Genomic DNA, 57671 nt, shown 5'->3' on the forward strand with positions numbered 1-57671 from the left:
CTGGTACCGCTGATCGTGTTCGGGTTGTGGGGCGGCGCGCTGGCCGACGTCATGGACCGGCGGAAACTGCTGACGATCACCACCGTCGGGCTCGGTGTGACGTCCGTGCTGTTCTGGGTGCAGGCGGCGCTGGGCCTGGACAACGTGTGGCTGGTGCTCGGACTGCTGGGGTTGCAACAGGCGTTCTTCGCGGTCAACCAGCCCACCCGAAGCGCTATCATCCCGCGGCTCATCCCGGCGGAACAGCTGGCCGCCGCCAACTCGCTCAACATGACGGTCATGCAGTTCGGCGCCATTGCCGGACCGCTGCTCGCCGGCGTGATGATTCCGACGGTCGGGCTGTCGACGCTGTATCTCGTCGATTCGATCGCCCTACTGGCCACACTGTGGGCGGTGCTCCGGCTGCCTGCCATCCCGCCGACGGGGGAGTCGCGCCGGGCCGGGCTGCGTGAGGTGTTCGACGGGTTCGCCTACCTCGCGACGCAGAAGGTGCTGCTCGCGTCGTTCGTCGTCGACATCATCGCCATGGTGTTCGGCATGCCGCGGGCGTTGTTCCCGCAGATCGCGCACGACACGTTCGGCGACCCGGCATCGGGCGGTGTGGCGCTGGGCCTGCTGTTCGCGGCGATGTCCTTCGGCGCGGTGGCCGGTGGGGTGTTCTCCGGCTGGCTGCCGAGGGTCCGGCGCCAGGGCCTCGCCGTGATCGTGTGCATCGTGCTGTGGGGTCTGGCGATGGTCGGTTTCGGCGTGGTGGTGGGGATCGCGTCACCCGGCGACAGTCCGGTCCTGTTGTGGATCGCTCTCGCGTTCCTCGCATTCGGTGGTGCCGTCGACATGGTCTCCGCCGCGTTCCGCAGCACCATGCTCCAGCAGGTCGCCACGGACGAGATGCGCGGACGACTCCAGGGCGTCTTCATCGTCGTCGTGGCCGGGGGCCCGCGGATCGGTGACGTCGTGCACGGCGTGGCAGCGGCTGCGGTCGGGACGAGCGTGGCGGCCGCGGGCGGCGGCGTCCTCGTCGTCGTCGGTGTGGTGATCGCCGCGCTCGCGTTCCCGGCACTGGTGCGGTACAAGGTCACCCGCTAGGTTCCTGTGCGCCATCACATATCTCGCGCCCATCTCGGGCACACTGAAGTGCATGGGTGAACCGCAGTCTTCGAAGACGGACAGGCCTGCCACGGCCGGATTCGAGATCCGGGGAGGCGGCTACCGGGCCGGTATCGCGGCCACCGGCGCCGGACTCCGGCTACTCGAATGGGACGGTCCGGACGGGCCGACGGCGCTCACCGAGACGTGGGACATCGGAACCCGGCCACCGTTGTCGGCCGGTCTGATCCTCGCGCCGTGGCCGAACCGGATCCGCGACGGCCAGTTCGTCTTCGACGGCATCGACCATCAGCTCGAGATCACGGAACCGACATTCGGCAATGCCAGTCACGGATTCGTCCGCCGCCGGGACTGGCGTGTCATGAATCACGCCGACGACCGCATCGAGTTGTCTATCGACGTCGGCCTCCACAAGGGGTGGCCGTACCCGCTGCGGCTCACCGTTGCCTACGTCGTTGGCGACGACGGCCTCACCGTGACGCACACAGCCACCAACACGGGAGCCATCCCGGCACCGTTCGGGATGGGCTTCCACTCCTACGTCCGCGCCGGCGACTTCCCGCTCGACGAGTGCACGCTGCGACTGTCCGCCGGCACCCGGCTGCCGCTCGACGAGCGCATGCTGCCGAGTGGGGGTTCGCAGCCCGTGGCAGGCACCGAGTACGACTTCACCAGCCCGCGCACGTTGGCGGGCGTCGCGCTCGACACCCCGTTCAGTGCACTGGACGTCGACGCGGACGGCAGGTCGCGGCACGAATTGCGTGCGCCGGACGGCACCGGAACGATCCTGTGGGCGGCTCGTGAGTTCGGCTGGCTGCAGGCGTTCGTCGCGGATCCCGACGCCGGGAAGTCGTACCCGGGCCGCGGGCGGGCGCTGGCGCTCGAACCGATGACGTGCCCGCCGGACGCGTTCAACTCCGGGATCGATCAGTTGGTGCTCGCTCCGGGGCAGCAGTGGACGGGTGCGTGGGGCATGTCCGCGTTGGGGTCGTAGCGGTTCAACTTTCGAGCATCGAGTGCCCACTTGGTGAGACGGTGTAACACCGGTCGCGGTCCGGCCGATACGTCGGGCGGGGGTTCTTCTGTCGCGGCTGCGGCGCTTTGTGTCACCCTCTGTTCTTCCCTCACCGCTTCGGGCACCGCGGTGTGCGTTCTCCACCGTCTTCGGCATCTGTGCAGGTAACGCGGCCAGTCCAGTCTCAGGTAACTGGCCCTCACCGATTCCGCTCCCGCGCCGTGCGGGCAAATCGGACACTCGCCGATCCCGTTCGGCGACCCTTCCCGGTGGTCGCCGCGCATCCCGCGGCGGACCCGGATCGCGGGCTCTGAGCGGACCCGCCTTCGGCACGCAGGCCAGAGTGGGACTAGTTTCTACCTGAATGAAGTTGTTACTCATTGGTTTGAGCTTGAGAGGGATGCTTCGTGCCTGACAATGACACAAAGCCCACGCTTACCTACCCTGGTGGTGAGCACACGATGTCCATTGCCAGGGCAACCGAGGGCAATGACGGTATCGAACTGGGCAAGCTGCTCGCCAGCACCGGGTACACCACCCTGGACCCGGGTTTCGTCAATACCGCCTCCACCAGCTCCGCGATCACCTACATCGACGGTGAGCACGGGATTCTCCGCTACCGCGGGTACCCGATCGAACAGCTGGCCGAGAAGTCGACCTTCATCGAGGTCAGCTATCTGCTGATCTACGGTGAGCTGCCCACCACGGCGCAGCTCGAGTCGTTCACCGACCGGATCCGGCGCCACACGCTGCTGCACGAGGACCTCAAGAGGTTCTTCGACGGATTCCCGCGGAACGCACACCCGATGCCGGTCCTGTCCAGCGCCGTCAACGCGCTGTCCGCGTACTACCAGGATTCCCTGGACCCGGCCGACCCGGAACAGGTCGAGCTGTCGACCATCCGTCTTCTCGCGAAGCTGCCGACCATCGCGGCCTACGCGTACAAGAAGTCCGTCGGGCAGCCGTTCCTGTACCCGGACAACTCCCTGAACCTGGTCGAGAACTTCCTCCGGATGACGTTCGGCTTCCCCGCGGAGCCCTACGAGATCGATCCCGAGATCGCCAAGGCTCTCGACATGCTTCTGATCCTGCACGCCGACCACGAGCAGAACTGCTCGACGTCGACGGTGCGGCTGGTCGGCTCGTCCGACGCCAACCTGTTCACCTCAATCTCCGGTGGCATCAACGCACTCTGGGGCCCGCTGCACGGCGGCGCCAACCAGGCCGTGCTGGAGATGCTCGACGAGATCAAGGCCAGCGGCAGCAACGCGGACGACTTCGTCCGCAAGGTCAAGAACAAGGAAGACGGTGTGAAGCTCATGGGCTTCGGACACCGTGTCTACCGCAACTACGACCCGCGCGCGGCGATCGTCAAGAAGACGGCTCACACCATCCTCGAGAAGCTCGGCGGCGACGACGAGCTGCTCGACATCGCGATGGCGCTCGAAGAGGCGGCGCTCACCGACGACTACTTCGTCGAGCGCAAGCTGTACCCGAACGTCGACTTCTACACGGGTCTGATCTACCGCGCGATGGGTTTCCCCACGCGCATGTTCACCGTTCTGTTCGCCATGGGCCGCTTGCCCGGGTGGATTGCACACTGGCGCGAGATGCACGAAGATCCCGCTACGAAGATCGGCCGTCCGCGCCAGATCTACACCGGTTACACCGAGCGTGACTACAAGGACGTCACAGGTCGCTGATCGCGAATACCTGTGCCGAACCATAGAGCCCTCACCGAGGAGGACATATGACCAAGCCCGAGATCGAATTCCAAGACGGACCTGCCCCGACCGACCTGGTCATCAAGGACGTGGTGGTCGGAGACGGCGCCGAGGCCGTTCCCGGGGGCACCGTCGAGGTGCACTACGTCGGCGTCGAGTTCGAGTCCGGGGAGGAGTTCGACTCCTCCTGGAGCCGCGGCGAGTCCATCCAGTTCCCGCTGCGCGGCCTCATCAAGGGCTGGCAGGACGGCATCCCCGGCATGAAGGTGGGCGGACGTCGTCAGCTCACGATCCCGCCGGAGCTGGCCTACGGTCCCGCCGGCGCCGGACATCAGCTGTCCGGCAAGACGCTGGTCTTCATGATCGACCTGCTGGACGTGAAGGAATAGTCTCCCCAGCACCGAAAGCCCCGCATCACCTCACGGTGACGCGGGGCTTTCCGCTTTCCGTGCTTCCGCTTTCGGGGGCTGGTGTGGGGTGTCGGTGTGGAGTTCGACGACGAGCCGGGCGCCACCGAGCGGGCTGACTTCGAAACGTGCGCTGCCGTTGTGCAGTGCCGCCTGCTGCGCGACGAGCGCGAGGCCGAGACCCGACCCGCTCTTCGTCGCGTTGGAACCGCGGTGGAACCGTTCGAACACCACGGCCCGTTCGGTCTCGGGCACCCCCGATCCGTTGTCGTCGACGACGACGGTGGTGATGCCGTCGGCCGCTCTCAGCGTGATCGTCACCGCGGTGGCGCCGCCGTGCCGGACCGCGTTCTTGATGGCGTTGTCCAGGGTGAGGCGCAGCCCACCGGGCATGCCGCGAACCGTCACCGGGGTCGCGTCGACGGTCACCTGCAGTCCCGGATTGTGACGCATCGCCTCCTCGGCGGCGAGGTCGCTGATGTCGACGAGGTCGCAGTCCACGAAGTCCTTGTCGGTGGACAGTTCGCCGCGGGCGAGGCGTTCGAGATCGGACAGCGTCGATTCCACCCGGCCTTGTGAGCGGGCGAGGTCGCGGAGGATCTCGTGCTGCTGTTCCGGCGTCAGGTCGAGAGTGGTGAGGACCTCGAGGTCGGTGCGCATCGCGGTGAGCGGGGTCCGGAGTTCGTGTGCCGAGACGGCCGCGAAGTCGCGTGCGGTGGCGAGCGCGGCGGTGGTCGCGTCCTGCGCCTCCGCGACGTCGCGCAGCATCGACTCCGCGGCGGAGGCCAGTTCGTCCGCCTCCCGTACACCGGAGGTCGTGGGCGTCAGCTTCGGTTCGCGGCGCACGATGCGGCCGGTCAAGTCGACCAGCGGTCGCACGGCCCGACCGCCGAACAACCAGCCGAGACCGCTGGCCGCGGCGATGGCGAGCACTCCGACGAGCGCCACCTGTCGTTGCTGCTCCGACGTCACGTCCTGGGCTTCGGCGTACGGCACGGCCAGGGAGATCCGGGTGCCGAGGAGCGGCACGGTCGCGGTGTACGCCCGGTACTTCGTGTCACCCACCTCGACGGTCTGCTGGCCCGGGTCGAGTTCGGGCAGCTGGGTGGGGGTGCTCACGAGCACGGTGTCGCCGTCGGCCGAACGGATCGTGATGGCGAACGCACCCTTGTCGCCCAGTGCCCCGAGGAACAGTCCCGCGGTGGCCGCGTTGGGAACCAGGACGTCCGACGCCGTCTCCAGCCGCCGGTCGAGTTGCGACAGGTTGTTCCGGTTGATCGCCAGCGACACCAGGATGCCGAGCGCCACGACGATGATCGTCGCCCCCAGCGCGGTCGCGGCGGCCACACGGGTCCGGAGGGAGAACGACCGTTTCACGACGGTTCCCGGAGCACGAACCCGACTCCGCGGACCGTGTACAGGATGCGCGGTTGACCACCGACTTCGAACTTGCGACGCAGGTAGCCGACGAACACGTCCACCACGTTGGTGTCGGCGACGAAGTCGTACCCCCACACCAGTTCGAGGAGCCGTTCACGGCTCAGGACGATGCCGACGTTGCGGGCGAGCACCTCGAGGAGTTCGAATTCCCGTTTGGTCAGCGTGACCTCCTCGCCCGCCATGAAGACCCTGCGTGCGGACGTCCGGATCTCCAGGGCGCCGACGCGGATCGGTGGGGTCGCGGGCGAGCCGGCCGGCGCGGCGGCCGTCGTTCCGTGCCGCCGCAGCATCGCCCGGATCCGAGCGATCAGTTCGGCGAGGACGAACGGCTTGACCAGGTAGTCGTCGGCGCCCGATTCGAGGCCGGAGATGCGGTCGTCGACGGTGTCGCGGGCGCTGAGCACGCAGATCGGGATGTCGTTGTTCATCGCGCGCAGGGCGGTCACCACACCGGTGCCGTCGATGACCGGCATGTTCATGTCGAGCACCATCGCGTCCGGACGTCGCTCGCTGACCACCCGGAGCGCGTCGGCGCCGTCGACGGCCGTGAGGACGGTGAATCCGGACAGGCGCAGGCCGCGTTCGAGGGACGTCCGCACGTCCTCGTCGTCGTCGACCACGAGGACACTGGCTGAGTCGGTGACGGTCACTCCTGCATTGTGCCGTGAGCGCGACCACTGAGCGTGCGGATGGCAGTTGTGGGAGCGTGTCTCGTCCGTACACTCGTTGGAGATGTTTTCTTCGCTGCAGGCATTCGAACTGACCGAAACCAACCGTGACTGGCTGATTCACCGCCCGGCCGAGATCGCGACCTACGTCGTCCTGGCGCTCGTGCTGCGTTTCGCGTTGCACCGGATGATCGACCGGATGACGCGGCCCCGGGAGCCTTCCGACAAACCGGCCATGCTCCGTCCCCTGCGGGAACGCGCCCCGCGCGGCGTCAAGGAGGCAATGGTCAACGAGCGCCGCGCGCAACGCGCCCGGACGATCGGGTCCGTCCTCAAATCGACCGTGTCGATCGTGGTGCTCATCTGGGTGGTGCTCCAGGTCCTCGCCGTCCTCGGCGTCAACGTGGCGCCGTTCATCGCGTCCGCCGGAGTGATCGGTGTCGCACTCGGATTCGGTGCGCAGAACCTCGTCCGGGACTTCCTGTCGGGCATCTTCATGCTGCTCGAGGACCAGTACGGGGTCGGGGACGTCGTGGACCTCGGCGAGGCCGTGGGCACGGTCGAGACGGTGGGTCTGCGGGTCACCACGATCCGCGACGTCAACGGCACCCTCTGGTACTGCCGCAACGGTGAGATCGTCCGCGTCGGCAACATGAGCCAGGGTTACGCGGTCGCGGTGGTCGATCTGCCGATCGCGCACGCCGCCAACGTGCAGCGGGCGTGCGAGGTGGCACTGGAGGCCGTCACCGAGGCGGCGAAGGGCGACGCGATCGCGGCCGACGTACTCGAGCCCCCGGAACTGCTGGGCGTCAACTCGGTGACCGCGGAATCGGTCACACTGCGGATCACCGCGCGGACCAAGCCCGGCAGGCAGTGGGCGGTGCAGCGGACGTTTGCCCGCGCGGCGCTGTCGGCGTTCGAGCACTACGACATCGACGCGCCGTACCTGTCGGTGCTGTCGTCGGCTCGCTCCACCAACTGATCGGCCCGCGCTTCGTTACCGTGGCAGGTATGGACACCGCACTCGTCTGGTTCCGGCGCGACCTCCGGCTCGGTGATCTGCCGACGCTTCACACGGTGTCCGAGTCGGGGGCGCGGGCGCTCGGGCTGTTCGTCCTCGACGACCGGCTGCTGACAACATCGGGCGGTGCTCGCCGGGACTTCCTGTTCCGCAGTCTCGCCGCATTGGACGACCAACTCGACGGCCGGTTGCTGGTGGTGAAGGGCGATCCCGTCGACGTGGTTCCGAGGGTCGCGAAGAAGGTATCGGCCGAAGAAGTGCACGTGAGCGCGGACTACGGGCCCTACGGTCGCGAGCGTGATGCCGCCGTCGCGGAGCATGTCGATCTGGTGGCCACCGGTTCGCCGTATGCCGTGGCGCCGGGCCGGGTGACGAAGACGGACGGGGAGCCGTACCGCGTGTTCACCCCGTACTTCCGGCAGTGGCTCGAACACGGGTGGCGCGCGCCGATCGACACCGGGTCTGCGACGGTGGAGTGGCTGGACCCGAACGACGTGAAGGCGCGGCGGGTGGCGATCCCCGAACCGGAATCCGACGGGTGCCCCGCGGGTGAGGCGGCGGCGCTGCAGCGGTGGGCGGAGTTCTGCGACGACGACCTCGCCGGCTACGAGGATGCGCGGGATCGTCCCGGTCTCGACGCGACGAGCCGGATGTCCGTCTACCTGAAGTACGGCAACATTCATCCGCGGACGATGCTCCGCGATCTCGCGCGCCGCCGCAGCACGAGCGCCGAACAGTACCGGCGGCAGCTCGCGTGGCGGGACTTCTACGCCGACATCCTCTTCCAGCGCCCCGACAGCGCCCGCGGGAACTATGACCGTCGCTTCGACCACATCCGCTACGACAGCGGTTCCGACGCCGAGGAGGCGTACACGGCGTGGTGCGAGGGCCGCACGGGGTTCCCGATCGTCGACGCCGGGATGCGTCAGCTGAAAGCCGAAGCCTGGATGCACAATCGGGTGCGGATGATCGTCGCGTCGTTCTTCGTCAAGGATCTGCACCTGCCGTGGTGGCGGGGTGCCCGCTACTTCATGAACCAGCTCGTCGACGGGGATCTCGCGAACAATCAGCACGGCTGGCAGTGGACCGCGGGATCGGGGACGGACGCGTCGCCGTACTTCCGGGTGTTCAACCCGACGACGCAGGGGGAGAAGTTCGACCCCGACGGCGAGTACGTGCGGCGGTGGGTGCCCGAACTGCGCGGCATCCCCGGCAAGGCCGTCCACGCTCTGAAAGACGGTCGCCCCGAGGACTATCCGCCACCGATCGTCGACCACGCCCACGAACGGCAGGAGGCCCTCGCCCGCTACGGCGAGATCAAGGCCCTGTGAGTACTTGTTAACCGCGGGCGGTTAATAAGTACTCACGGGCGCTTTGCGCATGAGAAGCCCGAGGAAGGCTGCCGCGGCGAGGACGATGACGAGTCCGCCGTAGATGCGGGTGGTGTCGACGAGCCCGACCTTCCCGACGAGGTATCCGGCGATCAGTGCCGGAACGCTGTTGGCGAGGTAGGCGATCACGTAGATGCTCGACAGCAGTCCCGCGCGCTCGTGCGGTTCGGCGAGCGGCATGACGGTGCGGATGGTGCCCTGGAAGCCGGCGCCGAACCCGACGCCCGCCACCGCGGTTCCCGCGAGAATCCACAGCGCCGAGGACGTTTCGGCGCCGACCAGGGTGATGGTGACCCCGGCGACGAGGGCGGACGCTCCGACGTACAGGATGGGGCGTGCCGCCACGTTGCGCAGCAGGAACACCGCGGATGCACCGGTCCCGGTGAGTGTCGCGACCATGACGGCGCCGATCAGCGACGTGTGGACGTCGAGCGCGTTGCGGGCGAGCGACGGTCCGAGTGACAGGTAGAAGCCGCCCAGCGCCCACACGGCGACCAGGCAGGGTCCGGTGAGAACGAGCATGCCCTGTGCGGTGGGCGGGACCGCGAGTGTCGGACGCATCGAGGCCAGAGCCCCCTTCTGCCGGACCGCCGTCTCGGGTGCCGCCCAGATGCCGAGGATTTCGAGGAGGAACAGCGCGAAGAACACCAGGAACACGGTGCTGGTGGGCCGGGGAAGGTGCTCGCTGATCAGGCTCGATCCGATGGCGCCCAGTGCGAGGCCGACGGTGGGCGCGATGCTGTTGACGGTGGCGCCGCGTCCGGGCGTGCGTTCGAGGTCGAGGAGTGTGGAACCGAGTGCGCTGATCGCGGCGCCGGTGGCGAAACCCTGCACGACGCGGGCGAACAGCAGGAGGCCGATGCCTTCGGCTGTCGCGAACATGATCATCGAGGCGGCTTCGACCACGAGTGCCGTGATCAGCACGGGCCGGCGGCCGACGTAGTCCGAGAGCGACCCGACGGTGAGCAGCGCCAGCAGCAGGCTCACGGCGTAGATGCCGAAGACCAGCGTCGACTGCAGCGACGAGAAACCCCAGTTCGACTGGTACACCTCGTACAGCGGTGTGGGTGCGGCAGACGCGCCGAGCAGGGTGGCGATCACGACCGCGACGAGCGTGAAGGCGGCTCCGCGGCGCAGTGCGGGTCGAGACGTCGGTGGTGCTTCGGGCGCGGCAAGCGTCGTCATGGCGTACTCCCGGAAACATTAATGCAAAAGGTTTGCGTTAATGGACGCTACGCCGCCACCATTCTTAATGCAACGTCTTTGCGTTAGCATGGGGGCATGAGTCCGGCTCCAGGTCCACGCCCCGGTGGTCGCAGCGCCCGCATCCAGCAGGCGGTGCACGCGTCCACGCGCAAACTTCTCGACGAGCGCGACCGAGCGGACATCACCGTCCCGATGATCGCCGCCGACGCCGGGGTCACCCCGTCGACCATCTACCGGCGCTGGGGGGACATCACCGAATTGTTCGCGGACGTCGCGCTCGAGCGTCTGCATCCCGACGCGCCCCCGCGTGAAACCGGCAGTGTGCGAGGCGACCTCGTCGCCTGGGCGCAGGACTACCTCGAGGAGATGTCCTCGCCGGTGGGGCGGGCGGCACTGCGCGACGTCGTGATGAGCGCCGACACCCTCAGGTCCGAGGACGGCACCAATCAGTTCAAGTGCGCGACGTTCTGCCGCACCCAGATCGAGACGATCCTCGGACGCGGCGAACCCGTGCAGGGTGTGGTCGAGCACGTGATCGACCACGTCGTGGCGCCGATCATCTACCGCATCCTATTCGACCTCGACCCCCTCGAAGCGGACCGCGTCGAGGAACTGGTGGTTCACGCACTCGACGCGGCCGTCCGGGTCTGAGAGGTCAGCCGCCCAGCTGCTTCTTCAGCGCGTCGAGTACGGCGACGTCCTCGATGGTGGAGGGCACCGTGTACTCCTCGTGGTCGGCGATCTGCCGCATCGTCTTGCGCAGGATCTTGCCCGAGCGGGTCTTGGGCAGTGCCTGCACGACCGTCACGTCGCGGAACGTGGCGACGGCGCCGATCTGCTCGCGCACCATCGCGACCAGTTCGTTGCGGAGCGTGTCCGGGTCGATCTCGACCCCGGCCTTGAGCACCACGTAACCGCTGGGCCGCTGGCCCTTGAGTTCGTCGCGGATCCCGACCACCGCGCACTCGGCCACCGCGGGGTGCCCCGCGACCACCGCCTCCATGCTGCCCGTCGAAAGCCGATGTCCGGCAACGTTGATGACGTCGTCGCTGCGGCCGAGGACGAACACGTACCCGTCCTCGTCGATGTAACCGGAGTCGCCGGTCAGGTAGTAGCCGTCGAACGTGGCGAGATACGACCTCACGTACCGCTCCGGGTCACGCCACAACCCGGCCAGGGTGCCCGGGGGCAGCGGCAGTCCGATCACGATGTTGCCCTCGGCCCCGGCGGGAACCGTGTTCCCTTCGGCGTCGACCACCTGGACCCGGTACCCGGGCACCGGGACGGTGGGGGAGCCGGCCTTCAGCGGCATCGGTTCGAGCCCGCGCAGGTTGGAGCAGATCGCCCAGCCGGTCTCGGTCTGCCACCAGTGGTCGACGACGGGACGGCCGAGGACGCGGGTGGCCCACGCGTACGTGTCGGGGTCGAGGCGCTCGCCTGCCGCGAACAGCGTCTTCAGTGAGGAGATGTCGTACTTCTCGATCTCCTTCGCGTCGGGATCGGCCTTGCGGACGGCGCGGATCGCGGTCGGGGCGGTGAACAGCGCCGACACACCGTGATCGGAGATCACCCGCCAGAACGCGCCCGCATCCGGGGTCCCGACCGGCTTGCCCTCGTAGAGCACGGACGTGGCACCGGCCAGGAGCGGCCCGTAGACGATGTACGAGTGCCCGACCACCCAGCCCACGTCGGACGCGGTCCACCACACGTCGCCCGCGCCGATGTCGTAGATGTTGCGCATCGACCACGTGAGCGCAACGGCATGCCCACCGTTGTCGCGGATCACGCCCTTCGGCTTCCCGGTGGTGCCGGACGTGTAGAGGATGTACAGCGGGTCCGTCGCGGCCACCGGAACCGGCTCCGCGGGTGACGCATCCGCCATCAGCGCGTCCCAGTCGAACCACGCCGCCCCGTCACCCTGGTAGTCGGCGGCCGAACCGGGGACCTGCTCCCGGTCCTTGACGATCACCGTGTGCGGAGGGGTGCCGGACAACTCCAGCGCCTTCGCCACCATCGGCAGGTAGTCGACGGTGCGCCCCGGCTCGAGGCCGCCCGACGCAGTCACCAGGACCACCGGTCCGGCGTCGTCGATGCGGGTGGCGAGTTCCTTCGCGGCGAAACCACCGAACACCACCGAGTGCACGGCGCCGATGCGGGCGCAGGCCAGCATCGCGATCGCCGCTTCGGGGATCATCGGCATGTAGACGATCACCCGGTCACCGGCCACCACGCCCTGGTCCTTCAGGACGCCGGCGAACCGGGACACCTCGTCCAGAAGTTCTGCGTAGGTGTAGGTGCGGGACGCAGCGGGGGCCATCGCCGAGTCGTAGATCAACGCAGCCCGATCCCCGTTGCCGTCCCGGACGTGCCGGTCGAGGGCGTTGAAGCAGGTGTTCAGCGACGCGTCCGGAAACCACCGGTACATCGGGGCGGCGGAATCGTCGAGCGCCCGCGTCGGCGGCTTCACCCATTCCACGGCCTCGGCGGCGGCGAGCCAGAAGTCCTCGGGACTGTCGGTGCTCCGGCGGTACACCTCGGCGTAGCTCTGGCCATGGTCGTCGCTCGAAGGCGGAGTTCCCGGGGAGCTCATCGATGCACGTCCTCTCGTCGTCGTGTGACCCGCAACACCCTATGCGACGTCGGGTGTCCGGGACACCGTCCGGACAGCCGGGGCGGACGCCTGCGCTGGGCGGTGGTTTTTCGTCGCCCAGCGGAATCGCGTCGTGAATCGGTCAGAGGCCGAGGGAACCGGCGATCATCGGCCAGGAGTTGTGCAGGTCGTCCTGCCAGTAGCCCCACGAGTGGGTGCCGGTGGGCCGGAAGTCGTACGTGGCCGGGATTCCCAGAGCGTTCAGCCTGTCGGCCAGCCGATGGGTGCACTCGTTGGTTCCGGCCTCGATGATGCCGCCGATGATCACCTGATTGGCCAGCACGCCGACGTCTCCGTTGATGTCCGGGCCGTTGAGGTTCTCGTGGATGCCGGGCAGCCCGGTGGCGTTGCTGATGTACAGGTCGATGCCGCGCAGCTTCTCGGCATTGACGACGGGGTCGTTGGCCACCCAAGCGGGGTCGTCGGGCGGTCCCCACATGTTCTCGACGTCGCCGCCTCGGAAGCTGACGACGAAGGTGACGTAGTCCCGGCCCGGTTTGGTGCTCGTCTCGGCGCACCCGCTGAACGCGCCGACTGCGCGATACAGCGACGGGGCCGCCTCGGCCAGGCTCAGGACGGATGTGCCCGACATCGACAGACCCGCGATGGCATTTTCACCGTTCGTTCCGAGTGTGGCGTCGACGATCGGCGGAAGTTCCTCGGTGAGGAAGGTGGTCCACTTGTTCACGCCGAGGACGGGATCGGGCTTCTCCCAGTCGGTGTAGTAGCTGTACGCCCCGCCGACGGGAGTGACGACGTTGACGTTCTTGTCGGCGAAGAAGTCGACCACGTCGGTCCTCGCCTGCCAGGTTGCCGAATCCTCGCCGCCACCGGCACCGTTGAGCAGGTACAGAGTCGGCCGGGGCACGCTCGTGTCGGCGGGGCGGATCACCTCGAGGAGAATCACTTTCTCCATCGCTGCCGAGTAGACGAACATGTTCAGTTGGCGGTCGTCGATCTCCTCGATGTGGTCGAGGACGGATCCGTCTGCCGACGCCGGCTTGTCGGCGGGAAGGGCCCGCCACTCGTCCGCCGACGCCGCTGCCACCTGACCGAACATGGCCGACGACGCAACGACGGCGACCGCCAGGAGTGCCCGACAGTGTCCGATCGCGCTCATAGCCGCTCCTCGTGCTTTGACTGCGGTGCCCGACAACCGTCCGGTGAATACTCAGAACATTGCCCCTTCACGGTAACCGGCAAACATTCCCCGGGGCGGCTGAACGGACACCGGACTTCGCCGCGACGCCCGCCCTATCGTGGAAGCATGACGCTGCTCGCCGAAGACCTGCTGTTGCTGCTGCTCGACGACACTTCGGGAAAGCCCGTCGTCGACGGGACCCGGATGCCGCGCGTCCTCGCCGGCGCCGTCCTTCTGGAACTGGCTCTCGGCGACGTCGTCACCCCGGCCGAACCCGGCGAGGATGTCAAGAAGGGGCGTCTCGTCGTCCGGGACGGAGTGCGGCCGCAGGATCCGCTGCTCGCCCGGGCCGTCGACCTCATCGGTACGTCCAAGCCGATGAAACCGGAAGCAGCCATCGAGAAGCTCGCCAAGAACCTGCGCGACGAACTCGCGAAGCGCATCGTCGACGCGGGATGGGTCCGCGAGGAGAAGGGCAAGGTGCTGGGCATCTTCCCCACCACCCGGTGGCCGGAGGTCGACGGCAGCCACGAACGCGCGCTGCGGTCCGCACTGGGCGCCGCACTCCTCGACGGGATCACCCCCACTCCGCGCACCGCCGCGCTCGTCTCGCTGCTGTCCGCCGTCGACGCGGCCCCGAAGCTGTTCCCGGACGCCGATCGTCGCGCCGTGAAGAAACGGGCGAAGGAGATCGCCGAAGGCGACTGGGCCGGCAAGGCCGTACGCAAATCCGTCGAGGCCGTCAACGCCGCGATCATCGTGGCCGCCACCGTGCCCGCCATCGTCGCGGGGAGTGGGTAGGCGGGCGGGCTCCGATTCGGGTCTTGTGGAGCGCAGGGGATTTCGCTAGCGTAGAACACATGTTCGATACGGGGGTATTCGATCGGGGGGTTCGCGAGACGGTCTGCTGTCTCGTCGACGGGGAATCCGATGTGGGTCTGGTCGAGTTGATGACCGACCTGCATCGCAGTGAGTCGGTGGTGGCCGAACGGAAGCTGGCGGTGATCGCCCAGCTCTTCGTACGCCGCACTGCCGAGGTCGAGTCCGACGGGGCGTGGACGTCGACCGCACACGAAGTGATCGAGGCCGAGATCGGTGCCGCGCTCACCATGGGGCGAGCGGCGGCGGGTCGGCTGATCGGCCTGGGCATATCGTTACGTACCCGATTGCACACCACACGCGAGGCCATGGCGCGCGGTGATCTCGACATGTACCGGGTGCGCCTGATCGACGACGCGACGGCAAACGTCAGCGATGACCGGATCGGCGAGGTCGAACATCAACTCCTCGAACAGGTTCTGGCCCCACTTCGCTCCGGTGGAACTGGGTTGACCGGCCGCAGGCTGACGAATGCCGCCAACCGCATCATCGCAAGGCTCCACCCGGCAGGGGTGCGGGCCAAGCGGGAGAAGGCGCAGGCGGACAGCTTCGTCGGAGTCAGCGCGGCAGAGGACGGCATGTGCCGAATCCTCGGTCCCATCCCTGCGGCGCAGGGTCGCGCATTCGACGCGAGATTGCGTGAACCGGCAAATACCGTGTGCCCGAAGGATCTTCGAACGTACGAGCTGAGACGGGCCGACGGATTGTCCGCGCTCATCGACGGGGTCGGGTTCGTGCACTGTGAATGCGGGCGAGTCGATTGCGGCAAGAGCTCCCGCATCGCGACGACCGCGCGCAAGCCCCTCGTGCACCTGATCGTGCTCGACTCCACACTTTCGGGCGGCGACGAACCGGCCTACCTCGACGGCTACGGAATCGTCGACGCGGCGCACGCGCGCGAGATCGCAGCCGACGCGGATGTCGAAGCGGTGCGGGCACCGGTTCTGTCGTCCCGACGTACCGTCCCGGCACCGTGCTCGACACCTGGATGCGGGTGCGGGCCGGCGGGTGCGAGTGGTTGCACTGCCTATTGTCGAAATCATCACCGGCTCAAACATTCCGGTCACTGGAGGGTGTCCGCTGGCGGTGGATTCGAGTCGGTCGCGCCCACCGGTCACCGATACCGACCGCGGTCGTCGGGGCTCCTGGGTGCCGGACGGAGCGATGCCGGCGGAAGCGACCACGGTGGCGGAGGCGACCGCGCCGCCGGAAGTGACCATGCCGCGGCCGCGGCCCGCCGCCGCACCCGTGCGGAGAACACCGCTGCCCGGATTCGGGCGGAGCGCCGCCGACGGCCGGCGCACCTGGATGCGGTGCGGCACCGGTCGCCCGGTGCACGCGCATCCGAGGCTTACGCGACCGACGAACCCGCGCCGTTCCGACCGGCGGTGTTTCCGGGCCCACCGCCTGCGCGCCGAAAAGGGTTACCGTGGAATACAGGTGGTTAGCAAGAGTAAAGAACAGTCAATGTGATTGCTACGGTTCCGACTCGGTTCGCCACCTCGCAACTGACCACGCGCTGAAGGAAGAGCGCCAGCGACAGCCGGAGGAACACATGTGCGGAATCGCCGGATGGATCTCGTTCGAACGCGATCTACGCGTCGAACAGTCCACCGTGGATGCCATGGCCGAGACGATGAACTGCCGGGGACCGGACGATCGCGGTACCTGGGTCGTCGAACGCGCCGCGCTCGGGCATCGAAGGCTCGCGATCATCGATCTGCCGGGTGGGCATCAGCCGATGAGCGTGGACACCCCCGGTGGGACCGTTGCGATGGTCTACTCCGGTGAGGTGTACAACTTCGGTGAACTGCACGAGGAGTTGTACCGGCGCGGTCACCGGTTCGCCACCGACTCCGACACCGAGGTGGTGCTCCACGGATACCTGGAGTGGGGAGAGGCCGTCGCGGAGCGGCTCAACGGCATGTATGCGTTCGCCATCTGGGATTCGCGGACCGACACACTCGTGATGATCCGCGACCGGATGGGCATCAAGCCGTTCTACTACTACGAGACCCGAGACGGCGTCCTGTTCGGTTCGGAACCCAAGGCGATCCTTGCCAATCCGATCGCCGAGTCGACCGTCACAATGGACGGGATCCGGGAGCTGTTCGCGTTCGTGAAGACACCGGGACACGCCGTGTGGGACGGCATGCGTGAGGTGGAACCGGGCACGGTGGTCACCGTCTCGCGCACCGGACTGCGAACGCACCGGTACTGGACCCTGCAGACCCGCCCGCACACCGACGACCGGGACACCTCCGTCGCGCACGTCCGCGAACTCCTCGACGACATCGTGCGGAGGCAACTGGTCGCCGACGTGCCGCGCTGCACCCTGCTGTCCGGTGGTCTCGACTCGTCCGCGATGACCGGCATCGCCGCCGAGCAGCTCGCCGAGGTAGGTGAGACTGTTCGCACGTTCGCCGTCGACTTCGTCGGTCAGACCGAACATTTCGTAGCCGACGAACTGCGGGGCACCCCGGACACTCCGTACGTGCACGACGTGGCCCGGCGATCCCGGACCGCGCACCAGGACATCGTCCTCGACTCCGACGCACTGGCGGACCCCGCCGTGCGCGCGAAGGTCATCCGGGCACGTGACATCCCCATGGGCCTCGGCGACATGGACGCGTCGCTGTATCTGCTGTTCAAGGCGATCCGTCAGCACTCCACGGTGGCGCTGTCCGGTGAGTCGGCCGACGAGGTGTTCGGCGGATACAAACAGTTCTTCGACCCGAAGGCGCAGCAGGCAAACACCTTCCCGTGGCTCGTGCAGTTCGCCGAGCACTTCGGCGACGAGAGCAACATCTTCACCCCGGAGGTCACGGCGGGGCTGAACATGGACGACTACGTGCAGGACTCGTACGACGCAGCGGTGTCCGGGATCGACCGGCTGGACGGCGAATCCGACTTCGAGTGGCGGATGCGCAAGATCTGCTACCTCCATCTGACGCGGTTCGTCCGGGTCCTGCTCGACCGCAAGGACCGCGCGAGCATGGCCGTCGGACTCGAGGTCCGGGTGCCGTTCTGCGATCACCGGTTGGTGGAGTACGTCTACAACACGCCGTGGTCGCTGAAGACGTTCGACGGCAAGGAGAAATCGTTGCTGCGGGCGGCGACCAGGGACGTGCTGCCGCAGTCGGTGATCGACCGGGTGAAGTCGCCGTACCCGTCCACCCAGGACCCGAAGTATGCGGTGGCGTTGCAGCAGCACGGCAAGGACCTGCTCAGCGACCCCTCGCACCCGGTGTTCGGCCTGGTCAGTGCGGACTGGCTGTCCCGGGCGGTGTCCGTCGACACCCCACAGATCAGTCAGGTGTCGCGGCGCGGACTCGAGCGCACGCTCGACCTCGCGCTGTGGATGGACATGTACAACCCGACGATCAAACTGTCTTAGGTAGGCCGAGGTTCCGGTAGCGGGCGAGCCGGGCCGCGAAGCGTTCGCTTTCGGGAGCCCCGGTCAGGGCACGGAGTTCCCGGGAGATGGCCTCGCCGACCCGCTTGGAGAAGTCGACGGCCTCGTCGGCGGCGTCCGGATGCTCGGGGATGATGGCGTCGATGACGCCGTCGCGCAGCAGGTCGAGCGAACGGATGCCCTGGGCGGCCGCCATCTCGGGGGCGTGCGAGGTGTCGCGGTGGACGATCGCGCTGGCGCCTTCGGGAGGAAGCGGGGCCAGCCACCCGTTCTGCGCGGCGAGCACCCGGTCGGCGGGGAGGAAGGCGAGCGCCCCGCCGCCCGTGCCCTGACCGAGCAGAACGGACACGGTCGGCGTCTTCAACGTCACGAGGTCGGAGATGCAGCGGGCGATCTCGGGGGCCAGGCCGCGTTCCTCCGCCTCCTGAGACAGTGCTGCACCGAGGGTGTCGATCACCAGGACCAGAGGGATCTGCAGTTCCTCCGCCAACCGCATGCCGCGGCGTGCCTCGCGGAGAGCGGCGGGCCCCATCGTGTTCAGCGCCGACTGCCCGGCGCGGTCCTGGCCCAGCAACACACACGGTGCGCCCCGGAAACGAGCCAGCGACAGCAGCACCGTCCCCTCGGTTTCGCCCTGACCGGTACCGCTGAGGGGCACCTGCTCGGTGGCCGCGTGCCGTAGCAGGTGCCGGATGCCGGGCCTGTCGGCGCGCCGCGACAGCATCACCGACTGCCACGCGGGCACGTCGGGGATGTCGGCCTCCGGCGCCGGTTCGGTGACGGTGGCGGTCGGCGTCGGCGGATCGATCAGCACCCGCAACGCCCGATGGACGAGCCGGCGCAAGCGGGTGGCGGGGACGACGCCGTCGATGACGCCGTTGCGGTACAGGTTCTCGGACGTCTGCACGCCCTCGGGGAACTTCTCGCCGTACAGGGCCTCGTAGACGCGGGGTCCGAGGAACCCCACGAGCGCACCGGGTTCGGCCACCGTGATGTGCCCGAGGGAACCCCAGGACGCGAACACTCCGCCGGTGGTCGGGTTCCGCAGATACACCAGGTAGGGGAGATGGGCGGCCTTGTGGGTGGCGACGGCCGCCGCGATCTTCACCATCTGCACGAAGGCGACGGTGCCCTCCTGCATGCGCGTGCCCCCCGACGTGGGCGAGGCGAGCAGGGGCAGACCCTCACGGGTGGCGCGTTCGATGGCGGAGACGATCCGCTCGGCGGCGGCCACACCGATAGAACCGGCCAGGAACGCGAACTCGCAGGCGATCACCGCGACCGGGCGCCCGCGAACCGTGCCGACGCCGGTGATCACCGATTCGTCGACGCCCGACTTCTCGGCGGCCTTCTGCAGGTCGGCGCGGTACTTCTCGTTCGGCCGCGCATCGACGGGTGTGGTGTCCCAGGAGACGAAGCTGCCTGCGTCCAGTACCAACTCGAGCACGTCGTGGGCGGAGATCTTGGCGGGCATGGCCCTGAGAGTAGCGGTCGGGCCGGGGCTGCAGATGTCTGCTACGGCGGGTGACGGTCGCCCACGCGGCCGGAACACGGCACACAGCGCCCGGGTGGAACCCGGCAATTAACACCGAGACCGCCGCCACGGTGTCTAAAGTCAGGTGAGTTGACGCAGGCCGGGTACGAGAACGACGACACTTTTCCCGAGTGGAGCAGTCATATGGACCTCAACACCATCACCGATGTCGTTCGGCGTCCAGCCGACCGTCCGGGTGCGGCGTGGCGGGAAGGCGACGCGTGGCTGGCCGGGGGAACGTGGCTGTTCTCCGAGCCGCAGCCCGACCTGTGCCGTCTCGTCGATCTCACGACGCTCGGCTGGGACACCCTGGTGCCGAGCGACGCGGGCCTCGAGATCGGCGCGACGTGCACGGTCCGTGAGCTGTATGCGCTTGCGCCGCCGGACGACTGGAGAGCCGCCTCGCTGTTCGGAACGAGTTGCGAGGCCTTCCTGGCGTCGTTCAAGGTCTGGAACTCGGCGACGGTGGGCGGCAACATCTGTATGTCGCTTCCCGCGGGTCCGATGATCACGCTGACGGTCGCGCTCGAGGCGACGTACACGCTGTGGGCCGCCGACGGGTCCGAGCGCACCGTCGACGCCGCCGACTTCGTGACGGGCAACCGCGAGAACGTGCTCACACCGGGTGAGATCCTGCGCCGCATCGACATTCCGGTCGGTGCCCTCCGTAAGCGTCACACGCATCGCCGCTTCACCCTCACACGCCTCGGCCGTTCGACGGTGTTCATGATCGGCACCCAGGAGCCCGGCGGCGACGACCTGCTGCTCACGATCACGGCGGGCACCACCCGTCCGATCCGGCTGGCCTTCGACGCCGTACCCGACGCCGACTCGCTCCAGCAGACCATCGACGCGATACCCGACGACGTGTGGTTCGACGATCCCAACGGCACCCCCGACCACCGTCGCCACCTGACGAGGCATTTCGCCGAGGAGATCCGGACCGAGTTCACCGCAGGAGACCGGCAATGACGTACATCGTGAACGGCAGGGCGTTCGACGAGGAACCGAATCCAGGGCAGTGTCTGCGCACGTTCGTGCGGTCGCTCGGTCATCACGGCGTGAAGAAAGGTTGCGATGCAGGCGATTGCGGAGCCTGCACGGTGTGGCTCGACGGCGATCCCGTGCACAGTTGCATCACGCCCGCGTTCCGCGCGGAGGGGCGGGAGGTGACCACCATCGAGGGCCTCGGTTCGCCGGACGACCTGCATCCGCTGCAGCGGCAGTTCCGTGACGCCCCCGGGTTCCAGTGCGGATTCTGCACCGCGGGCATGATCATGACGTCGGCGACGTTCACCGACGCCCAGAAGGAAGACCTGCCACGCGCGCTGAAGGGCAATCTCTGCCGCTGCACCGGCTATCGGGCCATCGAGGATGCCGTGAACGGTGTCGCCGCGGTGGAGGTCGCCGAGCCGGGCCGCGCGGTCGGGGCCAGCGTCGGGGCACCCGCGGCCACCGATGTGGTGACCGGTCGAGCCGAGTTCACCATGGACACCGAGATCGAGGGCATGCTGCACCTCAAGGTGCTGCATTCTCCGCATGCGCACGCCCGCATCGTGTCGATCGACACGACGGCGGCGCTCGCCGTCCCCGGGGTGCACCGTGTGTACACGTGGGAGGACGTGCCTCGGAAGCGGTTCACGACCGCCATCCACACCGATCATCTCGTCGACCCCGACGACACGTACATCCTCGACGACACGGTCCGCTTCGCCGGTCAGCGGGTGGTAGCGGTGCTGGCCGACACGGTCGGCGCCGCGGAGGAGGGCTGCCGCGAGGTGGTCGTCGAATACGACGTGTTGCCTGCGGTGTTCGACCCGGAGGAGGCGATGGCCGACGGCGCACCGCAGTTGCACGGTTCGGACGACCCGTTCGTCCGCGATCCCGTGCACAACATCCTGCTCGAGCTCCACGGGGAGGTGGGCGACATCGAGGCGGGGTTCGCCGAGGCCGACGTGATCCACGAGGGCACCTACTTCACCCCGCGCGTGCAGCACGCTCATCTCGAGACGCACGGGTCGATCGCCTGGATGGAGGACGGCCGCCTGCACGTGCGCACGAGTTCGCAGTCGCCGTCGATCGCCAAGGTCAAGTTGGCTCACCTGTTCGACCTGCGCCCCGACCAGCTGCGCGTGTTCTGCAAGCGTGTCGGTGGCGCTTTCGGCGGCAAGCAGGAGGTGTTCTCGGAGGATCTCGTCGCGCTCGCGACCCTCGACACGGGCAGGCCGGTCTGCTTCGAGTTCACCCGGGAGGAAGAATTCACGACGGCGTCGCCGCGGCATCCGATGAAGCTGACCATCACGCTCGGCGCCCGGTCGGACGGCACGCTCACCGCGTTCCAGGTGCGCAACGTGTCGAACACGGGGGCGTACGGGAATCACGGGGGTGAGACGTTGTTCGCGGCCGGTGCCGCCATCTCGGCGTACCGGTGTCTCAACAAGAAGTTCGATGCGTATGCCGTCTACACGAACAGCGTGCCCAGCGGAGCGCTGCGGGGCTACGGGATGACCCAGCCCGCTTTCGCGGTGGAGTCCGCGATGCACGAGCTGGCGGTCGCCCTCGATATCGACCCGCTCGAGTTGCGGCGCCGCAACATCGTCCGCCCCGGTGACTCACTCGTGGCGATCGACGACGTCCCCGACGACGTCGGGTTCGGGGAGGACGGACTCGGGCAGTGCATCGACCTCGTCGACGACGCATTGCGGCGGACCGCGAACGGGCAGGTGCTGGGCGTCGACTGGCTCGTCGGCGAGGGCACCGCGAGTTCTCTGCACGAGACCGCGCCCCCGACCGAACACATCTCCGAGGCGTGGGCGACGCTCGGCGACGATTGTGTGTACGAACTCGCCGTCGGCACCGTCGAATTCGGTGAGGGGACGTCGACTGCGCACGTGCAGATCGCGGCCACCCATCTCGGCACCACACCCGCACGGATCCGTCTCGTGCAGTCCGACACCGACCGTACGGGTTTCGACACGGGAGCCTTCGCCAGCGCCGGCCTCTTCGTCGCGGGCAACGCCGTGTCGAACGCCTCCGTCGCCCTGCGCGACCGCATCCTGGCGTTCGCCGCCGTGCACACCGGAGTCGATGTGACCGAGTGCTCGATGGACGACGACGGGGTGCTCTGCGGGGGCACCCGAGTGCCGTTGACCGACCTCGTCGCCGCGGCCCGTCGCCGGGGCATCCGGTTCACCGAGGCGCGCAAGGCGTACGGGTCGCCGCGCAGCGTCGTCTCCAACACCCACGGTTTCCGCATCGCCGTCCACCGGGTCACGGGCGAGATCCGAATCCTCTACAGCGTTCAGGCCGCGGACGTCGGGGTCGTCATCAACCCGGTGCAGGTGCGCGGCCAGATCGAGGGCGGCGTCGCCCAGGGAATCGGCTTCGCGCTGACCGAGAACTTCCACGTCGACGACAACGGCGTGATGATCAACCCCAGCCTGCGCAACTACCGCATCCCCACCTACGCCGACATTCCCCGCACCGAAGTGCTGCTGGTCGAGTCGAATGACTCCGTCGGGCCGATGCGGGCGAAGGGAATGGCGGAGTGCTGCATCAACCCGGTGGCGCCCGCGCTGGCCAACGCCCTGGAAAACGCGACCGGTGTGCGTTTTCGCGAGTTGCCGCTCACCCCCGAGCGGATCTACCACCGAATCGGCGAGAACCGATCGGTTCCGACGACCTGAGCCGTGAGGAGAGGGTGATGGACACCGAGAAGCCCACCGAGAAATCCACCGGCAACGCCGCGACGGTCATCATCGGCCAGAAGGTGCGCGCCGGATCCGAGGAGGCGTTCGAGGCCTGGCAGCAGGACATGAACACCGCCGCGTCCCACTACCCCGGGTTCCTGGGCGCCGAGATCTCCGCGCCCACCGCCGTGCAACCCGACTGGGTCGTGGTCTACCGCTTCGATTCCGTCGCCCACGTGCAGGCCTGGATCAACAGCGCCACCCGGCAGCAGCGGCTGGACGAGGGACAGCAGTACTTCGACGGCCCCGCTACCCAGCAGGTCATCAGCGGGGGCACACGCGAGTCGGATCCGCTCGTGACGGTCGTCGTGACGCACCGTGTCGGTCCGGAGCACGTCGACGATTTCCTCGCGTGGCAGGATCGACTGCGATTGGAAGAGAGCAAGTTCGACGGCTTCCGCGGCAGCGAACTCTTCCGGCCCATCGAGGGAATCCAGGACGAGTGGACCGCGCTGTACCGCTACGACAACGCCGCCGACCTCGACAGGTGGCTCACCTCGGCGAAGCGTCAGGAACTCCTCGCCGAGGGGGAGAAGTTCCACGACTTCGAATTGCGCACCATCGACAACTCCTTCGGGAGCTGGTTCGCGTTCGACGAGAACGGCAACGAGGCGCCGCCGCCGTCCGAAACCAAGACGTCGATCGCGGTGTGGGTCGGTCTCTATCCCACCGTCGTGATTCTCACCCTCGCGTTGTCGCCGCTGAAGATGCCGCTGTGGCTCGGTCTGCTCGTCGGAAACCTGCTGTCCAGCTTCATCATGAGCTTCGTGACGATGCCGTACTACGTGAACCGGGTTCTCGGGCGCTGGCTGCGGCCGCCACCGGACGTCCCGGAAGCGACGACGAACCGTCGAGGGATCGCGATCGTCGCCGGGGTTATGGTGTTCTGGGTCATCGTCTTCTACCTGGTGACCCGCCAGTTCTGGACCCTGCCCTGAGAAGAAAGAAAAGGGTGCCTCATGTCAGCCTCGGAGATCCGTGTGAGCCGAACGATCGATGCGCCCGTCGGCGCGGTCTGGGCGGTCATCACCGACCTGGACAACGCAGAATCGGTGCTGAGCGGTGTGGAGAAGCTCGAGAGGCTGGACTCGACGGAGTACGAAGTCGGCACGCGGTGGCGCGAGACCCGGGTGCTGTTCGGCAAATCGTCGACCGAGGAAATGTGGGTCACGGAGATCGACCCGGAGAAGCGCACCGTGGTGAAGGCGTCGTCCCACGGCGCGGACTACACGACGGTGTTCACCCTGGAGCCTGCCGGTGACGGCACCACCCTGACCTTCCACTTCTCAGCGGAAGCAAGTGGGCTCGGCGCAGTGTCGAGGTTCATGATGAAAGTGTTCGGTTCCTTCGCACTGAAGGCCACCACCAAGGCGATCCGGCGCGATCTCGACGACATCGCCGACGCCGCCGAGAAGCGGGCCGGCTGACCCCCTGCACCTATCTGCCACCGAGTGGCACGGACCCTTGCGCTGAGGGGAGCGCGGGGAGCGTGCCCAACGGCAGCGGCACCAGTGTGGTCGATCGGGGTTCGGCGCGGCCGAGCCCGAACTTGCGCACCTCCGTGCCGCCCGGCCCCGGACCGCTGACGAGCAGGTCGGCGCCGGTGGTGGTGCTGGTGGTGGCCACCTGAACCCCGCTGCCGGCAGGGCCGCCGGCGAACGGTGCGAACGACGCGATCTGAGTGAACACGACGTCGGCGGAGTGGTGGTTCGGGCTCTCGAGATACATCCTCGGCTCACCGTCGAGGCGTGACCCACTCGACCACACGCGAACAGTGCCGTCGCCGCCCAGCATGCCGGTGACGATGCTCTTCGCTCCGCCTTCGGCGCCGGCCACCCACCCCGTCGAGAGTGAGACACCGCCGAGGTAGCTCTCGTCGAAGGCCAGGAACTCCGACGTCGTCCTCGGTCCGTCGGTGTGGCCGGCGTGCTCGTCCGCGGTGCCGTCGGCAGTCGCGGCGGCGGTCGGCTCGAACAGGTCGTAGCGGAACGTCTTCACACGAGGCGCTTCTCCCGGCCCCGGGGCGGTGACGATGCTTGCCCGGCCCGAGGCGGCGTCGACCAGGCCCGTCGCGACCGTGACCCCGGACTGCGACCCGGGGTAGGGGGTGAAACTCGAGAAGACCTCGGGTGCTGTGCCCTTCTCCGTGGGCAGGGTGGACGAGAACACCTTCACCTGCGATTCGGTGCCGGGGCCCGTGCCGGCGATGATGTTGTCGGCCAGCGCGTTTCCGTCGATGTCCGCACCCGCGACGTTCACGCCTCCGCGGAAGCCGTCGTCGAACGGGGCGAACCGGGTCAGCTCGGCGGTGAACGGGCCGGAGCCGACATCGTTGCCGTCGTACGCGACGACCTCCGGTGCCACGCCCGCACCGGTCCCGGCGACGAGGTCGAGGATCATGTCGCCGTTGACGTCGGCCATCGCCACCGTCGGGGTGCCCTCGAACGACGGGAACGGTGTGACCGCGGCGATCACCTTGTCGCCGTTGCCGTCGTGGACCTGCACGGTCGCGGGGGTGCCCGCAGAACCCGGCACCGCCACCGCGTACGTCGACACCTCGGGAATCACGTTGACGGTGGCCATCAGTCCGTTGTCCTCGTGGTTGAGGCGATGGCAGTGGATCACGAAAGTGCCCGTGTACTCCGTGAATTTCGTGCGCAGCGTCACCGATGCGGGCACGAGCGGGTTCTCGTTCGCGTCGGTGACGGGCGCCGGCACGTTCACGTTGTCCTCACCCCACGGTTGCACCCCGGTCCGGGTGCCCGCGATCGGGTCGACGATCTCCATCACCTGGAAGTCGTTGACGTGGATGTGCATCGGATGTTCGTCGTTGTTGAGGTTCGTGATCAGCCATTCCTCGACCGAATTGAGGCGCGGCTGGATCAGCGGGATGTTCGGGAACGTGTTGTCGTCGAACTCGTAGGTGAAGGCCTTCGGGTCGCTGTTGCTGGCCTTCTCGTTGCCGAATCCGCCCGAGACCGTGAGGGTGCGCTTCACGTCGGGTGTCATCACCGACGTGTCCACGAAAGACGTGTACGCGTCGAGGTTCTGGCCGGGCTCGAACGGCGTGGTCCGCCCTTCACCGCTGTCGGGTGTGACGTGGAGGAGGGTCTGGGTGGGGAAGGTGAAGAAGCCGTCGGCGTAACTGATCACCGACGGGTCGACCGTCACCGTGCCCAGCTCGGCCGGCGGATTGTCGGTGCCGTTGTCGGTGTAGAGCACGCCGGGATTGGTGACGGGTTTCGCCCCTTCCAGCGGTGGCATGTCGAGCACCAGATCGCCGGTGTCCGGCATCGTCACGGCGATCGCGTACCGCGACCCCGGCGGGATGACGAGCCGGGTGCCGTCACCACCGACGGGCAACTGCACCTGGGTGAAGGGGTTTCCGTCCTGGCCGACGACGGAGAACGTCGGGTGGTTGCCCGTCGCGGTCTCGGTGAGTCTGAGCGGCATGTAGGCGAAATCGCTGATGTTCGCCAGCGACCAGATCTCCGTCTGGCCCGGCTTCAGTTTCAGCTCCGGCTGGAACTGCCCGTTGACGGTGTACTGCACGTCGCGTTCGTTGTCCGGCAGCGACGGGTCGGCGGGAATCTTCGTCGAATCACTGCTGAAGCTCTGGAGATTGCCCGGCACGAACTGGTTCTGCCCGCGATGATTCGCCGGCGACAGCGGCCCGGAATACCAGTTGGTGACGTACTGGGAGCCCTCCGTGGTCTCCGAGAAATTCACGGGCGCCAGACTCGGCTGGTACGTTCCGTCGGCGAGCTGGGTCCCCTCCGGCGGCTTCAGTGTGCTCACGAACTGTGGCCAGTTCGGGTCGTTCAGCTGGTGGCCCTTGCCTTTACGGTCGAAGACGAAGTTGTACTGCAGCGCCATGTCTCGGATGGGAACGTCGTTCTGCGTCACCAGCGGAAGGTTGCCGTCGGGCCTGCCGATCTCCAGCAGTCCCGCGAGCCCCGCGTACGTCTGTTGCGCCGTCATCGTGTGACGGTGGCTGTGGTACCAGTACAGCCCGTTCGGCATGTCCTTCGGCACCGCATAGTCGTAGACGTTGCCCATCCCGGCGGGGATGTCGAGCAGCACGTTGTCGGCGTTGCCGTCCGGGCTCACGTGCAGACCGTGGGTGTGCAGGTTCAGCGGCGCCGAGTCGAGGGCCGGGGGGTAAATCGGGACCTCCCCGCCCGCCGTCGTGAACGCGGGGTCGTAGAAGTCCTCGATCGTCAGGTTCCGGAGATCGTTGTCGTAGTGGATGATCAGGCGCTCACCCGGATCGACGCGCAACGTCGGTGCCGGGTAGACGTCGTCGCCCGTCGTCGAGCCGTCCGAACTCGTGCCCTGCAGAACCTCGTATCCGAAGACCAGGAAGCCCGACACCGGTTCCGAGACGGTGTCGAGGTCGACCGTGCCCTGGTGGGCCGACAGCCGAACCTCGAGCACCCCGTTCTCGCTCGACAGCTTCACCGGCTCCTCGTAGGCGACCGGGGTGCCGTCGGGGCCGGCGTTGCCACCGCGCGCAGTGGCCGGCTCGTCGGACGTGCAGGCCGTCAGCATCAACGTCATGGAGGCGACCACGGCGACGGCGATGGCGACGATCGGCTTCCTGCGACGGACGACCATGGGTGTTCCCCGTTCCACGACGGCAGCTGAGCAGCATCGATCGACGATTCGAAGACTACACAGGGAACTTGGCCGTGCGCTGGGAATTCTCTACCTCCCGAGCGCCTCCTTCCACGACACGACCTTGCCGATCCGCAGGATCGAGCGCTGGTAGATCTTCGCGGCCAGCACGCTGAGTGCGGCGGTCACCGCGAGCATCAGGGCCACCGTGACGACCACCTGGACCGGGGACGCCACCCCGGCGGCGATGCGCAGCGGCATCAGGATCGCCGAGAACGGCGGAATCCAGCTGAGGACGTTGCTGAGGGTGCCGTCCGGGTTGCTCACCGAGGAGAAGGCGCTGAAGAACATGATGACGATCAGCACCATCAGCGGCGACGCGGTGGCGTTGACGTCCTCCTGCCGCGACACCATCGACCCGGCCGCGGCGTAGAGGACGGCGAAGAATGCGAATCCGAGCACGAACCAGCCGAGCGTTCCGGCCAACACTCCGATCGCCGTCCCCGTCACGGTGAGCACCCCCGTCGCGAGTCCGGCCGCGACACCGGCCACACCGTAGGCGGTCAACTGGACGAGACCCACCGCGCCGATGCCGATCACCTTGCCCCAGAGCAGTTGCAGCGGGCGGAGGGTCGACAGGAGCAGTTCCACGACGCGGCTCGACTTCTCCTCCACCACACCCATCGCCACGTACATGCCGAACATCATGATCTGCATGTACAGCAGGACGACCACGGCGATGGAGAGGGCCACGCGCTGGCCCTTCTCCGGGTCGGGCGGATCGAGTGCGTCGACGGTGACCACCGCCCGGCCGGTCGCTTCGGCGAGTTGCGCGGGATCCACGCCCTGCGCGGCGAGCGCGCCGGCCTGAGCCTGCTGCACCACGGCCGCGTCGATCACGGTGCGAAGCCCGGAACCGATCTCGGATTCGGTGACGGCCGTGACGGATCCGTCGATGCCGGGAATCAGGGCGACGTCGAGGTCACCGTTCTCCACCTCGTCCCGTGCGGCCTGTTCGTCCGTGGTCGGGACGACGTCGACCGGCGTCCCGACCGCGTCACCGGTGGCGACGAGAGCAGGCGCGAGCGACTGGTCGCCGACGAGTCCGATGGTGGCGCGTTCGTCGTCGCCGCCCGAGAACAGCGAGTACGCGACGATGCCGCCCACGATGGCCAGCAGGATGATCACGTTGCTGATGACGAAGCTCTTCTTCGCCACCTGTGTCAGGAATTCGCGGCGGGCCACGAGGCCGATCGCGCGGGCGGGGCTCAGTGGGGCACTCATGCCGTGACCACCTCTCGGAACAGATCGGTCAGGGTGGGCCGGTGCAGCGAGAATTCGTGCACCGGTCCGGTCTTCAGGGCGGTGTGCAGGATCAGCTGGTCGTCCACGTGGGCGTCGAGCGACAGCAGGGTCCGGCCGTCGAGGTGACTGATCGTGGTGACGCCCTCGAGATGATGGGCCCAGCCGACCGGCGCCTCCGGAGCGTGGACTTCGAGTTGGGCGTTGCCGCCGCCGCGGAGTTCGTCGACGGTGCCGACGGCACGCATCCGGCCGTGGCTGATGATGCCGACGCGGTGGCACAGGCGCTGGACGAGTTCGAGCTGATGGCTCGAGAAGATCACCGGCACTCCGGTGTTCGCCTTCTCCACCAGCACGTCGCTCATGACGTCCACCGCGACGGGGTCGAGCCCGGAGAAGGGTTCGTCGAGAACCAGCACCGCCGGATCGTGGACGAGCGCGGCGGCCAGCTGGACGCGTTGCTGGTTGCCGAGCGAGAGTGCGTCGACGGTGTCGCCGACACGGTCCGCGATGCCGAGGCGTTCGGTCCAGCGGCCGACCGCCTCCCGCGCCGCCGAGCGGGAAATGCCGTGCAGCTCGGCGAGGTATTCGAGTTGCTTGCCCACCTTCATCTTCGGGTACAGCCCGCGTTCCTCCGGCATGTACCCGATGGTGCGCCGCACATCCAGGTCCACCGGCTTGCCGCCGAGCCGGACCTCGCCGGAATCGGCGGACAGGACGCCCAGCGCGATGCGCATGGTGGTGGTCTTGCCGGCACCGTTGCTGCCGACGAAACCGAAGATCTCACCGGGGCGGACCTCGAAGGACAGGTCGTCGAGCGCGACGACCTCGCCGTACCGTTTGGAGATGCCGTCGATCGTGAGGGTGTGAGACATGGGTCCTTCCCGTTCTCGAGTGCGGGTGTTCCTACGAAGCGAGGTCGTCGGGGTCGGGATCGGGTTGCGTCCAGCCGAGGATCATGGCGGGCGTGCACCCCCCGACCATCAGCGCGGTGACGACGAGCAGTCCCGCGGCGTACGGCACGTTGCCGTGATCGCCGTCCAGCGCGCCGACGAAGATCAGGTAGAGCGCGGGAATGAGCGTCAGTAGCTGGGTGACCGTGAGTCCGATCGACCGGGCACTGTTGCGCTGCTGGATCTCCCACTCGTCGAGGGCGTCGCGCGGAGCGTCGCCCTGCCGCCCGGACACGATCTGGAGCATCGTCCACAGCGGGAAGAACAGCAGGCACGCGGGCAACCACAGCAGCGGCCCGACGACCATGTCGAAATGGCACACGATGCCGACGGCGGTCATGAACACGAACGTCACCGCGAGGGCGATCACCAGGAATCGTCTGCGGCTGCGCGTCCGCCACGCCGGTAGCCACGTCCGGTACCGGCGTTCGTTCTGGAGGAATCTGCGCGTCCGGAACCCCTGGTACCGCTCGATCAGATTGGTCTCAGGCATCGGAACTCTCCCCGTTTCCTGTCGTGGACGGCGGTCGGTCGGTGCGGTACAGCTCGGTGGACAGGGGTCCGAACTCGGTGCGGGAGAAGATGGCCTCCACGGGCAGTTCGAACACCCACGAGATACGGAACGCCAGGTCGAGGCTGGGGTAGTGGTCGCCCCGTTCGAGCGCGCCGACGGTCTGGGGATTGACGTCGATGAGTCCCGCCAGCTGAGCCCGGCTCATCCCGCGTTCGGCGCGAAGGACGCCGATGCGGTTGTAGATGGGGAGGGCGTCCCCCCGCCGCACTGGGCTCATGCAACAAAGTGTTGTGAAAACCCAACAGTTTGTCAATGGGATACAACGGAGTGGGTGTCGCAGACCGCCGTCGACCTCCTCGCCGCCGGGCCGCACGCCGACAGGTTGACCTCGGGAAATTGAGTGGCAGAGTGGAGGCGATTCGCGCGGGACGGCAGGAAAGGACAGGATTACTGACGTGACCTATACCATCGCAGAGCCTTGTGTCGACGTTCTGGACAAGGCATGCATCGAAGAATGTCCTGTCGACTGCATTTACGAGGGCGGTCGGATGCTCTACATCCACCCCGACGAATGCGTCGACTGCGGCGCCTGTGAGCCGGTCTGCCCCGTCGAGGCGATCTTCTACGAGGACGACGTCCCGGACCAGTGGGTGGAGTACACCAAGGCGAACGCCGACTTCTTCGACGACCTCGGTTCCCCCGGCGGCGCGGCGAAGCTGGGCAAGGTCGACTACGACCCGCCGTTCGTCAAGGCGTTGCCGCCGATGGCCGAAGGCGACTGACTACTCCTCGGACAGCCGGCCGCCGTCCATCCGCCACCGGCGCGTGCTGCGCGTCGAATCCAGCATCCGCCGGTCGTGGGTGACGAGCAGCAGCGTGCCGTCGAAGTTCTCCATGGCCTGCTCGAGCTGTTCGATCGCGGGGAGGTCCAGGTGGTTGGTGGGCTCGTCGAGCACCAGCAGGTTGACGCCCCGCGCCTGCAGCAGGGCCAGGGCGGCGCGGGTGCGTTCGCCGGGTGACAGCGACGCCGCCGGCCGCAGCACGTGGTGTCCCTTGAGCCCGAACTTCGCGAGCAGTGTCCGCACGTCGGCGTCCGGCCAGTCCGGGACCTGCGCCGCGAACGCGTCGGCCACCTTCTCGCCGCCCTCGAACAGGCCGCGGGCCTGATCGATCTCGCCGATCGCCACACCCGAACCGAGTGCGGCGGTGCCCGCATCCAGGGCGATCTTGCCGAGCAGCACGTTCAGCAGGGTCGTCTTGCCGGAACCGTTGGCGCCGGTGATGAGGATCCGGTCACCCCAGTCCACCTGAGTGGTGACCGGACCGAACGTGAATTCGCGGTCCCCGCCCCATGCGACGGTGGCGCCGTTCGCCGTCGCCACGACCGATCCGCTGCGCGGGGCGGTGGCGATCTCCATCCGCAGTTCCCACTCCTTGCGCGGCTCCTCCACCACCTCGAGCCGCTCGATCCGGCGTTGAGTCTGCCGGGCCTTCGCGGCCTGCTTCTCGGTGGACTCGGTGCGCAGACCCTTGCCGATCTTGTCGTTGTCCTTCGCCTTACGACGCGCGTTCCGGACGCCGTGCTCCATCCAGTTCCGCTGCATCTGCGCGCGGTCCTCGAGGTCCGAACGGGTCCCGGCGTACTCCTCGTACGCCTCCCGCACATGCCTGCGCGCGATCTCCCGCTCGGCGAGATACGAGTCGTAGCTGCCGTCGTAGACCGCGATCTGCTGCTGTACCAGGTCGAGTTCCACGATTCCGGTCACGGTGCGCGCCAGGAATTCTCGATCGTGACTCACCACCACCATCGCGCCCCGGCTCTCGGCGACGAAACGCTCGAGCTGCTCGAGCCCCACGAGGTCGAGGTCGTTGGTCGGCTCGTCGAGCAGCAGCACGTCGTACCGGGACAGCAGCAGCGACGCCAATCCGGCGCGCGCGGCCTGCCCACCGGACAGCGACGTCATGTGCGCGTCGAGCGGCACTCCCAGCCCGAGTTCGCTCACGACCTTCTCCGCGCGCTCGGCGAGGTCGGCGCCGCCCAGCGCCAGCCAGCGTTCGAGCGCGGGGGAGTAGAGATCCTCGTCCGACTCGCCGAGCGTTTCCGCGGCCGCGTTCATGGTGTGCTCGGCCTCGGTGACGCCGGTCCTGCGGCCGAGGAAGTCGAGCACCGTCTCGCCGGCGATCCGGTCGGGTTCCTGGGCGAGGTAGCCGACGGCCGCGTCGGGCGGGCTCAGCACGATACTGCCCTCGACGTCCGCCGAGCCGACCCCCGCGAGCGCGGTCAGCAGCGTCGACTTGCCGGCACCGTTCGCCCCCACGAGTCCGGTCACGTCGCCCGGGGCGACAGTCAGGTCGAGGCCGGAGAAGAGGGTGCGCTCCCCGCGCGAAGCCGACAGTCCGCTGATGCGCAGTGTTGCAGTCACCAGGCGATTATCCACTCAGCGCTTGACGAGGCGGAACCAGCGGGGGTCGGCCTTCTTGAGCGGTCCCGGCATACCGGTCGTGTCCGCGTCGACGTCCGACACGAGTTTCCACTTCTCGAACGTCCGCTCCACGTCGGAGCGGGAGACCCCGCGCGGCAGGGGGCCGCGGTGCCCCGGCCCGAACGCGAACATCAGCAGGGTGGCGTGCGGTTCGCTCACGGTCGTGACGTTCTCGGCGTACGCGACCCGGTCGTGGTCGCTGAGCCCGTGATAGCACCCCACATCCAGGATCAAGTGGTACCCGCGACCGACGGCGTGCTCGAGGTCGGTGGCGTCCGCGTGCATGAAACGCACGTCGACGCCCGCCTTCCGGGCCTTGGACCGCGCCTTGTCGAGGGCCAGTTGGACGGTGTCGATCCCCGTCACCTGCCACCCCCGCCGGGCCATCTCGATGGCATGGTCACCGGTGCCGCATCCGATGTCGAGGACCTCTCCCGGTGGTGCGTCGAAGGGATCGAGCAACGTGTCGATCTGACTTCCGAAGACGCGGCCCGCTTTCACCCAGGGCGTGATCTTGAACCGATAGGCCAATGTGTATCCGAGGCCCATGTCCGCCCCTTCCACCGGGCGCGTCACCACCTGAACGCCGATGCCGTCGGATTACCCGGTCGTACCGAAACGACACGCGAAAGTCCACATTCTGAGACAGCGGGGAACATCTGGTCCGGGTCCCCGGTTGGACAGTCTCATGGGTTTCAACAATGCACAGAGTCCTGTACCTACGGTCACGCTCAACGACGGGAACAGCATTCCTGCCCTCGGCTTCGGCGTGTGGCAGGTGCCGGACGACGAGAGCCATGCCGCGGTCATCGAGGCGCTGAAGGCCGGCTACCGCAGCATCGACACCGCCAAGATCTACGAGAACGAAACCGGAGTGGGCCGCGCGCTCGCGGACTCCGGAATTGCCCGCGACGAGCTGTTCGTCACCACCAAGCTGTGGAACGAGGACCAGGGGTACGACTCCACGCTCCGCGCATTCGACGCCAGCCTGAACCGCCTCGGGCTCGACTACGTCGACCTCTACCTCATCCACTGGCCCGAGCCGTCCGCGGACCGCTACGTGGACACGTTCAAGGCCTTCCAGAAGATCAAGGCCGACGGGCGTGCGCGGTCGATCGGTGTCTCCAACTTCACCCCGGAGACCCTCGACCGACTGATCGCCGAGACGGGCGAGGTGCCCGCAATCAACCAGGTCGAGCTGCACCCGCGGTTCAACCAGGCCGACCTGCGCGCCTTCCACACCGGCAAGGGCATCGCGACCGAGGCGTGGAGCCCGCTCGGTCAGGGCACCGTCCTCGAGGACGAGTCCATCGCGAAGATCGCTGCAGCGCACGGTAAGACGACCGCACAGGTGATCATTCGCTGGCACCTGCAGATCGGGAACGTGGTGATCCCCAAGTCGGTGACGCCGGAGCGCATCGCCGCCAACTTCGACGTCTTCGACTTCGAGCTGACCCCCGACGAGATCAACACGGTCGGGTCGCTGACCCGGGCCGACGGACGCATCGGCCCCGACCCGGACACGCTGGGCGCGTAGGGCCTAGAGCCGGAAGTCCGCGAAGTCGAAGCCCGGGGTGACGACGCAACTGACGAGAGTCGGTTCGTCGCCCTCGGGCTTCGCTCGCTGCCAGTGTCGCGGCGGGACCAGCAGCTGTGGTTGCTGGCCCGCCGCGACGTCTGCGCCGAGGATCTGCGCGTCCGGATTCGCGGGTTCGCTTCCGTCCCCGCCGAGTTCGAGCCGCAGGGGGCTGCCCCGGTGGTACAGCCAGATCTCGGCGCTGCGCACGCTGTGCCACTCCGACTGCTGGCCGGGCATCAGCAGGAACAGGATCGCGGTACCGGCCGCCCTCGGTCCCGGGTAGTCGCCGGGCAGGCTCCTCTTCGGGATCGTGACGTCGCTGCGCCACGTCTCGCGGTACCAGCCGCCTTCGGGGTGCGGGGCGAGGTCGAGGGTTCGGGCCCATTCCGGTAATTCCGTCATGGCCGCCATTCTGCCGCCCGGCGCCGCGTCCGGGGGTGTGGTCGCACCACCCCTGGGGTGTCTTATCTCGGACGGCCGGAGCCGCGAGAGTCGTAGGTGTTCAGAAAGCGGGGGCACGAATCCCGCACACCAGCGACGAACAGGAGACAACATGCTCGGAATCATGCTCGGACTCGGCGGAGCCGCAATCGGACTCGGAATCGGCGTCATGGCCCTCGGGGTCGGACTCCTTCTCAGTGACGCGACGATCAAGCACGATGTCGGCGAACTCCCCGACTGACTCCATGTGGGTCGACACCCGTCGGGGGCGGGTGCGGGCGCGAACAGCGGCCCGTACCCGCCACCCGCTGGCGTGGTTTCACTCGGTTCTGACCCGCAAACGCGGTGTTGCCGTCCAGACTCCGCCTGCCAGTGCCGGTGAGGTGCTCGAACGCCTCGTCGACCTGCCGCTCAGCGTCTGGACCTACGGTTTCGATCACGAGTCGGTGCGGCACCTGGGCCCGATGGCGCAGGATTTCGCCACCGCATTCGGTCTCGGTTCCAACGACCGCCGGATCGCGATGGTCGATGCGAACGGGGTGTGCATGGCAAGCATTCAGGCCCTGTACCGGCGGGTCATCGCGCTCGAAGCGGAAGTGGAACGCCTGCGGAGGTAGCATCCTCGTCCGGTGCCGCATCCCGGCGTCCGCCGGGCCGCCACCAGTTGGCGTTGCCCAGCAGATACATCGTCGCGGGCACCAGCACCATCCGCACGATCGTCGCGTCGATGAGGACCGCCGTCGCGAGGCCGACGCCCATCATCTTCACGGTCACGTCGCCGTCGAGTGCGAACCCGGCGAACACCGCCACCATGATCGCCGCCGCGCTCGTGATCACCCGGCCCGTGGATGCCAGTCCCTCGACGACGCTCCGGTGCGAGTCGCCCGTGTCGAGCCAGCGCTCCCGTATCCGGGAGAGCAGGAACACCTCGTAGTCCATCGACAGTCCGAACAGGATGGTGAACATCAGGATCGGTACCCAGCTCGACACGGGAAGCGCATGCGGAAGGCCGAGTAGCTCCGCGCCCCAACCCCATTGGAACACCATCACCATCACGCCGTAGGCGGCGGCCACCGACAGCAGGTTCATCACGGCCGCCTTCACCGCGACCACCGGCGCGCGGAGCACGAACGTGAGCAGCACGACGGACAGCGTGACGACGAACGCGATCACGAGCCACAGCCGTTCGGCGAGGCGGGCGGAGATGTCGGCGAACGTCGCGGTGAGTCCGGTGACGTGGACGCCGTCGGCGGCGTCGGAGCGGATCCGCTCCAGCAGTTCGGTGCTGCGGGGGTCGCTGGGACCGGTGGTCGGCTGCACGGAGATCAGCGCGGCCGTCGCGTCGGCGTTCGTCAGGACGGGCGTCACCGACGCCACCCCGGGTTCGGCTGCGAGTTCACGCGCGATCGCCGGAAGTTCGGCTGCCGGAACCGTGTTCAGGTCGACCGCCACCATCAGGGGTCCGTTGGCGCCGGGTCCGAACTCGGTGTCGATCAGGTCGTACGCCTGACGGATCGTGTTGGCGGCCGGCGCGCTGCCCGCGTCCTGCGGCCACGTCCGCATGCCCAGAACCGGAGCGGCCAGGAGCAGCAGCACCCCGAGCGCCGTCAGGGCCCACAGCCACGGGCGACGGCTCACCCTGATCGCCCACCGTTCCGTCAGCGGCGACGTCGTGCGACGTTCGGCCCGGGCACGGGACCGCTTGCCGAGCACCCGCGTGCCCGCCAGTCCGCACAGTGCGGGCACCAGCGTGACCGAGGTGAGCATGACGATGCCGACCATCGCGAACGTGGCGTAGCCGAACGACGCGTACATCGGCAGCCCGGACAGCCGCAGTCCGAACAGGGAGACGAGGACGGTGGTTCCGGCGAAGATCACCGACGTCCCGGCCGTGGAGTTGGCCGCGGCGACGGCGTCCCGGACCGACATCCCGGATCGCAGGCCCTCGGTGTACCGGGTGACGAGCAGCAACGCGTAGTCGATGCCGACGCCGATGCCGACCATCGTGGCGATGGTCGGGGCGATGGTGCTGATGCTGGTGAACCCGGCCATGATCGTGATGAGGCCCGACCCGATGCCGACGCCGACGAGCGCGACGGCCAGGGGCAGTCCGGCGGCCACCACGGATCCGAACGCGAACACCAGGATGATCAACGCCAGGACCATGCCGACCGCCTCGGCGGTGCCCGACGGTGTGGAGATGTTCTCCGGGACCTGCCCGCCCAATTCCACCTGCAGTCCCTGCGCCTGGGTGTCGGCGACCGCGGCGTCGAGGGCGTCGACCCCTTCGCTGCCGTGGAAGTCGGTGACCGGGATGCGGTAGTTGAGGCTGATCACCGCGGTGTCGGAATCCTGGGACAGGCGGGGCGGCGACACGGAACTCACGCCGTCCACCTCCGCCAGCCTGGTGCCGAGATCGGTGAGGACCGCGGGGGCGAGCGGGCCGCTGTCCGAGTGCACGACCACCCGCGCGTCCGCTCCCGACATCTCCGGGAATCGCTCGGTCAGCAGATTCGTCCCCTGCTGCGACGGCAGACCGGGCACGTTGTAGTCGTCGTGGTTGGTTCCGCCGAACGCGGACGCGGCGGCGAGCACCAGGACGAGCAGCGTCAGCCACGTGGCGATCACCCGCCAGGGACGGGTGGCGGCAGCCGAGCCGAGGCGCGCGAGCAGGGAACTCATGGGGAGCCTCCAGGAAAGCCGGTTGGTTCTGTCGCCTCCGACTCTGCGCCCGGCGGCTAGTGGCCCACTTGGAACTCGCTTGGGCGGGTCGTCACCCGGGTGCGCGCGGCCTCCACCCACGCCGGGCAACCGCAGCGTTCGGCCAGTTCGAGTGCCGCCGCGTAGTGCCTGCGGGCGTCGTCGGGGCGGCGGAGGAGCATCTCGAGGTCGCCGAGAATGGTGTCGACGGGGCCGACCGCGAACGCCGCCGTGTCGCCGCCGCCGATCTGGCCGCTGTACGGGCTCAGCTCCGCGTGCACCGAAGGCGCCTCGTCCCGCTCACCCAGACCCGCGACGACGATGCCCCGCAGCGACATCATCAGGGAATGGAAGAAGTCGCGGCGGACAGGGCGGAGGTGACGCCGGACCTCCCGCGCCCGGTCCGGTTTGCCGTTGCCGAGGAGTGCGAGGGCGTGCAGATCGGCGATCACGTCCATCGCCGCACTGTCGACGGTCTCGATCACCGCCTCGAGTTCTCCGGCGCGTCCCTCGGTGAGCCGGAGCGTGAACAGCGCGAGCGCGAAGACGCTGTCCGCGTCGAGGCCCGCCCTGGTCATCAGCTCGTGGCCGCGCACGTAGTGTCGTTCCGCCGTGGCCAGATCGCCGGTGAGGTGTGCGACCATCGCGCGGCTCATCTCCCGGGTGGCCTGCGCCTGCTGGAACTGATACCGGTCCGCCAGCTCCGACTGGATGCCCATGTGATGTTCGATCGCCGGGATGTCACCGTTGCCGGACGCGATCTCGGCCAGCAGGTGGTGGCCGAGCATGGTGAACACGGGGAGCTGTGTCCGGTCACCGATCTGGAGCAGCTCGTCGCCGATGACGTGGTGGCCGAGCGTGCTGGTCGGGGAACCGGTGCCTGCATGGACGGCGCAGAGCACCAGCCCGAGCAGCACCGGATCGTCCAGGTCACGGGCGAGAGCCTCGGCCTCCCGGACCGCGGAACCGGTGCGCTCGTGATCCTCCGCCCCGATCTCGTGGACGAGGGTGACCAGCAGCCGGCACCGCACCGCAGGTTCCAGTACCTCGTCCCGCAGCAACGCCTCGATCTGATCGACGACGGCCGCGTCCACTTCGCCGTATCGCCGATTGATCCACGGCGTCGGGGTGTCGACGAACGCGAGCGCCCGGATCGCAAGGTCGGTGCGGCCCGCGTCCCGGGCGAGGGCGAGCGCCCGGTTCCGTGAGCGGGATCCCGCCAGTCCGATGCCGGCGGCGAGTTGCGTGCGACTGAGCTCGGTGAGGATTTCGACGCGCTCGTCCACGGACGCCGCCGCGTCCGGCGGCAACCGGTCGGCCGCTCGAAGGGCGTTGTCGAGGAAGCCGATCTCCGCGTCGTGGGCGTAGCGGTCGGCGGCCTGCGCCGCGGCCGCGACATTGTGGTCGAGGGCCTGCCGTGCGGTGGCGGCCGACAGCGCCTCGGTGAAATGGTGGGCGAGTGCCGCGACATCGTGCGGCCGCAACTCCTCGAGTGCCGTCCCGACCCGGGCATGCCAGCGGCTCCTGCGCAGCCGGGTGAGGTCGGAGTAGAGCGTGTCGCGGACGAGGGCGTGCGTGAACCGGACCGTCCCGGCGCGCGGCTCGCCGAGAAGACCGGCGATCACGCCCGACTCGAGGGCGTCGAACACGGTGTCCTCGTCGACCTCGGCGGCGCGGGTGAGGACGTCGATGTCGGATTCGCGGCCCACGACCGCGGCCAGCCGCAGGACGGACACGGCGAGTTCGGGGAGACGGGCGATCCGCCTGCGCAGGACGTCCCGGACCCCCTCGGGCACCTCCGACGTGGCCACCAGCTCGCCCTCACTGGCCAGGAGTCGGGCGCTCTCCTGCAGGTAGAACGGGTTTCCACCGGTCCGGTCGGCGAGCGCGCGGAGGGTGCCGGGATCGGGGTCGCGTCCCGCCACATGCCGGATCAGCTCAGCCGAATCGTCGGGGCCGAGTCCGCCGAGGCGGATGCGGGTCGGTTGTAGCGATGCGAGATCGGCGAAGCAGCTCTCCAGGTTCGGGTCCACCTCGTCCGGGCGGAATGCGAGGAGCAGCAGGATCGGGTGCCGCTGCTGCGCGAGCCGCACGAGGATCGACAGGGTGTCCTCGTCGGCGCGGTGGACGTCGTCGAGGACGACGGCGAGAGGGCCGTGATCGCGGACGGTGCCGATGTAGTCGGCGACGGCGCGGTGCAGCAGGAACCGTCCGCTCGGATCGTCCGGCCGCGCCGCGCGCGAACGGTCGTCGGAGAGCAGGGGTGCCAGCGCGTCGGTCTCGGCGCCGGGGTCGACCGTCTCGCGCAGCGCGCGCAGGATCTCCACCCACGCCCAGGCGGGTGGGGCGCCGTCCACTTCGGGGCAGCGACCCACCGCCACCTGCCACCCCGCGGCGTGCAGTGTTCGACGGAACCGGCGCAGCAGGGACGACTTCCCCGATCCGGCGTCGCCCCCGAGGAGGACGACGGGGGTGCCGGCGTCGGTCATCAGGTCGGTCAGGCTCGCCAATTCCTCGGTGCGGCCGAGGAACCAGGTTTCCGGCGTCGTGTCGACCCGCCCGGCTGCGGGGGCGGGTGCGGGTGGAGACGGGACCGTGCCGGTGAGGATCTGTCGTTCGAGTTCGGTCAGGGCGGCACCGGGGTCGAGGCCGAGTTCGTTCGCCAGCCGGCCGCGGGCCTCGCGCAACGCGGCCAGGGCGTCGGCCTGTCTCCCACTGCGGTGCAAGGCCAGGGCGAGCAATCGCCACCCCTCTTCCCGGAGCGGGTGGTCCCGGGTGAGGGCCTGCGCGTCGAGCACGGCGCCGGCCGCATCCCCGCTCGCGACGGCCGCCGCCACCAGACGTTCGCGCGCGACCACCCGCAGTTCCTCGAGCCGGGCGATCTCGGCGAGAGCCCAGTGCTCACCGGCCACCTCGGCGAACGCCGGCCCCCGCCACAGGCTCAGCGCGTGTTCGAGATCTGCGCGCCCGGTATCGGCGGCCGACCGGATCAGGGTCTCGAATTCCCACGCATCCACACCGGACGGGGGCAGGATGAGCGCGTAACCCGGGGCCCGGCTCACCAGGACGGTGGAGTCCGCCCGGGGCGCGCGGTGCGGCTCCAGCGCGCGCCGCAGATTCGAAATGTATGCCTGAAGTGCGCCGACCGCTCGCGGTGGGGGAGCGCCGTGCCAGAGGTCGTCGATGAGCCGATCCACCGGCACCACCTCGCCGTGCGCGACGAGCAGTAGCGCGAGCACGGCGCGCTGGCGGGGGCCGCCGAGGTCCACCGTCCCCGATTCGTCCTCCGCCTCGAGCGTTCCGAGTACTCGAATACGCAGCATCGTTCAGCCAGCGTAAGCACTAGTGGCCTCCAAGTCCTCTCCAAGACGCCGAACCGACCCTGAGTGCATGACTACGTCAACTGCTCACACAGTCCGTCCCGACACCCGCGAGATGGTGGTGGTCCACAACTGCTTCCGTCGACAGTTCGCCGCGCTGCCCGCACTCGTCCGGGATGTTCCCGCCGGAGACACCGCCCGCGCCGGGGAGGTGGTGACGTTCTTCGAGGAACTCGCCACCGCCCTCCACCACCATCACACGAGTGAGGACGACCTGCTGTGGCCGAAGCTGCTCGACCGCGCGCCCACCGACGCGGCGCTGGTGCTGCGGATGGAGGAACAGCACGAACGCCTCTCCGAACTGCTGTCGCGGGCGCAGTCGCAGGGCGCCGCGTTCACGGCGGATGCGGTGGACGGCGAACCGCTGGCGAAGACACTGACCGCCCTGTCCGCCGCGCTCGACGAGCACCTCGGCGAGGAGGAACAGCGCATCCTCCCGATGGCGGAGCAGTTCATGACCCTCACCGAGTGGCAGGAGATGGGCGACCGCGGCCGCGCGTCGATCCCCAAGGACCGGCTCCTGGTGTTCCTCGGCTTCATCCTCCAGGGTGCGACCCCCGAGGAACGCCGAATGTTCCTGTCCGAGATGCCCTTCGCGGCCAGAATGGCGTGGTCGATCCTGGGCCGCCGGGCATTCCGCAAGGACTACCGGCGGATCTACCGCACCGAACCGGCCGCCTTCTGACGCCGGATCACCCTGCGTCGCAACCGGCCGCGGCTGGTCCGCTCCCAGAGGCTCGGCGGTGTGCGTTCGGGATCCATCAGTTCGTTCTCGGCAAGCGGACTGTCCTCGTCCTCGACCGTCTCCGGTTCGAACTTCTCGAGCGTCCGGCCGCCACCGCGCAACGCCTCCACGGTGCCCACGAACGACGACGTCTGTGCCAGCGTGTCCTCGAACAGTGTCGCCGGGACACCGAGGTGCTCGCAGACGAGCTGACGGCGAATGCCGAGAATGGTCTGCCGCAGCTCGTCACCGTTCGCGGTGTCGGCGGTGACCTCGACAGCCAGGTCGCACTCGGTGTCGAACCCCATCGACCGGTTGTTGAGGTTCGACGAACCCACGCGCAGGAGACGGTCGTCCATCACCAGCACCTTGGCGTGGACGTAGATCGGCTCACCGCCCGCCGTGACGGGGTAGTAGACGCCCAGCCGGTTCCCGGTATCGGCCCGCCACAGCAGGTGCAGCAACCGGCGGCGGGCGCCGTCCATGGCCTTCTGCTCGAGCCAGCCGTCGGCGTTGCGCGGCAGCACCAGCACGATCTCCGGCCCGTCCGGTTCGCGTAGTCGCTCGGCGATCGCCTCGGCGAGGGTGCGGGAGGCCAGGTACTGACTCTCGATGTACAGCGACCGCTCGGCGCCCGCGATCGCAGCGAGATACAGGGCCTCGATCTCCCGGACCTCGTCCCGGTCGGCGAGCTCCGGCAGCGTGCGTGCGATGCCCACGTCCACGGAGCGCATCGCCGGCTTCAGCCCCTCCGGCCACGGCGTCGTGCCCGCGACCTCGTCGACGGGCGCCAGATCCTGTCCCGTGGCCGCCTTCCATCGGGTGCGGGCGAGCTCGCCGATGGCCTTCGCCGCGTCCCCGTCGACGGCGGTCGTCGCGTCGTGCCACGGCCCGTACCGCTTGCCGTTCGGCTGGGTCCGGTAATGGTTGCGATCCCGATGTTCCGGGGTGTCCCACCGGTCGACGGTCATGTCTATGCCGCCGCAGAACGCGAGCGTGTCGTCGATGACGACGATCTTCTGGTGGTGGGCCGAGCCGACCGGGTGGGCGGCGTCGAGTTCGAAGTGCAGGCGGCGGTCGGTCACCCAGTTGACCACGAAGATCGGTGTCATGCCGCGACCGATCGCGGTGAAGGCCCCGATGTTCCATTTGAGCAGGTAGATGTCGAGATCCGGGCGTTCCCGCGTCAGCCAGGCCAGGAACCGGCCGAGCTGGTTGGGGCCGTCGAGCGTCTTCTCGTCCGGCTCGAACTTGATCCTCGTGTCGAAGTCCCAGCCGATGAGGATGATGCGCCTGCGAGCCTGCAGCATCGCGGACTTGGCATGGCGGAAGTAGTCCGCCGCATCGACGATGCACGCGAGACGATCGGCGTGGGCAACCTGCCAGCACGTGTCGCCGGGAGTCAGGATCGTGCCGTCGTCGCTCATGTCTTTTCGGTTCTCCCCGTCGCGTTCGTCCGCCCCCCTGCGGGTGGCCGATTCACAGTACTGCGCCACCCCCACACAGCTACCGTTGAGAGGTGCGGAGGTGGTGGCGCATCGTGGCGTTGCTCGCACTGGTCAGCGTGCTGTGGGCACCAACTGTCGGTGCGGATCCGCTGCGGGCCGGATCGAGCCCCGGCACGGTCGTCGCCTCGTCCGAATTGCCGGCGGAGCTCTGGCTCCGCGGAACCGGCAGTGCCTACCGGATGACGTACCTGACCACCGACCGGCACGGCATCACCCCGTGCACCGGGATGGTGTTCGTGCCGCCCGGTGCACCGCCCGCCGGGGGCTGGCCCGTCATCGCGTGGGCGCACGGAACGGTCGGGGACTCCGACGCCGACGCACCCTCCGCGACCGGGGTCGACAAGGAATCCTCCGACTACGTGAGCAGTTGGCTGCAACTCGGTTACGCCGTGGCCGCCACCGATTACGTGGGCCTGGGTACCCCCGGGGTGCCGCCCTACCTCGACGGGAAGGTGGCCGGGCGCAGCGTCGTGGACTCCGTGCGCGCCGCCCGCGAGGTCGACGCCGATCTTTCCGCCACGTGGATGGCGGTCGGGCTGTCCCAGGGCGGGCAGGCCGCGGTGTTCGCCGCACACGCCGCCACGACGTACGCGCCGGAACTCGACTACCGCGGGGCAGTCGCGAACGGGGTGCCGTCGAACATCGAGATGGTGGCGAACTGGAGCGGTCCCTCATTTCCGCCGCAGGGTCTCGCCGGACTCACCGTGTACATCTCGTACCTGATCGCCGGGGTCCGTGACGCGTATCCGGAGCTGGACATCGACAGCTACCTGACCCCGGTCGGGAAGCAGTTCGTCGACGCCGCGCCCGAAGTGCCGTTCCGGCAGTTCGCGGCCATGACCCGGAACGTGTCGGTGGCGCAGATGTTGTCGCGGGCACTCGACGTCCCGGCGCTGCAGGACGCGTTGCGGGAATACCTCGCGGTCCCGGTCGCGGGGTACGACCGTCCGCTGCTGCTCGTGCAGGGGGTCACCGACGCGTCGGTGCCGATCCCGCTGACGGAGAAGCTCGTCTTCGAGATGCACAGTGCGGGAACGAATCTCGATTACCGGGTGTACTCGGGTGGTCACTTCGGCAGCATGTACCAGGCCGGCCCCGACCAGGCGGCGTTCGTCGCCTCCCTGATCAGGTAGGGCGCGCTGATCCGGCCGACAGGCCGAGGTGCCGGGTGAGTTCGCGGGCCGCGGCCTGCCCGGCCCGGTTCGCGCCGATCGTCGACGACGACGGGCCGTAGCCCACGAGATGAATCCGCGGATCCGACGCCACCTGGGTGGCCAGGCGTCCGGTCATCGTGATCCCACCGCCCGGCCCGCGCAGCCGCAGCGGGGCGAGGTGATCGAGTGAACTGCGAAAACCGGTGCACCACAAGATGACATCGACCTTCAGTTCGCGGCCGTCGGGCCAGCGGACGCCGTCCGCGGTGATCTCACCGAACATCGGTTGCCGCGCCAGCACCCCGCGTTCGCGGGCGGCGCGGATCGCAGGCGTCACGGGCAGTCCCGTCACCGACACCACCGAGCCCGGCGGCAGCCCGCGACGGACCCGGTCCTCGACGAGAGCGACGGCGGCGCGGCCGATCTCGGGCGTGAACGGCTCGTCCCGGAACTCCGGTGGGCGGCGCGTCACCCACGTGGTGGTCGTGACGCGGGAGATCTCGTCCAGCAACTGCACCGCCGAGATGCCGCCGCCCACGACGAGGACGTGCTGTCCTGCGAAGTCCTGCGCCGAGGAGTAGTCCTTGGTGTGCACCTGGCGGCCGGTGAACGACTCGGCGCCGGGGTACCGGGGAATGAAGGGACGTTCCCACGTACCCGTCGCGTTGATCAGACCGCGGGCCGACACGACGCCGCGGTCGGTCTCGATCCGCAGCCGCTCGTCGCGGGCACACACCACCCGCGTGTGCACGGGACGGTGCACCGGCAGTTCGAACTGCTTCTCGTATGTCGCGAAGTACTGGGGAACCGCGCTCGCCGCATGCACCAGCGCGGCCTCCGGGTCGTTCGGGTCCACGCCGATCGTGTCGGCGAAGCCGAGCCCGGGAAGGTCGTGGACACCGTTGACGGTGCTGAGTGTCAATGACGGCCACCGGAACTGCCACGCGCCGCCGGGCCCCGGGGCGTGATCGAGCACCACGAAACCGGACTCCGGTTCCACCCCGAACCTGCGCAGATAGTAGGCGGCAGACAACCCCGCCTGCCCCGCGCCGATCACGGCCACGTCCACTTCGCTGTTCATGTCGGTCCTCACCTCCACCCTCACAACTACCGGAGAGGCTCGTGTGTTCCGGCCGATTCGAATGTGGTTGGCTGACAGGTGTCCAGTCGGGTGGGCGGGGGAAAATTGTCAGTGGACAGCAATCACGAAGAAAGCGAGTGGACATGATCGGGACGAGTCGTGACGGCGACGTCTTCACCCTCGAACTGCAACGCCCCGACCGTCGCAATGCGTTGAACACCGAGATCTGCGAACTCCTGCGGGAGGAAACCGAGAAGTCCGTCACCGACGGCGCGCGGGTGATCGTCCTCACAGGGCAGGGCAGCGCGTTCTGCGCCGGCGCCGACCTGTCGGGCGACGTGTACGCCGACGGATTCACGGACACCCTGCTCGAGATGCTCCACACCATCGACTCGGTGCCCGTCCCCGTCATCGCCGCGATCAACGGCCCCGCGATCGGTGCGGGCAGCCAGCTGGCGCTCGCCGCGGATCTGCGTGTGGTCGCTCCCGAGGCGCGCTTCGCCATCCCGGCCGCCAAGCTCGGCATCTCCGTGGACCGGTGGACGGTGCACCGTCTGGCCGCCCTGATCGGCGGCGGACCGGCGCGAACGATCCTGCTCGGCGCGGAAGAGGTCGGGGCCGACGAGGCGCTCGCGCACGGCCTCGCCAACAAGCGTGGCGACCTCGCCGTCGCGCAGCAGTGGGCGCACTCGATCGCGCGTCTGGCGCCGCTGTCGCTGCAACACCTCAAAATGGTGCTCAACGACGACGGCACCCAGAGCCCGCCGCCGCCCGAGCAGCTCGCTGCGTTGCATGCGGCGTGGAAGAGCTACGACGCGCAGGAAGCGCGCGCGGCACGCGCCGAGAAGCGTCCGCCGGTGTTCCGGGGTCAGTAGCCGCTCGCCGCACCTTTCCCGCACGCGTGGTTACAGTTGTCGGGGTGAAAGCGAAGAACGCTGTGACGACAGTTCTGGCCACCGCCGCCCTCGGGTGGCTGACGCGGGCCGCGTGGGGGCTTCCGTCTCAGATCGGTGCGTCGCGGGCCAAGGTGCGCCCGTACGCCGCGACGTCGCCGCGGTACCGCGACCGGCAGTTCCACAACACCGATCCGAGCAGCACGATGATGCCCGGATCGGAGACCGGGATCGTCAAGGCACTGATCACGCGGGGCGCCGCGGGCCGCCCGCGCAGGCCGATCCCGCTCGCGACACCCCTCGCGCCCGTCGAGGCCGCCGACGTCGCCGTCACCTGGTACGGCCATTCGAGCGTGCTCGTCGAGGTCGACGGGTACCGGGTGCTGGCCGACCCGGTGTGGAGTGATCGGGTGTCGCCGTCCGCGATTCTCGGCCCGTCCCGCATGCACCCGACCCCGGTGCCGCTGGCCGACCTGCCCGTTCTGGATGCCATCGTCATCTCGCACGACCACTACGACCACCTCGACATGGCCACCGTGCAGCAACTCGCCGCCACCCAGAAGGCGCCGTTCGTCGTTCCGGTCGGGCTCGGTGCGCACCTGCGGCAGTGGCGGGTGCCGGAGGAGCGGATCGTGGAACTCGACTGGGACGAGTCGACCACACTCGGCGACCTCACGCTCACGTGCACCGAGGCCCGGCACTTCTCCGGCCGCGGGCTGGTGCGGAACACCACCCAGTGGGCGTCGTGGGTGCTCGCCGGACCGAACCGGAAGGTGTTCTTCGGCGGCGACAGCGGGTACACGCCGCGGTTCGCCGACCTGGGCCGCCGATACGGTCCGTTCGATCTCACACTCCTGCCCGTCGGCGCCTACGACACGCGGTGGGCCGACATCCACATGAACCCGGAGGAGGCGGTGCAGACCCACGCCGACCTCAACGCCGGCGACGCCCGCCGCGGACTGCTGGTTCCGGTGCACTGGGCCACGTTCAATCTCGCGTTCCATTCGTGGTCCGAGCCGATCGTCCGGTTGCTCGCCGCCGCGCAGGAGAAGGGCACCCCGGTGGCCGTGCCGATGCCCGGACAGCGGGTCGACGCGTTGAAGCCGACGGCCCAGACACCGTGGTGGTCCGCGCTCGGCTGAGTCCGGCGCGCATCCCCTCGGAGCGAAGACTCGTTGCGTAGCCTTTGACCATGGCATACGACGAAACGGGCACCGACAGCGTTGCAGTCGTCGCAGTGGAGGGGCTGACGGCCGCCCAGGTGGCGGAGCGGGTGGCGGCCGGCAAGACCAACGACGTTCCCGATCGGGCCAGCCGATCGGTACGCGACATCGTGCGCGCCAACGTGTTCACCCGGATCAACGCGATCCTCGGTGTCCTCCTGATCATCGTGCTGGCCACCGGTTCGATCATCGACGGCATGTTCGGCCTGCTGATCCTCGCGAACAGCGGGATCGGCATCATCCAGGAAGTGCGAGCCAAGCGGACCCTCGACAAGCTCGCGATCGTCAGCCAGACCAAACCGGTGGTGCGCCGCGACGGTGCCGCGGTCGCGATGGCACCCCGGGAGGTCGTGCTCGACGACATCATCGAGCTCGGCGCCGGCGACCAGATCGTCGTCGACGGTGTGGTGGTGGAGGCGATGTCCCTCGACGTCGACGAATCCCTCCTCACCGGTGAAGCCGACCCCGTGCACAAGGACGCCGGCCAGCAGGTGCTGTCGGGAAGTTTCGTCGCGTCCGGCAGCGGCTGTTACCGCGCCACGAAGGTCGGAAGCGACGCGTACGCCGCCAAACTCGCGGACGAGGCCAGCAAGTTCACGCTGGTGCACTCGGAATTGCGCAGCGGCATCGACAAGATCCTGAAATTCATCACGTATCTGATGATTCCGGCGGGACTGCTGATCATCTACAACCAGTTGTTCTCCAGCGGCGAGTCGATCCGGCCTGCGCTGAGCGGGATGGTGGCCGCGCTGGTCCCGATGGTCCCCGAGGGACTGGTGCTGATGACGTCGATCGCGTTCGCGGTCGGGGTGGTCCGGCTCGGTCAGCGGCAGTGCCTCGTGCAGGAGCTGCCCGCCATCGAAGGTCTCGCGCGCGTCGACGTGGTGTGCGCCGACAAGACCGGAACGCTCACCGAGAACGGCATGCGGCTGTCCGAACTGCGCTGCGCCGACAGCGCCGACACCGCACCGTCCCGTGCGGCCCTCGCCGCGATGGCGGCGTCCGACCCGCGGCCGAACGCCAGCGTCCTCGCGATCAAGGAGGCGTTTCCCGACGACCCCGGGTGGGGTGACGCCACGGCGGAGGCGCCGTTCTCGTCTGCCAGGAAGTGGAGCGGGCAGTCGTACGGCGCCCACGGCAACTGGGTCCTCGGTGCGCCGGACGTGCTGCTCGACCCCGGCAGCGACATGGCCCGGCAGGCCGAGGCAGTGGGGTCCTCGGGACTGCGGGTGCTCCTGCTCGGCAGTTGCGACGTCCCGGTCGACCACCCCGCGGCGCCGGGTGCGATCACCCCGCGCGCGCTGGTGATCCTGGAGCAGCGGGTGCGTCCCGACGCCCGCGGGACCCTCGAGTACTTCGCGAGCCAGAACGTCACGGTGAAGGTCATCTCGGGGGACAACGCCGTGTCGGTCGGTGCGGTGGCCGGATCGCTCGGACTGCCCGGCGGCGACCGTCCCGTCGACGCCCGCGAACTGCCCGACGACCGCGACGCCCTCGCCGAGACCCTGGAAACGTCCACCACGTTCGGCCGCGTGCGCCCCGATCAGAAGCGGGAGATGGTGGGGGCTTTGCAGTCTCGCGGGCACACGGTCGCGATGACGGGCGACGGTGTCAACGACGTGTTGGCCCTCAAGGACGCCGACATCGGGGTGTCGATGGGCTCGGGCAGCCCCGCCACCCGCGCGGTGGCGCAGATCGTGTTGCTGGACAACAAGTTCGCCACCCTGCCCTACGTGGTGGGTGAGGGCCGCCGGGTGATCGGCAACATCGAACGCGTCTCGAACCTGTTCCTCACCAAGACCGTGTACTCGGTGTTGCTGGCGTTCCTCATCGGCATTACCGGTGTGCTGTCGCAGATCTTCCACTTCGAGCCCGTGCCGTATCCGTTCCTGCCGCGGCACGTGACGATCGCCGCCTGGTTCACCATCGGCATTCCCGCGTTCATCCTGTCGCTGGCCCCGAACAACGAGCGGGCGCGCTCCGGGTTCGTGCCGCGCGTGATGCGTCTCGCCGTGCCGTCGGGTGTGATCATCGGTGTCACGACGTTCATTTCGTATCTTCTCGTGTACGCGGGACCGGATCAGACGGAGACAGAGAAGGTCCAGGCGGGCACGTCGGCGCTGATCACGCTCATCATGATCGCGCTGTGGGTGCTGGCCGTGGTCGCGCGGCCGTACGTGTGGTGGAAACTGGTGCTGATCTTCGGATCCGTAGCGGGATATCTCATCCTGTTCGCGTTGCCGTTCACACGGGAGTTCTTCAAGCTCGATCCGACCGACATCGGAGCCACGACCTCCGCTCTCGTGTGCGGGCTCGTGGGAGTGGTTCTCGTCGAAATCGGTTGGTGGGTGACGGGCCGCCTGCACGGTGAGCATCGCCGCCTGTTCGCTGCGCCGGAAGACCTGCCGGGCGTGCACTGACGCGAATACCGCTCGCGACGATTCGAACGGTTGGCGTCGCCGAGCCAATGCTGTGAGACTGGGTGTACGGCGAGTGATCGAACTCGGTCGGAATGCGTGCGCATGCACCGGAGGAGGAAGAACGATGAGTTTCGTCGACACACTGAAGGGCCTGCTGGGCAAGGGGAGGGAAGCCGCTTCGCAGAACGCGGACAAGGTTCACGGCGCCATCGACAAGGCCGCCGACGTCGCGGACAGCAAGACCGGCGGCAAGTACAGCGACAAGATCGACAAGGCCGCCGACGCGGCGAAGAAGGCTGTTCCTCCGAAGGAGTGAACTCTTCTCACACACTGACGCGCCTGGGCCCCGGTTCTCGGACCGGGGCCCACACGCGTCTTCGGAGATGACCCGCACACGGCGGGCAGGCGCGGCAGAATCGGTGTCGTGAACGGCGTCCTCGTGCTCCTCGTCATCATCGCGGCCATTGCCGTGACGAGTTTCGCGAAGCGCCGCGACCTCCAGGCGCCGCTGGTGCTCGTGACCATCGGGTCGGTGGCGTCGTTCATCCCCGGGATGCCGCGGCTCGAACTGGACCCGGACGCCATCCTCGGTGTGGTGCTGCCGCCGCTGCTGTACTCCGCGGCGCTCAAGTTCTCGGTGGCCACGTTCCGGCGTCACCTCGCACCGATTCTCCGGCTGGGGATCTTCACCGTCCTGGCGACCGCCATCGGGGTGGCCTTCTTCGCCAACTGGCTGGTCCCCGAATTCACCCTCGGCGCCGCGCTGGTCCTCGGCGCCGTCGTCGCGCCGACCGACGCGGTCAGTGCCGTCGCGGTCGGCCGCAGGCTCGGCCTGCCGAACCGGGTGATCGCAATCCTCACCGGCGAGGGACTCGTCAACGACGCCACCGCGCTGACCCTGTTCACCGTCGCCGTCTCCGCCGTCGTCGGGGCCGCGATCCCGGTCCATCCCGTCGTGTTCTTCGGCTACGAGGTGGTCGGCGGGGTCCTGATCGGACTGGTGCTCGCGAAGATCGTCGAGTGGGTGCGCCATCGCATGTACGATTCCCCGCTGGAAACGGTACTGGGGCTGATGCTCCCGTTCGTCGCGTACCTCGCCGCCGAGGAGGTGCACGCGTCCGGCGTGCTGTCGGTGGTCGCCGCGGGGTTCCTGATGGGGCACAAGGCCACCGACGCCTCCGTGGCCACCCGCATCCAGGAGCGGTCGCTGTGGGAGAGCGTCGATCTCCTGCTCGAGATGTTCGTGTTCGCCTACATGGGACTGCAACTGAAGTTCGTCATCGACGACGTCCGCGACCAGGGCCTACCGGTTCACCACGTCTTCTTCTACGGCTTCGCGGTCCTCGCCGTGGTCATGGCGATACGGCCGGCGTGGATCCTGCTGCACTGGCTCCGCCGTCGAGTCGGGCTGGCAATCGAGCCGCCGGGAGGCTCGGTGGCACTCGGGTGGCGGGAAAGCCTCGTCGTGTCCTGGGCGGGGATGCGCGGGGTCGTCACACTCGCCGCCGCGTCCGGTGTGCCCGTGGTGATCGCGAGCGGACAGCCGTTTCCGGGACGCGAGGTGATCCAGGCGATCGCGTTCGTCGTGGCCGTCGGCACGCTACTGATCCAAGGTGCCACCATGCCGCTGCTGATCCGGAAACTCGACCTGGCGGATCCCGGCGAACGCGAGCGCGAGGAGGAACAGGTGAAACTGGCGCGCGCGATCTCCCGCGACGCCGGCGAACGGGCGCTCGTCGAATTCACCGAACACCCGCCGGAGGGAATCGGCCGAGCCGACCTGACCGACATCCTCGAACGGGTGCGGCGGTCGATGCGGGCCAGGCTCCAGGCCGAGGAGGCGGAGGACGGCGCGGAGAAGCAGCGCGCAGGCGCACTGTTCGACCACTACCGTCGCGCCGCCCTGCGCGCGCAGCGCGAGGCGATCATCGCCGCCCGCGACGCGGGAACGCTCGACGACGAGGTGATGCGTAGCGTGTTGGAAGGCCTCGATGTGGAGGAGGCAGCAGCCGAGGAGCGGGTGCGGAGACGTCGCGAATGAGGTGTGAGGTGGGTGTGCGTCCGGTGCGAACCGCCGTGGTCGCCCTTGTCGCTGTCGTGGCGCTGACCGCCTGCACCACGGACGAGGCGTCCCCGAGTCCGTCTCCTACGAGCTCGGTGGCCGCTGATTCCGGTCCTGTCGGCTCTCCGGCGCCGACCGGCGATCAGCGTGGCGCGCTCACCAGCCGGGAGCCGGTGCCCGACATCGATCCGGCGATTACCGCCCTCGGCGCGACCGCCACCCGCGTCGTCTACCGGTCGACGTCCGGTGTCGACGGCGGCGGCGCGGAGGTCGTGGGCACCGTGTTCACTCCGGCCGGCCCCGCACCGGACGGCGGCAGGCCCGTCGTCACGGTCGGGCACGGCACCACGGGTGTCACCGACGAGTGCGCTCCCTCGTCGTCACCGACCCTGCTGGGCACGACGAACCTCGTCCGCCCGCTGCTGCAACGGGGCTACGTCGTGACCGTCACCGACTACCAGGGACTCGGCACCGACGGCCCGCATCCCTACCTCGAACCCGACACCGCCGCCTACGACCTGATCGACGCGGTCCGGGCGGCGCGCAACGTGGTGCCGGAGGCGTCGACGCGCTGGGCGGCGATCGGGGTCTCGCAGGGTGGTCAGGCGTCGTGGTCCGCGGCCGAGCACGCCGAGAACTACGGCGACGGGCTCGAGTTCGTCGGCTCGGCGAATCTCTCACCCGCGGCCGATCTGTCGGGGATCGTCGCCGACGGGACCGTCGAACCATTGTCGTTGCCGCAGAAGATGTTCCTTCCCTACCTCCTCGAGGGACTGAAGGTGGTGCACCCCGAGCTGAATCCGGACGACTACATGCGCGGCGCCCTCGCCGCCACGCCCGACGTCACGCTGTCGTGCGTCGCCGCGAAACTCCCCGAGAAGTGGACGGTGGCAACCCAACTCGCCCCGGCCGACACGGGACCGCGGACGGAGGCCGACGCCGAGCGCATGCGAGGATGGCTCGAGGACGTCGCCCTGCCGAAGAACGGCGCGGGCGGGCCGATGCTCGTCGTGGTGGGGGAGCGGGACAACCTCATTCTGCCGCAATGGACTTCGCAGGCCGTCGACCGCGCGTGCGCACTCGGCGACGTCGTCGAGTTCGACTCCCGGCCCGGGGAAGGGCACGCCGACGGGCGCTCCGTCCCCGCCGCGATGCAGTGGATCGCCGACCGCTTCGCCGACGTGCCCGCCCCCGACACGTGTCCCGAGGGAGGAACACCGTGAAGAAAGCCGACCTCGAACGGCTGCGGACCCTGTGCCTCGCCCTGCCCGAGGCGACGGAACGGGTCAGCCACGGCGAACCGGCGTGGTTCGTCCGCAAGGCGCCGCAGTTCGCGTCACTCGCCGACCGCCACCACGACGACCGGGTGGCGTTCTGGGCGGCGGCTCCGCCGGGCGCGCAGCAGGATTGGGTGCAGCGTGACCCCGGCAGGTTCTTCGTCCCGCCGTACGTCGGGGGACGCGGGTGGATCGGCGTCTATCTCGACGTCCCGCAGGACTGGGACGACGTCGGCGACATCGTCGAGGACGCCTACCGCGCCCTCGCCCCGAAAACCCTGATCGCCCGACTGGTCGACGGCGAATGACGGGAACCGTCGTCGCCGTCGTCGCGTTGCTCGTCCTCGTTCCCGTCGTCGCGTTCACTGCCGTGTGGCTGCGCGCCCGGCGCGAGCTGACGACACCCACCGAACGGGCCGTTCACACGACCCTCCACACGGCGTCGCTGGCGGCGCGGCCGTTGCGGCGGGGGCTGGACGAGATGTCGGCGGAGGAGGCCGCGCCGCACTTGCGCCAGCTGACCGGCGCGCAGGCGCTGGGCGTTTTCGACGCCGCCGGTGACCTCCTCGCGTGGAGCGGACCCCACGAGGCCATGACCGAACAACTGCACGACGCGGCCGCCCGCGCCGTCGACGGGGAGCGCCGGGTGCTCGTCGCCTACGGCGGCCTCGTCCGGGGCGCAGGCGACGACGCGGTGCGAGGGTTGATCGCCCAGCCCCTGCTCATCGAGGCCATCGGCGTGGTCGGGGTGCTCGGCATCGTCACCACGGAAGACCCCGGTCCGGGCATGCTCGGCGCCGTCACGGAGGTCGCCCGGTACGCGTGCAGCCAGATCGAACTCGCCGACCTCGACGCGTCCCGCGCCCGACTCGACCGCGCCGAGGTCCGCGCGCTGCGCGCACAGATCAGCCCCCATTTCATCTACAACGCGCTGAACACGGTGGCGTCGTTCGTCCGCACCGACCCCGATCGCGCCCGGGAACTGATCCTCGAGTTCGCCGACTTCACGCGGTACTCGTTCCGTTCGGCGGGGGAGTTCACCCTGCTCGCCGACGAACTGCGCAACATCGACCGGTACCTCACTCTCGAGCGCGCCCGGTTCGGCGACGCCCTCGCGGTGAAATTGCAGGTGGCGCCGGAGGTGCTGAACGTGGTGCTGCCGTTCCTCGCGCTGCAACCGCTGGTCGAGAACGCGGTGCGGCACGGGATCGCCGCCAAACCGGACGGCGGCACCGTCAGCATCGTCGCCGCCGACGAGGGCACCGACTGCGTGATCAGCGTCGAGGACGACGGCGTCGGCATGGATCCCGAACTGCTGCGGTCGGGGTCGCTGGACTCGGTCGCCGAGACGTCGGGGGTGAAGGAGGCGGCGCACGTCGGGCTCGCCAACGTCGACGACCGCCTGCGCGCCGCGTTCGGCAACGACTACGGACTCGTGGTGGAGACCGCGCCCGGTGCGGGCACCAAGGTGAGCATGCGCGTCCCGAAGTTCCGGCGGGGGATCTCGACATGAACGGGGAGGGTCCGTGCGACGATTGCTGTCGTTGTGAACCACACTGACGACAAGTCTCCGGACGCACCCCTCACCGTGCTGGCCGTCGACGACGAGAAACCCGCCCTCGACGAGCTGGCGTTCCTGCTGCGCGCCCAGGACGCGGTCGGGGACATCCGGACCGCGGGCGATGCCACCACGGCGCTGCGCATCCTCCGGGACGGGGAGATCGACGCCGTCTTCCTCGACATCAACATGCCCGGACTCGACGGTCTCGAACTGGCCGGGATCCTCGCGAACTTCGCGTCCCCGCCGCAGGTGGTGTTCGTGACCGCCCACGACGACCGGGCCGTCGCCGCATTCGACCTCGGCGCCGTCGACTATCTCCTCAAACCCCTGCGCGAGGAACGGCTGGCGGAATCCGTGCGCCGCATCGTCGAGGGGCGCCGCAGGCGGGTCGACGCCGGACCGGCCGCCCCCACCGACGAGGTGATCCCGGTCGAACTCGGCGGCATCACCACGCTCGTCCACCGGTCCTCCGTCGAGTGGGTCGAAGCGGACGGCGACTACGCCCGCCTGCACACCGCGGACGGCTCCCACCTCGTCCGCATCCCCATCTCGGCGCTGGAGACGCGCTGGGCGGACGCCGGGTTCCTGCGGGTCCACCGCTCGTACCTCGTCGCGTTGCCGCGGGTCACCGGAATCCGGACCGTCGGCAACGGTCTCGTCGTGTGCCTCCGCGCGCACGGCGACCACCCGCCCGTTGAACTGCCCGTCAGCCGCAGGCACACCCGGATGCTCAAGGACCGGCTGGTCCGGGCGCCGAAGCAAACGTGGACCGCGCGATGAGTTCGCCCGAGCGGGTGCGGGTCGTCCTCGCCCAGCGCCGCGGTGCTCGGATCGTCCGCACCCGCGTCGAGGTGCAGGAACAGACCGCGGTCGGGGACGCGATGATCCGGGGGCTCGTGCGCACCCAGCTCGTGCTGGCCATCCGGCTCGCGCTCCTCGCGGCGTGCCTGCTGTGCGCGGTGCCGCTCGTGATGTTCCTGTTCCCGGCGTTGTCCGACGTGGCGGTGCTGGGGATCCGGCTGCCGTGGGTGGTGCTCGGGGCGCTCGTGTACCCGGTGCTCCTGACCACCGGCTGGATCTACGTGCGGCAGGCCGAGCGCAACGAACAGGAATTCGCCGACCTGGTGGACGACTGAGCCTCCCGTGACCCCCGAACAACCCATTCCCTGGCTGACCCTGGCCGGGCTCGCCGCCGCCGCCATCGCGACTGTGGCCATCGGTATCTACGGAGTGCGGTTGGCGCGCACCACCTCCGACTTCCTCGTCGCGTCCCGCAGCGTCGGACCGCGGTGGAACGCCGCCGCCATCTCCGGCGAGTACCTCTCGGCCGCATCCTTTCTCGGCGTCGCCGGCCTAATCGCGAAATACGGTGCGGACGCCCTCTGGTACCCGATCGGGTTCACGGCCGGCTACCTCGGGCTGCTGCTGTTCGTCGCCGCACCGCTGCGACGCTCCGGCGCGTACACGGTGCCCGACTTCGCCGAGTTCCGGCTCGGCTCCCGCCGGCTCCGCACCCTGGCGATGCTCGTCGTCGCCGCCGTCTGCGCGCTGTACCTCGTCCCGCAACTCCAGGGCGCGGGACTGACCCTGAACATCCTGCTCGGGGTGCCGAGCTGGGTCGGCGCCGTCGTCGTCGGGCTCATCGTCATCGCCAACGTGGTGGGCGGCGGCATGCGGTCCATCACGTTCGTCCAGGCCTTCCAGTACTGGCTGAAACTCACCGCGGTCGCGATCCCGGCGCTCGTGCTGTCGGTGTACTTCTTCGGCGACCACCACGAGCTGGGCGCCGCCGCACCACCCACCGTGAGCGAGCAGACCACCGTCGACATCACCACCGACGTCGTCGTGCAGGTGTCCGAACCGGTGACGGTCGGCGGGTCGGGGACGATCGACGGGGTCCCGGCCAGCGGGGACGTTCGCCTCGAGCCGGGCGAGCACCACCTCGGCGAGGGCACTTCGATGACCCTCGAGGCGGGCGCACCGGTACCCGTGGTCGCGGGCGCTCCCGCCGACAACTCCGACTGGATCGCCCCCGGCTGGGGGTTCGGCGGCGACCACCCGATGTACCAGGTGTACTCGCTGATCCTCGCCACGTTCCTCGGCACGATCGGGCTGCCGCACGTGCTCGTCCGGTTCTACACCAACCCCGACGGGCGGGCCGCACGGCTGACGTCGCTGGCCGTCGTCGGGCTGCTCGGAGTGTTCTACCTGTTCCCGACGCTGCTCGGGGTGTTCGCGCGGCTGTACGTGCCGCAACTGCTCATCACCGGCACGTCCGACGCCGCGGTCCTGCTGCTGCCCGGCTCCGTGATCTCCGGGTGGGCCGGGCAACTCCTCGCCGCGCTCGTGGCGTCCGGGGCCATCGCGGCGTTCCTGTCCACGTCGTCCGGTCTGCTCGTCAGCATCGCCGGGGTGCTCAGCACCGACGTCCTGCGCGGACGGGTCCGGGACT

General features: G+C 68.6%; 49 protein-coding genes (2 of these 49 only partly in view). 31 read left to right on the forward strand and 18 right to left on the reverse strand.

What is annotated here, in order from left to right; genetic code table 11:
- From RHA1_RS24430 to RHA1_RS24445, 4 genes are all read left to right on the forward strand, one after another.
- Positions 1-1086 carry the 3' portion of an MFS transporter gene (locus RHA1_RS24430; protein WP_009478039.1) on the forward strand. The gene continues 201 nt to the left of window position 1, outside the view, so the window shows 1086 of its 1287 coding nt (coding positions 202-1287); its start codon lies off the left edge, out of view; it ends in the stop codon at positions 1084-1086.
- Between the two features lie 52 nt (positions 1087-1138).
- Complete coding sequence (locus RHA1_RS24435; protein ID WP_009478040.1) at positions 1139-2101, forward strand: aldose 1-epimerase family protein; 963 nt, start codon at positions 1139-1141, stop codon at positions 2099-2101.
- 428 nt (positions 2102-2529) lie between these two features.
- Positions 2530-3825, forward strand: coding sequence for a citrate synthase (locus RHA1_RS24440; protein WP_005263314.1), 1296 nt, complete (start codon positions 2530-2532; stop codon positions 3823-3825).
- Positions 3826-3872: 47 nt separating this feature from the next.
- Positions 3873-4235, forward strand: a complete 363-nt coding sequence (locus RHA1_RS24445) for an FKBP-type peptidyl-prolyl cis-trans isomerase (protein WP_005244090.1) — start codon at positions 3873-3875, stop codon at positions 4233-4235.
- 30 nt (positions 4236-4265) lie between these two features.
- Here the strand turns inward: RHA1_RS24445 and RHA1_RS24450 are convergent, their stop codons facing one another.
- Together RHA1_RS24450 and RHA1_RS24455 are read right to left on the reverse strand one after the other, a co-directional pair.
- Positions 4266-5630 carry a sensor histidine kinase gene (locus RHA1_RS24450; RefSeq protein ID WP_011597266.1) on the reverse strand — a complete coding sequence of 455 codons (1365 nt, stop codon included), beginning with the start codon at positions 5628-5630 and terminating at the stop codon, positions 4266-4268.
- On the reverse strand, positions 5627-6343 hold the full coding sequence (locus RHA1_RS24455) for a response regulator transcription factor (protein ID WP_011597267.1): 717 nt from the start codon (positions 6341-6343) through the stop codon (positions 5627-5629). Before RHA1_RS24455 ends, RHA1_RS24450 begins: the two co-directional genes overlap by 4 nt.
- Before the next feature lie 82 nt (positions 6344-6425).
- Here RHA1_RS24455 and RHA1_RS24460 point away from each other — a divergent pair, with 82 nt between their 5' ends.
- A complete protein-coding gene (locus RHA1_RS24460) occupies positions 6426-7343 on the forward strand; it encodes a mechanosensitive ion channel family protein (protein ID WP_009478044.1) in 918 nt (305 codons plus the stop codon).
- A gap of 29 nt (positions 7344-7372) precedes the next feature.
- Entirely contained in the window at positions 7373-8713 is a 1341-nt protein-coding gene (locus RHA1_RS24465) for a cryptochrome/photolyase family protein (RefSeq protein ID WP_011597269.1), read from the forward strand.
- 21 nt (positions 8714-8734) lie between these two features.
- On the opposite strand, the gene RHA1_RS24470 is transcribed toward RHA1_RS24465, so the two are convergent.
- Positions 8735-9958 (reverse strand): MFS transporter, encoded by a 1224-nt coding sequence (locus tag RHA1_RS24470; protein ID WP_011597270.1) that lies wholly within the window; start codon positions 9956-9958, stop codon positions 8735-8737.
- Positions 9959-10054: 96 nt separating this feature from the next.
- On the opposite strand from RHA1_RS24470, the gene RHA1_RS24475 reads away from it, so the two are divergent.
- On the forward strand, positions 10055-10630 hold the full coding sequence (locus RHA1_RS24475; RefSeq protein WP_011597271.1) for a TetR/AcrR family transcriptional regulator: 576 nt from the start codon (positions 10055-10057) through the stop codon (positions 10628-10630).
- Between the two features lie 4 nt (positions 10631-10634).
- On the opposite strand, the gene RHA1_RS24480 is transcribed toward RHA1_RS24475, so the two are convergent.
- Both RHA1_RS24480 and RHA1_RS24485 read right to left on the reverse strand, forming a co-directional pair.
- Positions 10635-12569: a propionyl-CoA synthetase gene (locus RHA1_RS24480; protein WP_009478048.1), complete on the reverse strand. Its 1935-nt coding sequence runs from the start codon at positions 12567-12569 to the stop codon at positions 10635-10637.
- A gap of 142 nt (positions 12570-12711) precedes the next feature.
- Positions 12712-13749 carry an alpha/beta hydrolase gene (locus RHA1_RS24485; RefSeq protein ID WP_009478049.1) on the reverse strand — a complete coding sequence of 346 codons (1038 nt, stop codon included), beginning with the start codon at positions 13747-13749 and terminating at the stop codon, positions 12712-12714.
- 147 nt (positions 13750-13896) lie between these two features.
- Here RHA1_RS24485 and RHA1_RS24490 point away from each other — a divergent pair, with 147 nt between their 5' ends.
- The 3 genes from RHA1_RS24490 to asnB all read left to right on the forward strand — a co-directional run bounded on the left by RHA1_RS24490 (position 13897) and on the right by asnB (position 18046).
- Positions 13897-14571, forward strand: a complete 675-nt coding sequence (locus tag RHA1_RS24490) for a GOLPH3/VPS74 family protein (protein WP_011597272.1) — start codon at positions 13897-13899, stop codon at positions 14569-14571.
- Positions 14572-14630: 59 nt separating this feature from the next.
- Complete coding sequence (locus tag RHA1_RS24495; protein WP_237726940.1) at positions 14631-16097, forward strand: DUF222 domain-containing protein; 1467 nt, start codon at positions 14631-14633, stop codon at positions 16095-16097.
- A 107-nt stretch (positions 16098-16204) separates the two neighbouring features.
- Positions 16205-18046, forward strand: coding sequence for an asparagine synthase (glutamine-hydrolyzing) (gene asnB, locus RHA1_RS24500; RefSeq protein WP_011597274.1), 1842 nt, complete (start codon positions 16205-16207; stop codon positions 18044-18046).
- Here asnB and RHA1_RS24505 read toward each other — a convergent pair.
- The gene (locus RHA1_RS24505) at positions 18033-19538 is read right to left on the reverse strand and encodes an acetyl-coenzyme A carboxylase carboxyl transferase subunits beta/alpha (protein ID WP_041811959.1); all 1506 of its coding nucleotides are present in this window, start codon (positions 19536-19538) and stop codon (positions 18033-18035) included. The two genes, asnB and RHA1_RS24505, sit on opposite strands and share 14 nt — an antisense overlap.
- A 204-nt stretch (positions 19539-19742) precedes the next feature.
- Between RHA1_RS24505 and RHA1_RS24510 the strand changes: the two genes are divergently transcribed.
- Genes RHA1_RS24510 through RHA1_RS24525 form a run of 4 tightly spaced genes read left to right on the forward strand, consistent with a single transcriptional unit; the run spans position 19743 to position 24774 of the window.
- Positions 19743-20570 (forward strand): FAD binding domain-containing protein, encoded by an 828-nt coding sequence (locus tag RHA1_RS24510; protein ID WP_011597276.1) that lies wholly within the window; start codon positions 19743-19745, stop codon positions 20568-20570.
- Positions 20567-23284 carry a molybdopterin-dependent oxidoreductase gene (locus RHA1_RS24515; RefSeq protein WP_011597277.1) on the forward strand — a complete coding sequence of 906 codons (2718 nt, stop codon included), beginning with the start codon at positions 20567-20569 and terminating at the stop codon, positions 23282-23284. The genes RHA1_RS24510 and RHA1_RS24515 overlap by 4 nt, the downstream gene beginning before the upstream one ends.
- Positions 23285-23301: 17 nt before the next feature.
- Positions 23302-24285, forward strand: a complete 984-nt coding sequence (locus RHA1_RS24520) for an antibiotic biosynthesis monooxygenase (RefSeq protein ID WP_009478055.1) — start codon at positions 23302-23304, stop codon at positions 24283-24285.
- A 21-nt stretch (positions 24286-24306) separates the two neighbouring features.
- On the forward strand, positions 24307-24774 hold the full coding sequence (locus RHA1_RS24525; RefSeq protein ID WP_007298200.1) for an SRPBCC family protein: 468 nt from the start codon (positions 24307-24309) through the stop codon (positions 24772-24774).
- A gap of 10 nt (positions 24775-24784) precedes the next feature.
- On the opposite strand, the gene RHA1_RS24530 is transcribed toward RHA1_RS24525, so the two are convergent.
- The 5 genes from RHA1_RS24530 to RHA1_RS24550 form a co-directional block, all read right to left on the reverse strand.
- Complete coding sequence (locus RHA1_RS24530; protein WP_011597278.1) at positions 24785-27964, reverse strand: multicopper oxidase family protein; 3180 nt, start codon at positions 27962-27964, stop codon at positions 24785-24787.
- Positions 27965-28054: 90 nt separating this feature from the next.
- Positions 28055-29248: an ABC transporter permease gene (locus RHA1_RS24535; RefSeq protein ID WP_011597279.1), complete on the reverse strand. Its 1194-nt coding sequence runs from the start codon at positions 29246-29248 to the stop codon at positions 28055-28057.
- Positions 29245-30141 (reverse strand): ABC transporter ATP-binding protein, encoded by an 897-nt coding sequence (locus tag RHA1_RS24540; protein WP_009478059.1) that lies wholly within the window; start codon positions 30139-30141, stop codon positions 29245-29247. Before RHA1_RS24540 ends, RHA1_RS24535 begins: the two co-directional genes overlap by 4 nt.
- A gap of 31 nt (positions 30142-30172) precedes the next feature.
- Positions 30173-30712 (reverse strand): hypothetical protein, encoded by a 540-nt coding sequence (locus RHA1_RS24545; RefSeq protein WP_011597280.1) that lies wholly within the window; start codon positions 30710-30712, stop codon positions 30173-30175.
- A complete protein-coding gene (locus RHA1_RS24550) occupies positions 30705-31010 on the reverse strand; it encodes a helix-turn-helix transcriptional regulator (protein WP_037196307.1) in 306 nt (101 codons plus the stop codon). The genes RHA1_RS24545 and RHA1_RS24550 overlap by 8 nt, the downstream gene beginning before the upstream one ends.
- A 178-nt stretch (positions 31011-31188) precedes the next feature.
- Between RHA1_RS24550 and fdxA the strand changes: the two genes are divergently transcribed.
- Positions 31189-31515 carry a ferredoxin gene (gene fdxA, locus RHA1_RS24555; protein WP_005244047.1) on the forward strand — a complete coding sequence of 109 codons (327 nt, stop codon included), beginning with the start codon at positions 31189-31191 and terminating at the stop codon, positions 31513-31515.
- Here the strand turns inward: fdxA and RHA1_RS24560 are convergent, their stop codons facing one another.
- Entirely contained in the window at positions 31516-33156 is a 1641-nt protein-coding gene (locus RHA1_RS24560; RefSeq protein ID WP_041811963.1) for an ABC-F family ATP-binding cassette domain-containing protein, read from the reverse strand.
- A gap of 15 nt (positions 33157-33171) precedes the next feature.
- The gene (locus RHA1_RS24565; protein ID WP_009478063.1) at positions 33172-33765 is read right to left on the reverse strand and encodes a class I SAM-dependent methyltransferase; all 594 of its coding nucleotides are present in this window, start codon (positions 33763-33765) and stop codon (positions 33172-33174) included.
- A gap of 139 nt (positions 33766-33904) precedes the next feature.
- Here RHA1_RS24565 and RHA1_RS24570 point away from each other — a divergent pair, with 139 nt between their 5' ends.
- Complete coding sequence (locus RHA1_RS24570; protein WP_050787371.1) at positions 33905-34753, forward strand: aldo/keto reductase; 849 nt, start codon at positions 33905-33907, stop codon at positions 34751-34753.
- A gap of 3 nt (positions 34754-34756) precedes the next feature.
- Here the strand turns inward: RHA1_RS24570 and RHA1_RS24575 are convergent, their stop codons facing one another.
- Complete coding sequence (locus RHA1_RS24575) at positions 34757-35197, reverse strand: cupin domain-containing protein (protein WP_029538390.1); 441 nt, start codon at positions 35195-35197, stop codon at positions 34757-34759.
- 151 nt (positions 35198-35348) lie between these two features.
- Here RHA1_RS24575 and RHA1_RS52945 point away from each other — a divergent pair, with 151 nt between their 5' ends.
- Complete coding sequence (locus tag RHA1_RS52945) at positions 35349-35477, forward strand: hypothetical protein (RefSeq protein ID WP_009478066.1); 129 nt, start codon at positions 35349-35351, stop codon at positions 35475-35477.
- A gap of 4 nt (positions 35478-35481) precedes the next feature.
- On the forward strand, positions 35482-35853 hold the full coding sequence (locus tag RHA1_RS24585; RefSeq protein WP_009478067.1) for a hypothetical protein: 372 nt from the start codon (positions 35482-35484) through the stop codon (positions 35851-35853).
- Here the strand turns inward: RHA1_RS24585 and RHA1_RS24590 are convergent.
- Both RHA1_RS24590 and RHA1_RS24595 read right to left on the reverse strand, forming a co-directional pair.
- Positions 35813-37918, reverse strand: coding sequence for an MMPL family transporter (locus RHA1_RS24590; RefSeq protein WP_011597286.1), 2106 nt, complete (start codon positions 37916-37918; stop codon positions 35813-35815). The two genes, RHA1_RS24585 and RHA1_RS24590, sit on opposite strands and share 41 nt — an antisense overlap.
- A gap of 56 nt (positions 37919-37974) precedes the next feature.
- Positions 37975-41259, reverse strand: a complete 3285-nt coding sequence (locus RHA1_RS24595) for an ATP-binding protein (protein WP_011597287.1) — start codon at positions 41257-41259, stop codon at positions 37975-37977.
- A gap of 67 nt (positions 41260-41326) precedes the next feature.
- Between RHA1_RS24595 and RHA1_RS24600 the strand changes: the two genes are divergently transcribed.
- Positions 41327-42001 (forward strand): hemerythrin domain-containing protein, encoded by a 675-nt coding sequence (locus RHA1_RS24600; RefSeq protein WP_011597288.1) that lies wholly within the window; start codon positions 41327-41329, stop codon positions 41999-42001.
- Here the strand turns inward: RHA1_RS24600 and RHA1_RS24605 are convergent.
- Complete coding sequence (locus tag RHA1_RS24605; protein ID WP_011597289.1) at positions 41974-43467, reverse strand: phospholipase D-like domain-containing protein; 1494 nt, start codon at positions 43465-43467, stop codon at positions 41974-41976. The two genes, RHA1_RS24600 and RHA1_RS24605, sit on opposite strands and share 28 nt — an antisense overlap.
- Before the next feature lie 113 nt (positions 43468-43580).
- On the opposite strand from RHA1_RS24605, the gene RHA1_RS24610 reads away from it, so the two are divergent.
- On the forward strand, positions 43581-44681 hold the full coding sequence (locus tag RHA1_RS24610; protein ID WP_009478072.1) for a lipase family protein: 1101 nt from the start codon (positions 43581-43583) through the stop codon (positions 44679-44681).
- On the opposite strand, the gene RHA1_RS24615 is transcribed toward RHA1_RS24610, so the two are convergent.
- Positions 44674-45783 carry an NAD(P)-binding domain-containing protein gene (locus RHA1_RS24615; RefSeq protein ID WP_011597290.1) on the reverse strand — a complete coding sequence of 370 codons (1110 nt, stop codon included), beginning with the start codon at positions 45781-45783 and terminating at the stop codon, positions 44674-44676. The two genes, RHA1_RS24610 and RHA1_RS24615, sit on opposite strands and share 8 nt — an antisense overlap.
- Positions 45784-45926: 143 nt before the next feature.
- On the opposite strand from RHA1_RS24615, the gene RHA1_RS24620 reads away from it, so the two are divergent.
- From RHA1_RS24620 to RHA1_RS24670, 11 genes are all read left to right on the forward strand, one after another.
- Positions 45927-46658 carry an enoyl-CoA hydratase gene (locus RHA1_RS24620; RefSeq protein WP_005244016.1) on the forward strand — a complete coding sequence of 244 codons (732 nt, stop codon included), beginning with the start codon at positions 45927-45929 and terminating at the stop codon, positions 46656-46658.
- Between the two features lie 44 nt (positions 46659-46702).
- Positions 46703-47818 (forward strand): MBL fold metallo-hydrolase, encoded by a 1116-nt coding sequence (locus RHA1_RS24625; protein WP_192815050.1) that lies wholly within the window; start codon positions 46703-46705, stop codon positions 47816-47818.
- 50 nt (positions 47819-47868) lie between these two features.
- Positions 47869-50319, forward strand: a complete 2451-nt coding sequence (locus RHA1_RS24630) for a cation-translocating P-type ATPase (protein ID WP_011597292.1) — start codon at positions 47869-47871, stop codon at positions 50317-50319.
- Positions 50320-50443: 124 nt separating this feature from the next.
- The gene (locus RHA1_RS24635; protein ID WP_005244012.1) at positions 50444-50635 is read left to right on the forward strand and encodes an antitoxin; all 192 of its coding nucleotides are present in this window, start codon (positions 50444-50446) and stop codon (positions 50633-50635) included.
- A gap of 108 nt (positions 50636-50743) precedes the next feature.
- Complete coding sequence (locus RHA1_RS24640) at positions 50744-52360, forward strand: Na+/H+ antiporter (RefSeq protein ID WP_050787372.1); 1617 nt, start codon at positions 50744-50746, stop codon at positions 52358-52360.
- Positions 52357-53604, forward strand: coding sequence for a lipase family protein (locus tag RHA1_RS24645; RefSeq protein ID WP_011597294.1), 1248 nt, complete (start codon positions 52357-52359; stop codon positions 53602-53604). Before RHA1_RS24640 ends, RHA1_RS24645 begins: the two co-directional genes overlap by 4 nt.
- Positions 53601-53966, forward strand: coding sequence for an MmcQ/YjbR family DNA-binding protein (locus RHA1_RS24650; RefSeq protein WP_011597295.1), 366 nt, complete (start codon positions 53601-53603; stop codon positions 53964-53966). The genes RHA1_RS24645 and RHA1_RS24650 overlap by 4 nt, the downstream gene beginning before the upstream one ends.
- On the forward strand, positions 53963-55171 hold the full coding sequence (locus tag RHA1_RS24655; protein ID WP_009478080.1) for a sensor histidine kinase: 1209 nt from the start codon (positions 53963-53965) through the stop codon (positions 55169-55171). The genes RHA1_RS24650 and RHA1_RS24655 overlap by 4 nt, the downstream gene beginning before the upstream one ends.
- Before the next feature lie 33 nt (positions 55172-55204).
- Positions 55205-55999 carry a LytR/AlgR family response regulator transcription factor gene (locus tag RHA1_RS24660; protein WP_005244000.1) on the forward strand — a complete coding sequence of 265 codons (795 nt, stop codon included), beginning with the start codon at positions 55205-55207 and terminating at the stop codon, positions 55997-55999.
- Positions 55996-56355 (forward strand): hypothetical protein, encoded by a 360-nt coding sequence (locus tag RHA1_RS24665; protein ID WP_011597296.1) that lies wholly within the window; start codon positions 55996-55998, stop codon positions 56353-56355. Before RHA1_RS24660 ends, RHA1_RS24665 begins: the two co-directional genes overlap by 4 nt.
- A gap of 7 nt (positions 56356-56362) precedes the next feature.
- Positions 56363-57671 carry the 5' portion of a sodium/solute symporter gene (locus RHA1_RS24670; protein WP_011597297.1) on the forward strand. It continues 449 nt past the right edge of the window, so the window shows 1309 of its 1758 coding nt (coding positions 1-1309); it begins with the start codon at positions 56363-56365; its stop codon lies beyond the right edge, outside the window.

Source organism: Rhodococcus jostii RHA1 (genome assembly GCF_000014565.1).
Lineage (GTDB): Bacteria > Actinomycetota > Actinomycetes > Mycobacteriales > Mycobacteriaceae > Rhodococcus_F > Rhodococcus_F jostii_A.

Excerpts from the sequence above, each read along its gene's own strand:
- RHA1_RS24435 (WP_009478040.1), top strand. The coding sequence starts at position 1,139 with ATGGGTGAACCGCAGTCTTCGAAGACGGACAGGCCTGCCACGGCCGGA.
- RHA1_RS24445 (WP_005244090.1), top strand. The coding sequence starts at position 3,873 with ATGACCAAGCCCGAGATCGAATTCCAAGACGGACCTGCCCCGACCGAC.
- RHA1_RS24460 (WP_009478044.1), top strand. The coding sequence starts at position 6,426 with ATGTTTTCTTCGCTGCAGGCATTCGAACTGACCGAAACCAACCGTGAC.
- RHA1_RS24465 (WP_011597269.1), top strand. The coding sequence starts at position 7,373 with ATGGACACCGCACTCGTCTGGTTCCGGCGCGACCTCCGGCTCGGTGAT.
- RHA1_RS24470 (WP_011597270.1), bottom strand. The coding sequence starts at position 9,958 with ATGACGACGCTTGCCGCGCCCGAAGCACCACCGACGTCTCGACCCGCA.
- RHA1_RS24475 (WP_011597271.1), top strand. The coding sequence starts at position 10,055 with ATGAGTCCGGCTCCAGGTCCACGCCCCGGTGGTCGCAGCGCCCGCATC.
- RHA1_RS24480 (WP_009478048.1), bottom strand. The coding sequence starts at position 12,569 with ATGAGCTCCCCGGGAACTCCGCCTTCGAGCGACGACCATGGCCAGAGC.
- RHA1_RS24485 (WP_009478049.1), bottom strand. The coding sequence starts at position 13,749 with ATGAGCGCGATCGGACACTGTCGGGCACTCCTGGCGGTCGCCGTCGTT.
- RHA1_RS24490 (WP_011597272.1), top strand. The coding sequence starts at position 13,897 with ATGACGCTGCTCGCCGAAGACCTGCTGTTGCTGCTGCTCGACGACACT.
- RHA1_RS24495 (WP_237726940.1), top strand. The coding sequence starts at position 14,631 with ATGTTCGATACGGGGGTATTCGATCGGGGGGTTCGCGAGACGGTCTGC.
- asnB (WP_011597274.1), top strand. The coding sequence starts at position 16,205 with ATGTGCGGAATCGCCGGATGGATCTCGTTCGAACGCGATCTACGCGTC.
- RHA1_RS24505 (WP_041811959.1), bottom strand. The coding sequence starts at position 19,538 with ATGCCCGCCAAGATCTCCGCCCACGACGTGCTCGAGTTGGTACTGGAC.
- RHA1_RS24510 (WP_011597276.1), top strand. The coding sequence starts at position 19,743 with ATGGACCTCAACACCATCACCGATGTCGTTCGGCGTCCAGCCGACCGT.
- RHA1_RS24515 (WP_011597277.1), top strand. The coding sequence starts at position 20,567 with ATGACGTACATCGTGAACGGCAGGGCGTTCGACGAGGAACCGAATCCA.
- RHA1_RS24520 (WP_009478055.1), top strand. The coding sequence starts at position 23,302 with ATGGACACCGAGAAGCCCACCGAGAAATCCACCGGCAACGCCGCGACG.
- RHA1_RS24525 (WP_007298200.1), top strand. The coding sequence starts at position 24,307 with ATGTCAGCCTCGGAGATCCGTGTGAGCCGAACGATCGATGCGCCCGTC.
- RHA1_RS24530 (WP_011597278.1), bottom strand. The coding sequence starts at position 27,964 with ATGGTCGTCCGTCGCAGGAAGCCGATCGTCGCCATCGCCGTCGCCGTG.
- RHA1_RS24535 (WP_011597279.1), bottom strand. The coding sequence starts at position 29,248 with ATGAGTGCCCCACTGAGCCCCGCCCGCGCGATCGGCCTCGTGGCCCGC.
- RHA1_RS24540 (WP_009478059.1), bottom strand. The coding sequence starts at position 30,141 with ATGTCTCACACCCTCACGATCGACGGCATCTCCAAACGGTACGGCGAG.
- RHA1_RS24545 (WP_011597280.1), bottom strand. The coding sequence starts at position 30,712 with ATGCCTGAGACCAATCTGATCGAGCGGTACCAGGGGTTCCGGACGCGC.
- RHA1_RS24550 (WP_037196307.1), bottom strand. The coding sequence starts at position 31,010 with ATGAGCCCAGTGCGGCGGGGGGACGCCCTCCCCATCTACAACCGCATC.
- RHA1_RS24565 (WP_009478063.1), bottom strand. The coding sequence starts at position 33,765 with ATGGGCCTCGGATACACATTGGCCTATCGGTTCAAGATCACGCCCTGG.
- RHA1_RS24570 (WP_050787371.1), top strand. The coding sequence starts at position 33,905 with ATGGGTTTCAACAATGCACAGAGTCCTGTACCTACGGTCACGCTCAAC.
- RHA1_RS24575 (WP_029538390.1), bottom strand. The coding sequence starts at position 35,197 with ATGACGGAATTACCGGAATGGGCCCGAACCCTCGACCTCGCCCCGCAC.
- RHA1_RS52945 (WP_009478066.1), top strand. The coding sequence starts at position 35,349 with ATGCTCGGAATCATGCTCGGACTCGGCGGAGCCGCAATCGGACTCGGA.
- RHA1_RS24585 (WP_009478067.1), top strand. The coding sequence starts at position 35,482 with ATGTGGGTCGACACCCGTCGGGGGCGGGTGCGGGCGCGAACAGCGGCC.
- RHA1_RS24590 (WP_011597286.1), bottom strand. The coding sequence starts at position 37,918 with ATGAGTTCCCTGCTCGCGCGCCTCGGCTCGGCTGCCGCCACCCGTCCC.
- RHA1_RS24595 (WP_011597287.1), bottom strand. The coding sequence starts at position 41,259 with ATGCTGCGTATTCGAGTACTCGGAACGCTCGAGGCGGAGGACGAATCG.
- RHA1_RS24600 (WP_011597288.1), top strand. The coding sequence starts at position 41,327 with ATGACTACGTCAACTGCTCACACAGTCCGTCCCGACACCCGCGAGATG.
- RHA1_RS24605 (WP_011597289.1), bottom strand. The coding sequence starts at position 43,467 with ATGAGCGACGACGGCACGATCCTGACTCCCGGCGACACGTGCTGGCAG.
- RHA1_RS24615 (WP_011597290.1), bottom strand. The coding sequence starts at position 45,783 with ATGAACAGCGAAGTGGACGTGGCCGTGATCGGCGCGGGGCAGGCGGGG.
- RHA1_RS24620 (WP_005244016.1), top strand. The coding sequence starts at position 45,927 with ATGATCGGGACGAGTCGTGACGGCGACGTCTTCACCCTCGAACTGCAA.
- RHA1_RS24630 (WP_011597292.1), top strand. The coding sequence starts at position 47,869 with ATGGCATACGACGAAACGGGCACCGACAGCGTTGCAGTCGTCGCAGTG.
- RHA1_RS24635 (WP_005244012.1), top strand. The coding sequence starts at position 50,444 with ATGAGTTTCGTCGACACACTGAAGGGCCTGCTGGGCAAGGGGAGGGAA.
- RHA1_RS24645 (WP_011597294.1), top strand. The coding sequence starts at position 52,357 with ATGAGGTGTGAGGTGGGTGTGCGTCCGGTGCGAACCGCCGTGGTCGCC.
- RHA1_RS24655 (WP_009478080.1), top strand. The coding sequence starts at position 53,963 with ATGACGGGAACCGTCGTCGCCGTCGTCGCGTTGCTCGTCCTCGTTCCC.
- RHA1_RS24665 (WP_011597296.1), top strand. The coding sequence starts at position 55,996 with ATGAGTTCGCCCGAGCGGGTGCGGGTCGTCCTCGCCCAGCGCCGCGGT.